Annotated in this window: 51 protein-coding genes and 1 pseudogene (1 of these 52 running past the window's edge); 30 read left to right on the top strand and 22 right to left on the bottom strand. The window is 44.8% G+C overall.

What is annotated here, in order from left to right; genetic code table 11:
* Nucleotides 1–397: 397 nt before the first annotated feature.
* On the top strand, nucleotides 398–3,034 hold the full coding sequence (locus tag NE536_RS10760) for a TonB-dependent receptor (RefSeq protein WP_261272681.1): 2,637 nt from the start codon (nucleotides 398–400) through the stop codon (nucleotides 3,032–3,034).
* Nucleotides 3,035–3,149: 115 nt separating this feature from the next.
* On the opposite strand, the pseudogene NE536_RS10755 reads toward NE536_RS10760, so the two are convergent.
* Nucleotides 3,150–3,548, bottom strand: a pseudogene (locus tag NE536_RS10755) (transposase); the annotation flags it as partial.
* A gap of 481 nt (nucleotides 3,549–4,029) precedes the next feature.
* Here NE536_RS10755 and NE536_RS10750 point away from each other — a divergent pair.
* From NE536_RS10750 to NE536_RS10725, 6 genes are read left to right on the top strand one after another with little or no spacing between them, the layout of a single operon-like run.
* The gene (locus NE536_RS10750; RefSeq protein ID WP_220592594.1) at nucleotides 4,030–4,812 is read left to right on the top strand and encodes a DUF3450 domain-containing protein; all 783 of its coding nucleotides are present in this window, start codon (nucleotides 4,030–4,032) and stop codon (nucleotides 4,810–4,812) included.
* Nucleotides 4,812–6,167, top strand: a complete 1,356-nt coding sequence (locus NE536_RS10745; protein WP_261272680.1) for a MotA/TolQ/ExbB proton channel family protein — start codon at nucleotides 4,812–4,814, stop codon at nucleotides 6,165–6,167. Before NE536_RS10750 ends, NE536_RS10745 begins: the two co-directional genes overlap by 1 nt.
* Nucleotides 6,167–6,694 (top strand): MotA/TolQ/ExbB proton channel family protein, encoded by a 528-nt coding sequence (locus NE536_RS10740; RefSeq protein WP_006087405.1) that lies wholly within the window; start codon nucleotides 6,167–6,169, stop codon nucleotides 6,692–6,694. The genes NE536_RS10745 and NE536_RS10740 overlap by 1 nt, the downstream gene beginning before the upstream one ends.
* A gap of 13 nt (nucleotides 6,695–6,707) precedes the next feature.
* Nucleotides 6,708–7,112, top strand: a complete 405-nt coding sequence (locus NE536_RS10735) for an ExbD/TolR family protein (protein WP_006081158.1) — start codon at nucleotides 6,708–6,710, stop codon at nucleotides 7,110–7,112.
* A 1-nt stretch (nucleotide 7,113) separates the two neighbouring features.
* Nucleotides 7,114–7,734: an energy transducer TonB gene (locus tag NE536_RS10730; RefSeq protein WP_012088830.1), complete on the top strand. Its 621-nt coding sequence runs from the start codon at nucleotides 7,114–7,116 to the stop codon at nucleotides 7,732–7,734.
* Between the two features lie 2 nt (nucleotides 7,735–7,736).
* Nucleotides 7,737–8,981 carry a tetratricopeptide repeat protein gene (locus NE536_RS10725; RefSeq protein WP_261272679.1) on the top strand — a complete coding sequence of 415 codons (1,245 nt, stop codon included), beginning with the start codon at nucleotides 7,737–7,739 and terminating at the stop codon, nucleotides 8,979–8,981.
* Between the two features lie 75 nt (nucleotides 8,982–9,056).
* Here the strand turns inward: NE536_RS10725 and NE536_RS10720 are convergent, their stop codons facing one another.
* Nucleotides 9,057–9,566 (bottom strand): diguanylate cyclase domain-containing protein, encoded by a 510-nt coding sequence (locus NE536_RS10720; protein WP_220592596.1) that lies wholly within the window; start codon nucleotides 9,564–9,566, stop codon nucleotides 9,057–9,059.
* 79 nt (nucleotides 9,567–9,645) lie between these two features.
* Here NE536_RS10720 and NE536_RS10715 point away from each other — a divergent pair, with 79 nt between their 5' ends.
* The 5 genes from NE536_RS10715 to NE536_RS10695 all read left to right on the top strand — a co-directional run bounded on the left by NE536_RS10715 (nucleotide 9,646) and on the right by NE536_RS10695 (nucleotide 13,267).
* Nucleotides 9,646–11,475, top strand: a complete 1,830-nt coding sequence (locus tag NE536_RS10715; RefSeq protein ID WP_261272678.1) for a DUF885 domain-containing protein — start codon at nucleotides 9,646–9,648, stop codon at nucleotides 11,473–11,475.
* 171 nt (nucleotides 11,476–11,646) lie between these two features.
* Nucleotides 11,647–11,925, top strand: coding sequence for a peptidylprolyl isomerase (locus NE536_RS10710; RefSeq protein ID WP_063883127.1), 279 nt, complete (start codon nucleotides 11,647–11,649; stop codon nucleotides 11,923–11,925).
* A gap of 82 nt (nucleotides 11,926–12,007) precedes the next feature.
* Entirely contained in the window at nucleotides 12,008–12,544 is a 537-nt protein-coding gene (locus NE536_RS10705) for a GNAT family N-acetyltransferase (RefSeq protein ID WP_261272677.1), read from the top strand.
* Between the two features lie 74 nt (nucleotides 12,545–12,618).
* The gene (locus tag NE536_RS10700; RefSeq protein WP_006081165.1) at nucleotides 12,619–12,849 is read left to right on the top strand and encodes an RNA-binding S4 domain-containing protein; all 231 of its coding nucleotides are present in this window, start codon (nucleotides 12,619–12,621) and stop codon (nucleotides 12,847–12,849) included.
* A gap of 22 nt (nucleotides 12,850–12,871) precedes the next feature.
* A complete protein-coding gene (locus NE536_RS10695; protein ID WP_011846490.1) occupies nucleotides 12,872–13,267 on the top strand; it encodes a ribonuclease E inhibitor RraB in 396 nt (131 codons plus the stop codon).
* A 153-nt stretch (nucleotides 13,268–13,420) separates the two neighbouring features.
* Here the strand turns inward: NE536_RS10695 and NE536_RS10690 are convergent, their stop codons facing one another.
* A complete protein-coding gene (locus tag NE536_RS10690; protein WP_261272676.1) occupies nucleotides 13,421–14,308 on the bottom strand; it encodes a LysR family transcriptional regulator in 888 nt (295 codons plus the stop codon).
* A gap of 157 nt (nucleotides 14,309–14,465) precedes the next feature.
* On the opposite strand from NE536_RS10690, the gene NE536_RS10685 reads away from it, so the two are divergent.
* From NE536_RS10685 to NE536_RS10670, 4 genes are all read left to right on the top strand, one after another.
* Nucleotides 14,466–15,236 (top strand): TSUP family transporter, encoded by a 771-nt coding sequence (locus tag NE536_RS10685; protein WP_220592600.1) that lies wholly within the window; start codon nucleotides 14,466–14,468, stop codon nucleotides 15,234–15,236.
* Between the two features lie 400 nt (nucleotides 15,237–15,636).
* The gene (locus tag NE536_RS10680; protein WP_261272675.1) at nucleotides 15,637–16,782 is read left to right on the top strand and encodes an exonuclease SbcCD subunit D; all 1,146 of its coding nucleotides are present in this window, start codon (nucleotides 15,637–15,639) and stop codon (nucleotides 16,780–16,782) included.
* Nucleotides 16,779–19,835 (top strand): AAA family ATPase, encoded by a 3,057-nt coding sequence (locus tag NE536_RS10675; RefSeq protein WP_261272674.1) that lies wholly within the window; start codon nucleotides 16,779–16,781, stop codon nucleotides 19,833–19,835. Before NE536_RS10680 ends, NE536_RS10675 begins: the two co-directional genes overlap by 4 nt.
* Nucleotides 19,836–20,100: 265 nt before the next feature.
* On the top strand, nucleotides 20,101–21,402 hold the full coding sequence (locus NE536_RS10670; RefSeq protein ID WP_261272673.1) for a peptidoglycan DD-metalloendopeptidase family protein: 1,302 nt from the start codon (nucleotides 20,101–20,103) through the stop codon (nucleotides 21,400–21,402).
* A 354-nt stretch (nucleotides 21,403–21,756) separates the two neighbouring features.
* Here the strand turns inward: NE536_RS10670 and NE536_RS10665 are convergent, their stop codons facing one another.
* The 4 genes from NE536_RS10665 to NE536_RS10650 all read right to left on the bottom strand — a co-directional run bounded on the left by NE536_RS10665 (nucleotide 21,757) and on the right by NE536_RS10650 (nucleotide 24,867).
* A complete protein-coding gene (locus tag NE536_RS10665) occupies nucleotides 21,757–22,212 on the bottom strand; it encodes a hypothetical protein (RefSeq protein ID WP_261272672.1) in 456 nt (151 codons plus the stop codon).
* Nucleotides 22,213–22,299: 87 nt separating this feature from the next.
* The gene (locus NE536_RS10660; protein WP_006081173.1) at nucleotides 22,300–22,824 is read right to left on the bottom strand and encodes a M48 family metallopeptidase; all 525 of its coding nucleotides are present in this window, start codon (nucleotides 22,822–22,824) and stop codon (nucleotides 22,300–22,302) included.
* A 47-nt stretch (nucleotides 22,825–22,871) separates the two neighbouring features.
* Nucleotides 22,872–23,309 carry a DUF3010 family protein gene (locus NE536_RS10655; RefSeq protein WP_006081174.1) on the bottom strand — a complete coding sequence of 146 codons (438 nt, stop codon included), beginning with the start codon at nucleotides 23,307–23,309 and terminating at the stop codon, nucleotides 22,872–22,874.
* Nucleotides 23,310–23,511: 202 nt separating this feature from the next.
* Nucleotides 23,512–24,867 (bottom strand): DEAD/DEAH box helicase, encoded by a 1,356-nt coding sequence (locus NE536_RS10650; RefSeq protein ID WP_261272671.1) that lies wholly within the window; start codon nucleotides 24,865–24,867, stop codon nucleotides 23,512–23,514.
* Between the two features lie 248 nt (nucleotides 24,868–25,115).
* Between NE536_RS10650 and rssA the strand changes: the two genes are divergently transcribed.
* Nucleotides 25,116–26,063 (top strand): patatin-like phospholipase RssA, encoded by a 948-nt coding sequence (gene rssA, locus NE536_RS10645; RefSeq protein ID WP_220592606.1) that lies wholly within the window; start codon nucleotides 25,116–25,118, stop codon nucleotides 26,061–26,063.
* 136 nt (nucleotides 26,064–26,199) lie between these two features.
* Here rssA and NE536_RS10640 read toward each other — a convergent pair whose 3' ends face one another.
* A complete protein-coding gene (locus NE536_RS10640) occupies nucleotides 26,200–27,213 on the bottom strand; it encodes an NADP-dependent oxidoreductase (RefSeq protein WP_261272670.1) in 1,014 nt (337 codons plus the stop codon).
* 146 nt (nucleotides 27,214–27,359) lie between these two features.
* On the opposite strand from NE536_RS10640, the gene NE536_RS10635 reads away from it, so the two are divergent.
* The 7 genes from NE536_RS10635 to NE536_RS10605 all read left to right on the top strand — a co-directional run bounded on the left by NE536_RS10635 (nucleotide 27,360) and on the right by NE536_RS10605 (nucleotide 34,056).
* Complete coding sequence (locus tag NE536_RS10635; protein WP_261272669.1) at nucleotides 27,360–27,893, top strand: MarR family winged helix-turn-helix transcriptional regulator; 534 nt, start codon at nucleotides 27,360–27,362, stop codon at nucleotides 27,891–27,893.
* Between the two features lie 120 nt (nucleotides 27,894–28,013).
* Nucleotides 28,014–28,703, top strand: a complete 690-nt coding sequence (locus NE536_RS10630; protein WP_261272668.1) for a hypothetical protein — start codon at nucleotides 28,014–28,016, stop codon at nucleotides 28,701–28,703.
* A 259-nt stretch (nucleotides 28,704–28,962) separates the two neighbouring features.
* Nucleotides 28,963–31,080, top strand: a complete 2,118-nt coding sequence (gene nrdD, locus NE536_RS10625) for an anaerobic ribonucleoside-triphosphate reductase (RefSeq protein ID WP_261272667.1) — start codon at nucleotides 28,963–28,965, stop codon at nucleotides 31,078–31,080.
* Between the two features lie 113 nt (nucleotides 31,081–31,193).
* A complete protein-coding gene (gene nrdG, locus NE536_RS10620; protein ID WP_261272666.1) occupies nucleotides 31,194–31,655 on the top strand; it encodes an anaerobic ribonucleoside-triphosphate reductase-activating protein in 462 nt (153 codons plus the stop codon).
* Between the two features lie 114 nt (nucleotides 31,656–31,769).
* Entirely contained in the window at nucleotides 31,770–32,126 is a 357-nt protein-coding gene (locus tag NE536_RS10615; RefSeq protein ID WP_028760414.1) for a YibL family ribosome-associated protein, read from the top strand.
* 280 nt (nucleotides 32,127–32,406) lie between these two features.
* Complete coding sequence (gene ribA / locus NE536_RS10610; protein ID WP_106650183.1) at nucleotides 32,407–33,021, top strand: GTP cyclohydrolase II; 615 nt, start codon at nucleotides 32,407–32,409, stop codon at nucleotides 33,019–33,021.
* Nucleotides 33,022–33,078: 57 nt separating this feature from the next.
* Complete coding sequence (locus NE536_RS10605; RefSeq protein ID WP_261272665.1) at nucleotides 33,079–34,056, top strand: hypothetical protein; 978 nt, start codon at nucleotides 33,079–33,081, stop codon at nucleotides 34,054–34,056.
* A gap of 55 nt (nucleotides 34,057–34,111) precedes the next feature.
* On the opposite strand, the gene NE536_RS10600 is transcribed toward NE536_RS10605, so the two are convergent.
* The 5 genes from NE536_RS10600 to NE536_RS10580 all read right to left on the bottom strand — a co-directional run bounded on the left by NE536_RS10600 (nucleotide 34,112) and on the right by NE536_RS10580 (nucleotide 39,451).
* The gene (locus NE536_RS10600; protein WP_113938817.1) at nucleotides 34,112–34,570 is read right to left on the bottom strand and encodes a FlxA-like family protein; all 459 of its coding nucleotides are present in this window, start codon (nucleotides 34,568–34,570) and stop codon (nucleotides 34,112–34,114) included.
* Between the two features lie 252 nt (nucleotides 34,571–34,822).
* Nucleotides 34,823–35,206 (bottom strand): VF530 family protein, encoded by a 384-nt coding sequence (locus NE536_RS10595; RefSeq protein ID WP_261272664.1) that lies wholly within the window; start codon nucleotides 35,204–35,206, stop codon nucleotides 34,823–34,825.
* A 179-nt stretch (nucleotides 35,207–35,385) separates the two neighbouring features.
* Complete coding sequence (locus tag NE536_RS10590) at nucleotides 35,386–36,849, bottom strand: carbon starvation CstA family protein (RefSeq protein ID WP_261272663.1); 1,464 nt, start codon at nucleotides 36,847–36,849, stop codon at nucleotides 35,386–35,388.
* A 197-nt stretch (nucleotides 36,850–37,046) separates the two neighbouring features.
* Nucleotides 37,047–37,757, bottom strand: a complete 711-nt coding sequence (gene btsR, locus NE536_RS10585) for a two-component system response regulator BtsR (RefSeq protein WP_006081188.1) — start codon at nucleotides 37,755–37,757, stop codon at nucleotides 37,047–37,049.
* The gene (locus tag NE536_RS10580) at nucleotides 37,754–39,451 is read right to left on the bottom strand and encodes a sensor histidine kinase (protein ID WP_006087428.1); all 1,698 of its coding nucleotides are present in this window, start codon (nucleotides 39,449–39,451) and stop codon (nucleotides 37,754–37,756) included. The genes btsR and NE536_RS10580 overlap by 4 nt, the downstream gene beginning before the upstream one ends.
* A 128-nt stretch (nucleotides 39,452–39,579) precedes the next feature.
* Here NE536_RS10580 and NE536_RS10575 point away from each other — a divergent pair, with 128 nt between their 5' ends.
* Nucleotides 39,580–39,822, top strand: a complete 243-nt coding sequence (locus tag NE536_RS10575) for a YecH family metal-binding protein (RefSeq protein ID WP_261272662.1) — start codon at nucleotides 39,580–39,582, stop codon at nucleotides 39,820–39,822.
* 152 nt (nucleotides 39,823–39,974) lie between these two features.
* On the opposite strand, the gene NE536_RS10570 is transcribed toward NE536_RS10575, so the two are convergent.
* The 6 genes from NE536_RS10570 to NE536_RS10545 all read right to left on the bottom strand — a co-directional run bounded on the left by NE536_RS10570 (nucleotide 39,975) and on the right by NE536_RS10545 (nucleotide 44,081).
* A complete protein-coding gene (locus tag NE536_RS10570; RefSeq protein WP_261272661.1) occupies nucleotides 39,975–40,319 on the bottom strand; it encodes a ribbon-helix-helix domain-containing protein in 345 nt (114 codons plus the stop codon).
* The gene (locus tag NE536_RS10565; RefSeq protein ID WP_106650192.1) at nucleotides 40,306–40,974 is read right to left on the bottom strand and encodes an AAA family ATPase; all 669 of its coding nucleotides are present in this window, start codon (nucleotides 40,972–40,974) and stop codon (nucleotides 40,306–40,308) included. The genes NE536_RS10570 and NE536_RS10565 overlap by 14 nt, the downstream gene beginning before the upstream one ends.
* Before the next feature lie 76 nt (nucleotides 40,975–41,050).
* Nucleotides 41,051–41,353, bottom strand: a complete 303-nt coding sequence (locus NE536_RS10560; protein WP_106650193.1) for a PilZ domain-containing protein — start codon at nucleotides 41,351–41,353, stop codon at nucleotides 41,051–41,053.
* A 158-nt stretch (nucleotides 41,354–41,511) separates the two neighbouring features.
* Nucleotides 41,512–41,916 carry a phosphate-starvation-inducible protein PsiE gene (locus NE536_RS10555; RefSeq protein ID WP_106650194.1) on the bottom strand — a complete coding sequence of 135 codons (405 nt, stop codon included), beginning with the start codon at nucleotides 41,914–41,916 and terminating at the stop codon, nucleotides 41,512–41,514.
* 138 nt (nucleotides 41,917–42,054) lie between these two features.
* Nucleotides 42,055–43,227, bottom strand: coding sequence for an NnrS family protein (locus NE536_RS10550; protein WP_261272660.1), 1,173 nt, complete (start codon nucleotides 43,225–43,227; stop codon nucleotides 42,055–42,057).
* 344 nt (nucleotides 43,228–43,571) lie between these two features.
* Nucleotides 43,572–44,081: a DUF2062 domain-containing protein gene (locus tag NE536_RS10545; RefSeq protein ID WP_261272659.1), complete on the bottom strand. Its 510-nt coding sequence runs from the start codon at nucleotides 44,079–44,081 to the stop codon at nucleotides 43,572–43,574.
* A gap of 32 nt (nucleotides 44,082–44,113) precedes the next feature.
* Here NE536_RS10545 and NE536_RS10540 point away from each other — a divergent pair, with 32 nt between their 5' ends.
* The 4 genes from NE536_RS10540 to NE536_RS10525 are packed head-to-tail and all read left to right on the top strand — an operon-like array spanning nucleotide 44,114 to nucleotide 49,513.
* Nucleotides 44,114–46,486: a DNA internalization-related competence protein ComEC/Rec2 gene (locus NE536_RS10540; protein WP_261272658.1), complete on the top strand. Its 2,373-nt coding sequence runs from the start codon at nucleotides 44,114–44,116 to the stop codon at nucleotides 46,484–46,486.
* A 32-nt stretch (nucleotides 46,487–46,518) separates the two neighbouring features.
* Nucleotides 46,519–48,327 (top strand): lipid A export permease/ATP-binding protein MsbA, encoded by a 1,809-nt coding sequence (gene msbA / locus NE536_RS10535; protein ID WP_106650197.1) that lies wholly within the window; start codon nucleotides 46,519–46,521, stop codon nucleotides 48,325–48,327.
* Nucleotides 48,328–49,344, top strand: a complete 1,017-nt coding sequence (lpxK, locus tag NE536_RS10530) for a tetraacyldisaccharide 4'-kinase (protein WP_261272657.1) — start codon at nucleotides 48,328–48,330, stop codon at nucleotides 49,342–49,344.
* The gene (locus NE536_RS10525; protein ID WP_006081200.1) at nucleotides 49,334–49,513 is read left to right on the top strand and encodes a Trm112 family protein; all 180 of its coding nucleotides are present in this window, start codon (nucleotides 49,334–49,336) and stop codon (nucleotides 49,511–49,513) included. Before lpxK ends, NE536_RS10525 begins: the two co-directional genes overlap by 11 nt.
* 164 nt (nucleotides 49,514–49,677) lie before the next feature.
* Here the strand turns inward: NE536_RS10525 and NE536_RS10520 are convergent, their stop codons facing one another.
* The gene (locus NE536_RS10520) at nucleotides 49,678–50,139 is read right to left on the bottom strand and encodes a hypothetical protein (protein WP_261272656.1); all 462 of its coding nucleotides are present in this window, start codon (nucleotides 50,137–50,139) and stop codon (nucleotides 49,678–49,680) included.
* Between the two features lie 132 nt (nucleotides 50,140–50,271).
* Here NE536_RS10520 and NE536_RS10515 point away from each other — a divergent pair, with 132 nt between their 5' ends.
* Nucleotides 50,272–50,961: an energy-coupling factor ABC transporter permease gene (locus tag NE536_RS10515; RefSeq protein ID WP_261272683.1), complete on the top strand. Its 690-nt coding sequence runs from the start codon at nucleotides 50,272–50,274 to the stop codon at nucleotides 50,959–50,961.
* A gap of 157 nt (nucleotides 50,962–51,118) precedes the next feature.
* Here the strand turns inward: NE536_RS10515 and NE536_RS10510 are convergent, their stop codons facing one another.
* Together NE536_RS10510 and NE536_RS10505 are read right to left on the bottom strand one after the other, a co-directional pair.
* Nucleotides 51,119–51,475 (bottom strand): glutathione S-transferase N-terminal domain-containing protein, encoded by a 357-nt coding sequence (locus NE536_RS10510; protein WP_006081203.1) that lies wholly within the window; start codon nucleotides 51,473–51,475, stop codon nucleotides 51,119–51,121.
* A 352-nt stretch (nucleotides 51,476–51,827) separates the two neighbouring features.
* Nucleotides 51,828–52,771, bottom strand: partial view of a DUF748 domain-containing protein gene (locus tag NE536_RS10505; RefSeq protein WP_261272655.1) — the 3' end only. Its footprint extends 2,353 nt past the window's final position; only the last 944 of its 3,297 coding nucleotides appear in the window; its start codon lies beyond the right edge, outside the window; its stop codon occupies nucleotides 51,828–51,830.

Here is a 52,771-nt window from a genome sequence, read left to right as displayed (position 1 = left end):
GTTTAGTACTGAACTCAGTAGTACAAAATTTAGGTGTAGTTCAGTTGATTTATTTATATAAATATATGATTTTACTATTTTTAATGCGGAGTTAAAGTCTTCGTTTGGATAGAAATAATTTACCTGTGACCAATATCCAGACGTGGCCCCTTAGACTTACCTCGTGTGGTGCTTTTATTTGTGTTTTGTCATTTTAATAGTAAGTTGTTGTATTTAAAGGGTTTTTATGTTAGTGTTTTATTTTTGCTTTTCAAATATGTCGCTCAATGGTTGTATTTGTTGATTTTATGTTTATCGTGTGTTTTTATTGTGTCTACTGTGTATGTGTCTCTGATTTTTTGTGGAGGTGTACACAGAATAAAAAATAATAAATAACAAATATCTAGGGAGATAGACAATGCATAAGAATAGCTTATTAGCTAAGTCAGTTCGTTTTGCGTTGATAAGTGGTATTACTGCTGCGGCGTTAAACGTACCCTTATCATTTGCAGCCGATGAAGCTGGCGCAAAAGTTGAACGTATTGCTGTAACTGGCTCACGTATTAAACGTGCTGATATGGAAACTGCTAGCCCTGTGAGCGTAATTGATGCTTCGGCGATCATTTCATCTGGCGCAATTTCAGTGGATGAAGTTTTACAAAAAATGACATCAGCGGGTGGTGCGATGACCAACGCAGGTATCAACAACGGTTCGGGTGGTAATACTCGTATTAACTTAAGGGGTTTAGGTACTAACCGTACTTTAGTGCTTGTTAACGGTCGCCGTATGATTGCATCTGGTACGGGAGCAGCTTCAAGTGTGGACCTTAACACTATTCCTGTTTCTATGATTCAACGCGTTGAAGTCCTTAAAGATGGGGCTTCCGCTATCTATGGTACTGATGCTATCGCTGGCGTGGTAAACGTTATTCTTAAGAGAGACTTTGAGGGCTTTGAAGTCAACGTTCAAACAGGGATCTCTGCTGAAGGTGACGCGGACGAAACAACGATCGATATGACATTGGGAAATACCTTTGATAAAGGGAACCTTGTTTTCGGTGCTCAATACACTAAGCGTGGTGAAGCTAGCCAAGCTGACCGCGGATTCTCTGATTGCCCTGTAACTGAAACTAAACCGGATGCAAATGGAAAGATTAGCCTGTATTGCGGGGGTAGTGGTTATTCTCAAGGCGGTCATATTTGGGGCGATACGGCAAGTTTAAGTGGCCTTGGCGGTACTTACCATGAATATGTCACCGCAAATGATGCTTATAATTACGCAAAAGACAGTTACTTATTCACACCAATGGATCGTCTAAATTTAACTGTCGCTGGTACTTATGAGCTGACTGAAAACACTCGCTTCTTTACCGAAGCTATGTACTCTAAGCGTTGGTCCAATCAACAAATGGCGCCTCAGCCAATTTGGAATAACGATGCTTGGGTATATAACCCTATTTCAGCCGGTGGCTGGATGACTGATGAGTTACTACCTTGGATTAAACCAGGTGAAGAGTTAGCTTATGGTCGCCGAATGGTAGAATCTGGTACCCGTGACTTTAATCAAGTTGTTGATACTGTTCGTATCGTTGTTGGTGTTGAAGGTGAGTTCGAAAACGGCTGGAGCTGGGATGCATCATACAACAAGGGCCGAAACGATTCTGTTGATACTCTAGCAAACTTACACAACTTAGGCTCAATCAACGCTGCGGTACTGGAAGGTACGTTTGATCCGTTCCTTCAGTCTTCATGGCAGGGGGAAAGCATTGCTCCATTTATTTACACTGAAGTTAACAGTGGCGGTAGTGAGCTGGATATCGTTGCAGCAACTTTGTCGGGCGATATTGTTGAATTGCCTGCCGGTATGATGGGATTTGCGGCTGGGTATGAAAATCGTAAAGAGGCTGCAAAGTTCACTCCTGACTCTTTGACTGCACAAGGACTCGCGAATGATCCTCGTGTAGAACCAACCAGTGGAGATTTCAGCGTAAATGAAGTTTATGCTGAATTAGCCATCCCATTACTGAGTAACATTCCTTTAGTACAGCAATTAGATCTTAGTGCCGCAATGCGTTACTTTGATTACAGCACATTTGGTGATGATACAACATGGAAGCTGGGCTTAACTTGGCGTGTATACGATGACTTAATGTTACGTGGTGGTTTATCGACAGCATTCCGCGCTCCAACTGTCGATGAATTATATGGCGGTAAATCTCCATCATTTGAACAAATTGTTCATCCTGCTACAGAGCAAGACCAAGCTGAAGTAACTGTGGGCGGTAACCCATTACTCACACCAGAAGAAGCTGATATTACAACTGTAGGCTTAGTTTATTCTCCAAGCTTCGTAGAAGGGCTGTCGATGACAGTTGACTACTACGATATTGAGATTTCAAACACAATTACTTCTGTTGATAATAACTACATTGCAAACCAATGTTTGGATGCAACGGGCAATCTTATTAATACAGGCACTGCACTGTGCCAATCTTCAAATATCCAAATCGATAACAGCGGTCGTATCAAGTTCGATAACGGATTACAGAACATTGGTGCAACCAACACTTCTGGTTACGATATTAACGTGGCCTATGCATTTGATGCCTTAGGACTTGATTGGAAAGTAGGTTGGGATACTTCAATTTTAACTAACTATGAAGAGTTCGATCCTGATGGTGTAGCTGTCGACTACCGTGGCTATATCACGGGTGGTGCTGGAGCCTATGCGAAACTTAAGAGTAATATCAATCTCACTGCGACCGCCGACGACTGGAGTTTCACATACGAAGCTCGTTACATTGATGGCATGGACTCATTCGCGTGTATTGGTAAAGAGTCTAAGTGTTATGCTCCATCAGTAGGTAGTGTTGTTTACCATGACCTATCAGGTTCATATGATTTAACGAATAATATTCGTTTATCAGGTGGTATTAACAACCTCTTTGATAAAGAGCCTCCTTATTATACTGGTAACAATGATTCTAACACTGACCCTTACACTTATGATGTGTTAGGCCGTTACTTCTTTGTTCGTGCAAGTATGAAGTTCTAAATGTAGCGAATAGATTTTATTCTGTTTCATCCTGAAATAAGTTGACATTTATGTCTACCTAAAACGCCTGATGAACATCATCGGGCGTTTTGTATTTTAAGGCCAAATGGGGCCGTCATTGATTATATATGGCGACAGCTTCTGCCACCATCTGTCACGCCTCCTGCAGCGTTATTAGCTTATGTGTTATTCAATATGCCATTTACTCGCTCTGCTAACGCATTTTGATAGCAGTCCTATCCGTCTGCCATTGAGCATGTCACGCCATGATGACTGTGAACCGCTTGATAAGCGTTTAAGCAGTATTGTGTTCCTCGATCTGAGTGGTGTATCAGCGGTTTATCTTTATCTTGCAGCAGCCTTTGTGCTTGTTTGTACGCTGTTAGCAACTATCTTTTTTGAAATTATCATCAACATGATAGCCCAGGATTTTTCGTGACTAGGCATCGGTTAGCAAGCTTAAATAGACTTCATGATTTTGCTGTGGCAGATAGGTAATATCAGCCATCCAGACCGGTACAGGTTGCAAAATACTCTGTAGAAAGGATTGTTCTAAAGTCTAGGCGTAAGTAAAGATTACCTGCTTGAGTTAGTTTCATGTTGAAAAATGTTAATTAACAAAATCAGTTGGATCAAAGGTGATTCATCTCAAGATTATGAAATTTAATGTTTTTTATCGATATTTTATTTTGGTTTCTCAATTAAATTAACTTTTTCGGTGATATTTTGTTTAAAAAAACACCTTTCGTAAAATTTTTTATTCATAGCGCATCTTTACACTAGTTTTTAGTCGGCCGAAATGTTGACACAGGTCAACATTTTGTGAAATGATGCCAGCGGGTCTATGCCTGTATGGGCGTAGGAAAGGGAAGAAAAAACTAAGAATCACAAGAGAAAGACGAACTTACAGTAATTTTTTCGGCGAGCATTTTTTGCTTCTCGTTTTGTTGCTGGTAAGTTAAACCTTTTTATTCACTTCAAATTGGTTGGGAACTATGTCCAAGGTAAGCAATAGAACAAAAATCGCTACTGCACTTGTTGGCGTGCTGGCATTAGCGAGCAGCAACTTCGTGGTTGCAGATCCTCTTACCGACGTGCAGAAAGCGGATAGTATGATCCATGCTGATGCTGCAGCGTCGCAAAAGAATGTTGATAAGTATTTCGATCAAGCACAAGACATGCTTTTTGAGTATGGTTCTGTCGCGGATGAGCGTGAATCACTGAAATCATATAACGATTACGTTGCCAGCTTAGTTGCTGATCAACAAAAGACAATGGATTCAGTACAAAGCGACATTAATGGTGTTGATAAACTTCGCCAAGGTGTTGTGCCATTAATGTTTAAAATGGTTGAATCATTAGAACAATTCGTTCAATTAGATTTACCTTTCAACTCTGAAGTACGTACTAATCGTGTTAATGAGCTGAAAAACCTTCTTAATACTGCTGAAGTGACTTTAGCCGAAAAATACCGTTTAATCCTTGATGCTTATAGCATCGAGCGTGAATATGGTAGCGCGGTTGCTGTTAACCAAGGTAAGTTAAACCTAGATGGTAAAGAAGTGTTGGTTGACTTCTTTAACTTAGGTCGTGTTGCTCTTTATGCACAGAGTTTAGATCAAAAGACTGGCTGGATGTACAACCCAGAATCTAAGGGTTGGGATAAGTTAGATGACAGCTATTTGCGTGAACTGACTAAAGGTATCCGCATTGCCCGTAAACAAGGTGCTCTAGATCTATTTGCGTTACCAATTCCTGCTGCGGAGACTGCACAATAATGAAGAAGTTAATTACTACAGCTGTGTTGGCTGCAAGTTTCTCTTTAACTGCTGGTATAGCTAGCGCTGCAGATGCGCCTAAGTCGATTGACCAATTATTGCAACAAGTTAAAGTTGAACGTGCTGCAGAAGGCAAAATCAACAGTAAACGTGAGCAAGAATTCCAAGCTGAACGTGGTGATAAAGCTGCACTGTTAAAGCGCGAGAAAGATGCTTTAGCGGCTGAAAAACAACGCGGCAAAGATTTAAACCAAGCGTTCTTAGATAACGAGCGTAAAATTGCTCAGTTAGAAGAAGATCTGAAAACTGCTCAAGGTGACTTGGGTGAGATGTTTGGTGTTGTTAAAGGTGAAGCCGGTGATTTCGCTGGTAAACTGGCAAGCTCAAACATCAGTGCTCAATACCCAAATCGTGATAAATTCATCGCTGATTTAGGTGCACGTAAACAATTACCTAAAATTGAAGAGCTAGAGCAATTTTGGCAAGAACAGCTGTTTGAAATGGCTGAGTCTGGCAAGGTTGTTAAGTTTGAAGGTTCAGTTACTGGAATCGACGGTAGCGTTAAAACAACGACTATCCATCGTGTTGGTGCTTACAACTTAACTGCTGATGGCAAGTACGTTGTTTATAACCCTGAGTTAGGTTTAATTCAGCAGTTATCTCAACAACCAGAAGGTTACCAAGTTAGCGCTGTTGCTGACTGGGAAAAAATCACTTCGGGTACTGCGCCATTCTATGTTGACCCTGCACGCGGCGTGCTGCTAAACATCTTCACCAACAAAGCTAGCTTTGAAGATCGTTTAGAAGCTGGTGGTACTATCGGTTACATCATTATTGCTCTGTTGGCACTTGGTTTATTAATCTCTATCGAACGCCTTGTCACTATGACGATTATTGGTGCTCGCGTGAATAGCCAACGTAAGAACGTCGATAAGCCTGGCAATAACGCTTTAGGTCGTATCTTGAAAGTTTACCAAGAAAACAAAGACGTTGATGTTGAAACGTTAGAGTTGAAATTGGATGAAGCGATTCTTAAAGAAACTCCAGCATTGGAAGCGCGTATTTCAATCATCAAAGTATTGGCCGCTATCGCACCTATGATGGGTCTGTTAGGTACAGTGACGGGTATGATTGCAACCTTCCAAAGTATCCAATTATTTGGTACTGGCGATCCAAAACTGATGGCTGGCGGTATTTCTATGGCGCTTATCACTACAGTTCAAGGTCTGGTTGCTGCTCTGCCGTTAATGTTAATGCATGCAGTGGTTGTTGCCCGTAGTAAGTCAATCGTTCAGATCCTTGAAGAGCAAAGCGCTGGTATTATCGCAGCACATGCTGAGAAGAGGGCTGACTAATGACGCTATACCTGATGGACATTTGGGATTCCGTCAGGGGCTTCATGGCCTCCGGAGGCGACGTCCTCTGGCTTGTAGCGGGTGTTCTGTTCTTAATGTGGGTATTGATGCTTGAGCGTTATTGGTATCTTAATTGGATATCACCAAAGCAACATAAAGCAATCATAGCTGCATGGGACGCAAGAGAGGAAACGACCTCTTGGTATGCACACCGCATCCGTGAAGCTTGGATGTCCCAAGCGAAGCAAGATTTGAATGCACGTATGCTGATTATTAAAACCTTAGTGGCAATTTGTCCAATGATAGGTTTGTTAGGTACCGTAACAGGTATGATTTCAGTGTTCGATGTGATGGCAGTTCAGGGGACGAGTAATGCTCGTTTGATGGCGGCTGGTATTTCAATGGCGACTATGCCTACGATGGCAGGTATGGTTGCAGCATTATCGGGAGTATTCTTCAGTACTCGCCTCGATGCCAAAATGAAAATCAGTTTAGAAAAGCTAAAAGACAGCATGCCGCACCACTAGAGAGAGATTGAACATGGCACGTAAAAAGCATTCCAGTATAGATGAGGAAGCGCAAATTGATATGACACCGATGCTCGACATCGTGTTCATCATGCTAATCTTCTTCATTGTAACAACGTCATTCGTGAAACCATCTGGTTTGGACTACAACAAACCAAAAGCTTCACAAGCGACTTCAAAGCCTTCGGCTAACATCTTTATCGGCGTCAGTAAAACAGGCGTGATCATGATGGAAAACCGTCAGGTTGATATCGAACGTGTAACAGCAAACGTTGAGCGTATGCTGGCTGAAGCTCCTGAAGCAGCTGTATTGATTCAGGCTGATAAAGACGCAATGCACGGCTTAGTTGTTAAAGTTCTAGACCAAGTGAAAGCAGCTGGTATAGATAAAATTTCGGTATCTGCGGGGAACGATTAATATGCTAAGAGCACTAGTATCGATCATTATTGGTGCTGCTGTGACTTTTGGTCTGTTCGCTTTTATGGCGTTCTTGGTCGGTGGCGGCGCACAGCGCGGCGAAACATCGGCCGAGACCCCTGTAATTGAAATCACTATGGATAGACAGGATTCAAAAGCACAGAATAAGCCAAGGGTAGTGCCTAAGCCACCACCACCACCAGAGCAACCACAGAAGCCTGATACAACGCCACCTGATTCATCAAGTAATATTGATACGTCAATGTCGTTCAATATGGGTGGTGTAGAGGCTGGTGGTGCAAGTACCGGTTTTAAATTAGGTAATATGATGACTCGCGATGGTGATGCAACGCCTATCGTTCGTATCGAACCACAGTATCCAATTGCTGCGGCTCGTGATGGTAAAGAAGGTTGGGTACAACTTCGCTTCACTATCAACGAACTCGGTGGTATCGATGACGTTGAAGTTATTCAAGCAGAGCCAAAACGTTTATTTGATAAAGAAGCGATCCGAGCACTGAAGAAGTGGAAGTACAAGCCAAAGATTGTTGATGGCAAGCCACTGAAGCAACCCGGTCAGACGGTTCAGCTGGACTTTACCTTAGATAAAGGAGGCAAATAACGATGCGTAATGTTAATAAAATCGCAGCTCTATTATTGCTTTCTATTTGTGGCGGATTATCTGTTTCATCTGCGGTAGCAGCTGAAAAGTGTGAGATCGATAAACGTCAATCTAAAGCTGTAGGTGAAGGCGCTGCGAAAAAAGTTCAGAAGTCGTTTGAAGCTTATACCAATGGTCAGCTGGACGAAGCCATTGCTATTTTGCTCGAAGCAAATGCAAAGAACGATTTCGATAAAGCCTATGTTGCACGCATGCTAGGTAACTTTTATGCCGAGAAAGGCAAAATGGATACTGCGATCAAGTACCTAAAACAAGCTGTTGAAGCTGATATTTTAGGTGGAACAGATCATGCTGCGACCATGCGTCTTTATGCGGATTTACTGTTACAAGAGAAGAAATTTAAGGAAGCGATTCCTTACTATTACAAGTGGATGGATTTTACTTGTAAAGCTGACTCTCAAATTTATCGTCGTATTGGTATTGCACACTCTGAGCTAAAACAGTGGGATAAAGTGATTGAAGTGGCCGATAAAGGTCTTTCATTAGCTGAGACTCCTGATAAAGGCTTATATCAGATGAAGCTAACTTCTTACTTCAATCAAAAGAAGTATAAGAAAGCTGTTGGCGTGTTAGAAGTCATGGTGCCATTATTCCCGGATGATGGCAGATTATGGGTTCAATTAGCGCAGTTTTATCTGATGGTTGAAGACTATGACAAGTCTCTTGCAACTTACGATTTAGCTTATAGAAATGGTTTCTTAGATAGTGCGGGTAACATTACTCGTTTAGCACAATTGATGGCACAGAAAGGTGCTCCATATCAAGCCGCTAAAGTCTATCAGAAGCATATGAAATCGGGCTTGATCGCTGAGGATGCTAAGTCTCTAGAGATTTTGGCTGGTTTTTATCAGAATGCAAAAGAGTTTAAACAAGCCGCTGAGTATTATGGTAAAGCTGCATCTATCAGCAATGATGGTAAGACTTACTTGAAACAAGGTCGCTTACTGAACTTGAATGAACAATACACTGCAGCGATCCCTGTGCTTGAAAAAGCCATATCTATGGGTATTGATCATCCTGGCGAGGCAAACTTCGAATTAGCTTTGGCTCATTTAAGTTTGAAACAGTACAAGTCAGCTTATAACCGTGCAGTATTAGCTGCCAACGATAAAAAGACTGAGAAGAGTGCAAAAAGCTATATCTCTTATATCAAAGAGAAAGCACGTATGCATAACATCACACTGTAAGCGCTTGGCAGTTTAGTGTCAGATTTGAAAGCCCCGTAAGGGGCTTTTTATTTGATGTAATTTAATGTTAAAAATTTACTGTAAGCGGATTAAAGCTTGAGATTGATCATGATTTTTTTCAAGATCTTGTGAGAGTTGGCTGACATTGCTGAAGAGCGATTCGATTTTGTTTTCTTGCGTCGGTAAGCAAATGCAGGCGGCAAGTTTATAATCGATTGTCAGTTTATGATTTTTACCAAAATTTTGATTGAAATCAGAAATTTGTTGTTCTATTCGTTTTAACACTACCTCAGCTCCCTCCTCATCTATGTTGAATAAACCCAGTGCGAAGTGATTATGATCAAGTCTAGCTATCAAATCTGTTGCTCTTAATAGTGCTTCTTGCACTTGTTTGGTAAAGAATTCGAGTAAATGGGGTTGTTTGACGGTTTCATGAATGTGAGGGCACAGATACAATAGTGCCAAGCTTTGGTGTTCTCTTATATGACGATGCCATTCTCGGTTGAATACTTCCATGAAATAGGTTTGGTTATAGACTCCAGTTTCTGGATCCCTGAAACCTGAGTTGCGGAACGAGTAGATCATAGATTAACTCCGATAGCAGACCTTGAACTAAGTATAGAAACAGTTCTGCAATAGCGGGCCAAAAAGGAGAAATAATAAAATGAAATTGGGTTTATTGGCAGGATCGATAGCGTTAATCTTTGCCCTTCAAGGTTGTTCTAAGCCTGAAGCCACGGCAGTTCAAGAAAACAGTCAATCAAATGCCGTTGCTGAGCAGGGCGAAACACAAACAGCAGAGCAGCGCTATTTATCGCTAGTGGATGCTTATTTTAAAGATTATCTAAAGCTTGAGCCTATTTACGCTACTTTTGTTGGTGTTAATGACTATAACGCTGATTTCGGCGGTGATTTAACTGAGGATTACCTCAAATCTCGCCATGATCTTAACACTCACTATTTAGCCCAGGTGCGCGCGATAGATCCAAAACAACTGCCCGCGGATCTACAGTTAAGTTATGACCTGTTTGTCTATGACCGAGATATGGCGTTAGTGGATGAAACTTTCCCATCTCGCTTTATGCCGATAAGCCAGTTCTATAGTACTGTCATTACTATGGTGCAGTTGGGAAGTGGCGAGAGTGCACAACCTTTTAATACTGTTCAAGATTATCGTAATTGGGAACAGAGAGTCGATGGTTTCATCAAGTGGGTAGCGCTTGCTGAAAATCGGATGAATCAAGGCATTGAAAGTAAAGTGGTGCTACCGCGGGTGTTAGTAGAGCGCATTATTCCCCAGTTAGACGCTATGCTAACGACTGATGCGACTCAGAGTATTTTTTACTCACCCATTCAACATTTCCCCGAGAGTTTTTCTGAGCAAGATAAAGCCGAATTGACCACCCGTTATCAAGCTATGATAGCCGAGCGTATCGTGCCAGCGTTAACGAACTTGCGTGATTACTTTAAGCAAACCTACTTACCTAAGTCGCGGGCGACTGACGGCTGGTCTGGTTTGCCTAACGGCAAAGCTTGGTATCAGCATCTGGCGAACTCACATACGACCACCACTATGTCTGTGGATGAAATTCATCAAATTGGCTTAAGTGAAGTGGCGCGAATTTTATCTGAGATGGATAAGGTACGTGAGCAAGTCGGTTTTAAGGGCGATTTAAAGGCATTTTTCGCCTCTTTATCATCCGAACCTCAGTATTTCTACAGCGACCGTCAAGGTTTGATTGATGGTTATATGGTGTTGAAAGATAAAATCAATCAAGTGCTCCCTAACTACTTTAATGTGATGCCTAAAGCTGATTACGTGGTTAAGCCAGTTGAAAGTTTCAGAGAGCAATCTGCAGCGGGTGCTTCTTACGAGTCGCCAGCGGTGGATGGCAGTCGTCCAGGCGTGTTCTATATCAACACTTATAATCTTAAGGCGCAGCCAAAGTGGGGCATGACGACCTTATCTTTACATGAGGCTGCTCCTGGGCATCATTTCCAAATTGCGATCAAGCAAGAGCTAACTGGTGTGCCTGAGTTCCAGCGTTTTAGTGGTTATACGGCATTCGAGGAAGGTTGGGCACTTTATGCTGAGTACTTAGGTATTGAGATGGGCTTGTTTACTGATCCTTATCAGTATTTTGGCAAGCTTTCCGATGAAATGCTGCGTGCGATGCGCCTAGTGGTGGATACTGGTCTTCATTCAAAAGGCTGGAGTCGTGAACAAGCGATTCAGTACATGAAAGATAACTCGCCGATGGCTGAAAGTGACATAGTCGCTGAAGTGGAGCGCTATATGGCAATCCCTGGTCAAGCTTTGTCTTACAAAGTCGGCCAGCTGAAGATCCTGGCACTGCGTTCCCGCGCTGAAAAAGCCTTGGGTGATAAATTTGATTTAAAAGCGTTCCACGATCAAATCCTCACCTCAGGTTCATTACCTATGGCGGTCATGGAGAACAAAATCGATCGTTGGATCGCGTCTAAACAGGCTTAGCCCGTAATATGCCGTTATTTGACTTTGATGTGAATGACGGCATTTTAAGACTTTTTTATTCAACAGAAAGTTTTTATACTGTTGATTCAAAACCTGTTAAAACGGATGTTTTAATGGGAATATCAATGATATTTGGGGCAAATGTCTCATGATCCTCACAGGAGTTTTACTATGGTCCAAGCAACAGCAAGACATTTGTTAGTTAGCAGCGAAGAGCAGTGTCAAGCGCTGAAACAGCAAATATTAGAAGGCGCAGATTTTGCTCAAATTGCTCGCGCGCACTCTTCTTGCCCATCAGGTGCCCAAGGTGGTGAATTGGGTTCATTCGGTCCTGGTATGATGGTGAAAGAGTTTGATGAAGTCGTCTTCAGCGCGCCATTAAACGAAGTGCAAGGTCCAGTTAAAACGCAATTTGGTTTTCATTTACTCGAAGTGACCAGTCGCGCATAAGTTTTACGGCTTATTGGATACCGCTTTTTAATACGGCAGCATTTGCTGCCGTTTTTGTTTATCTGCTCATCACGGAGTCACTATGCTGGAACTCTACACCGATAGATTGAAACTCAGGAGCTTACAAGATAGCGACTGGGAACAGTTTTATGCGTTGCACAGCGATCCTGAGATTAATCGCTATGTGCGAGTGCCAGAGTCGCAAGAGGTGATCCGTAGTAAGTTTCAGCAGCGCTCAGATACTTGGTTTTACGGTTCAGGCGATTGGCTGACCTTAGTGATTGAGACCGTTGATACAGGGCAATTTGTTGGGTTAACAGGCCTTTATTGCCAAAGCCTTGATGAGCAGCGTGCCGAAGTCGGTTACTTACTGGCCGCAGAGGGCCACGGCAAAGGTTATGCGACTGAGAGCTTAAAGGCAGTCATAGATTGGGCCTGCTTAAGTTTTAATGTGCATAAATTTGTTGGTCATTGCGCCAAAGATAATCATGCATCGGCGCGGGTTCTTGAAAAGTGTGGCTTCAGGATTGAAGGCTTACTCAGGCAGCAATTCAAAGTCGGTGAAAACTGGCTTGATGAATCGGTCTTCGGCTTACTTGCCGATGAAAGACGTCTCTAGCCAAATTATCTTCAGCGGATTTTATGCGGTGCTGGTATAATGCCGCAGGTTTATTTTTAGAAGGCGTGTATTAAGTGGCGCAAATTAATCAATTGGCTTTGCATTCTGGCGAAGATTTCATTGAATTGTACAAAGTATTAAAAGTGCAGGGCATGAGCAATGCTGGCGGCGAAGCCAAGCATTTTATCGAGGAAGGTCAAGTCACTGTGAACGGTGAAGTTGAAACTCGTAAACGTAAAAAAATTATTGCGGGCGATATCGTCAGCTTTAATGGTGAATCAGTTCAAATCATTGCGGCAGAATAAGCCTGAAACAGTGGAGCAAGATATGCAATTTCCAGATGATGACAATGGTAAAATGCTGGCCGCAATGGCTGAAGCAGGAATCGATTTAACAAAAGAGTTAGATGTTGATTTCTTTTTGGTTTTTGATGATCAGCGCGATGCCGAAACGGCGTTAGAAGAACTCACAAATTCTGACTTGCAAGGCGAGCTTGAGCTGAATCTGAATGATGAGCTGGGCAAGTGGGAAATCATTGTTTGCCTCAATATGGTACCTGATTACGATACTTTGGTTGAGCAAGAAGTCATGTTGAATGATTTTGCTGCCGAATTCGGTGGCATGACCGACGGTTGGGGCGTAATGCAACACCAAGACGGTGATGACGAGTTTATGGAAGATGATGACCATGAGCATGTTCACGGTGCTCATTGCAATCACTGATGCTGATTTGCTTTGACCTTTGAGTCTAAGAAACCACCTTCTTGGTGGTTTTTTATTGCCGTTTTTTTGCGCCCATTTGCTGCACACCATAGCTTTATTTGGCACATATAGCGTTATTGCACCTTGCTGGAATGGTGAAATTCCAAATATTGTTTAATGGCGATAAGGGGCAAACACTTCTAATAACCAGTCAATAAAGGTTTGGGCTTTTAACGGCAAGCAAGGGGACTTGGGCGTGAGTAAGTAATATCGATAAGGGCTAGTGAAAGGGGCGTCGAAGGGGATGACTAAACTACCGTTTGCCAATTGCTCTTCGATAAAAAATCGCGGGATTAGTGCTGCACCCATGCCACTGGCTGCCGCTTGGCTCAGCATGTAGAAATGCTCGACGCCAAAGGATTGCGCTTGAGTGAGTGTTAAGCCCACTTTTTCTGCCCAATATTCCCACAGTTCGGGTCTTGTCGTGTGTTTCAGTAAGGTGACGTGATTGATATCCTCAATATTTTGCAGTTTTGGCGCTAACGATGGCGCGCAAACTAAGCACAAATCTTCATCCATCAGCTTGATATAATTCGCGCCCTTAGGAATGGCTGTGCAGCTGCGAATCGCAATATCATAACGGCCTTGACTAAAGTCCACGGTAAAGTCGCCAATCGACAAATCAACATAAAGGTGTGGATGGCGGGATTTAAACTGCTCCATTCTTGGAATAAGCCAATTAATGGTTAAGCTTGGCAGCACATTGATGGCTAAGGTCTGCGGCTTAGATGGCAGACGACGTAGGTCACTCGTTGCACTTGACAGGGTTTGCAGCGCGGCTTGGACATGGGGTAAATAGCGCTTGGCTTCATCGGTTAAACTGACTTTTTTATGTAGGCGTACAAAAAGCGCAAAACCCAAATAATCCTCTAATACTCGGATTTGTTTACTGACCGCACCATGGGTGACATGCAACTCCTTGCTTGCCAGTGTCATACTTTGCAAGCGCGCGGCGGCTTCAAAAGCGCGGAGGGAATTGAGTGGCGGCAGTTCGGTCAACATTTTATCTCCTATAACTGGGCAAATCCGAACCGGATTATAGATTTTGCGTGAGTTTAGCTCACGCAGTGGCGACAATAACTCCTTTGCGTTTATTTGGCAAACGCAGTCTAATGCTCAGCAATTACTCCCTTTTTTATCAGAAGAATAATAAATCATTATGGAATTTGAACTGACTCTACAAATCGCAGCGATACTTTTTGCCGTCGCTATGGTGGCTGGTTTTATCGACTCTATCGCCGGTGGTGGTGGTTTGTTGACGATCCCTGCACTCATGTGGGCAGGCTTGCCGCCTGCGGTTGCCTTAGGCACAAATAAGCTACAGGCCTGTGGTGGTAGTTTTTTTGCGAGCTTGTACTTTGTCCGTAAAGGACTCGTGGATCTTAAATCCGTAAAGTTAGCCTTGATCTGTGCGTTCATCGGCGCGGCATTAGGCACTATTCTCGTTCAACTCGTCGATACCAAAGTGCTGGAATTAATGTTGCCATTTTTGATTTTGGCAATTGGTTGTTACTTCTTATTTTCGAAAAAGATTTCTGAGGACGATAAACATCAAGTGCTGACACCTACCGCATTTGCTTTTACTGCTGCTTTAGGCGTGGGATTGTACGATGGTTTTTTTGGTCCTGGTACGGGAAGCTTTTTTGCACTGGCGTTTGTATCGTTAGCGGGGTTTGGTCTGGCGAAGGCGACTGCCCATGCAAAACTACTTAATTTCTCAACCAATATAGCTTCGCTGATTTTCTTCGCCTTGGGTGGCAAAGTGATTTGGTTATTGGGGTTAGTCATGCTGGCTGGGCAAGCGATTGGTGCGACTTTGGGGTCACGTTTGGTTGTGACTAAAGGCACTAAGATCATCAAGCCGCTAGTGGTCACTATGTCCCTTGCTATGAGCTTTAAACTCCTCGCAACGCAATATCAATTGTTCTAATAGATTGTTTATTATTAATAAATTTAGCCTTAAGCGGTGAATAAGTTAATCTTGGCGCGTAAGCTTAAGTTAATTGATATTATCTGAGTGATGCCCTCCTTGGCTTAAAAGTGAAGCTGAGGTGGAAATCGCTCAGAATATCCTCTAAAGATGATCTAAATATCCCTCCTACTTTGCAATAGGTGTACTCTTTCAAGGTTTTTGAATAGTATAACTTGTCAATTTCAATGCACTTTTTAGGCTTCTCAATTTTCTCTGTGCATGTAAACGCGATGTTTTTATTTAATACGATTCAACCCGATTTATATGCGTGCAGTGTTTATCTCGTGTGCCTTCTTTTTGCATTGATGTGCTGGTACATACTCAGGTTTAGCGCTACCACTTCTTTAAAAGAGCGATTATGAAATTTATCCACACCTCGGACTGGCACATAGGTCGTCAGTTACACAATCAGTCATTACTGGATGATCAAGCCTTTGTGCTCGAGCAAATTATTGCCTTAGCAGCTGAGCACAAGGTGGATGCTGTGATTGTGGCGGGGGATATTTATGACAGATCGATTCCGCCAGCAAACGCGGTTGCGCTGTTAGATGATGTACTCAACCGTTTAGTACAAGATTTAGGCCTGCAAGTGATTATGATTGCCGGTAATCACGATGGCCACGAGCGCTTAGGGTTTGCGGCAAAACAAATGGCGGCAAGTGGCTTATATATTGTGGGGCCCTTGAGTGCTGACATTCATCCTATTACTTTGTCGAGCACAAGTGGTGATGTGGTTTTTTATCCCTTGCCTTACGCTGAACCAGCAACAGTGCGGCAAGTGTTTGAGTGTGAGGCATCGAGCCACGAAATGGCCATGGATGTATTACTGGAAAAAGTGCGCCAGCACGATAGCCAAGGCTTACCCAAAGTGGTGATAAGCCATTGCTTTTTGGATGGTGGCAGTGAGTCAGAATCAGAGCGGCCGCTCAGTATTGGTGGCGCCGATAAAATATCGCCAAAGCTCTTTACTGAGTTTGATTATGTTGCCCTTGGGCATTTGCACGGACCGCAATACAAAGGCGCCGAGCATGTGCGCTACTCAGGCTCGATTTTGAAGTATTCCTTTAGTGAACAACATCAACACAAATCGGTGACCTTAGTTGAACTAGGCGCGCAAACGCCGATTGATATCCGTTTATTGCCGTTAACCTCGCTGCGTGATGTTCGCATCTTAGAAGGGGAGTTAGACACCTTACTCGCCCAAGGTAAAACGGATATCAAGCGTGAAGATTACCTTATGGTCAGGCTCCTCGATAAACATGCCATTTTAGACGCTATGGGCAAACTCAGGGCGATCTACCCGAATGTGCTGCATTTAGAGCGTACAGGCTTGATGGCGGGGCAGCAGCAAGTCGCCTTGAGCCGGGATCATATCAAAAAAGGCGAGATGGATATGTTCTGTGACTTTTTCTCTCAAGTGTCTGGTGAATCTTTAACGCAAGCACAGCAAGCCGTGATGGATGACCTCCTGACTAAGCTACACAATGAGGAGCGCCAAGCATGAGACCCCTTAGCCTTTCAATGTCAGCCTTCGGCCCCTTTGCATCGACTCAGACACTTGATTTTACCGCCCTTGGAACCAATCCATTATTTTTAATCAACGGGCCTACAGGCGCGGGTAAGACGACCTTGCTCGATGGCATTTGTTTTGCGCTCTATGGCAAAACCACAGGTAATGAGCGTGAAGGCAGCCAGATGCGCTGTGATATGGCCGACGATAGTTTACTAACAGAAGTCACTTTCAGTTTTCTGCTCGGTAGTAACAGCTATCGTATTCGCCGGGTGCCAGAGCAAGACAGAGTTAAGAAAAGCGGTGACGGCTCGACAGTGCAAAAGCCTGAAGCGCAGCTCTTTAAAATTGACGCCGATGGCAATGAAAGCTTATTAGTTGCCAGCAAAGTGTCCGAGGCTACCGCTGAGATTGAAGCTTTGACTGGGCTCGATGTGGAGCAGTTTCGCCAAGTGATGGTATTACCTCAGGGTAAGTTTCGCGAATTATTAATGGCGGACTCTAAAGCGCGTGAGCTGATATTTAGTCAATTATTTCAAACGCATATTTATCGCCGGATTGAAGATACCTTAAAAAATAAGGCTGCCGATATTAGCGGCTTAGTGAAAGATCAACGCAGTCGCCGCGATGGTATTTTACAAAGTGCTGGCCTAGCATCCGATGACGAGCTAAGCAGTGAATTAGCTAAGCTCACGCCTGAACTTGCGCTCGCTCAAAGTGCTAAGGAACAGGCATTACAACAGCAGCAATTAGTGATTAAAGCCAGCGATGCCGCCCAGCATCTACTGGCTGAATTTGCGCAGTTTGATACCTTAACTCAAACCGCAGCAGCGCTCGAGGCGCAGCAAGAAAGTATCGCTGCACAAACCCATAAGCTGAACTTAGCCAAACAAGCGCAGCGTTTAGCGCCTATGGTTGAGGTGTTTTTAGCTCGTGAACAGGAAGCAAAAGCCGCCAATCTCGCCTTTAGTCATGCGCAAACGGCGTTGACTCAGGCCAAGCAAGCCTTTGATGATGCCGAGCTCAAAGCGCAAGACTTGCCCGTATTGGAAGCGTCGCTATTGGAACTGGAACAAGCCAAACAGCAACTGAATGCGCTGGGGCCGCAGCTTAGGGAGCTGGATAGACTCAATAAAACTCTCGAGCAAGAGCAAGCGCAGTTAGTTAGGGCTAAAGCACAGCTTCAGAACAGTAAAAATGAGTTAACCGCAGTCATTCAAAAACGGCGTGAATTGGAATTGGCTTTGCCACCATTGCAGGCCAACAGCGACACTCGCCTCTCATTGCAACAGGCGCACCAGCAGCAACAGCAGTTATTGTCGACTTATCAGCAATGGCAGCAAGTGGCGGCAAGGGTATCGTCGACACAGGCAAAACTTGCCAATGCAAAAGCGCACGGACAACAGCTCAATGCCCAGCATCAGCAAGCACAATTTGCACATAAAGCTTTATTAATGACTTGGCACCAAGGACAGGCAGCCATTTTAGCGCGGCAACTACAGCAAGATGAACCTTGCCCTGTTTGTGGCAGCCAAACTCATCCGCAGCCAGCACAGAGCCAAGAGCCGCTCCCAAGCGATGAAGCGCTGCAATTGGCCCAAAACGCTGAAACAACGGCCCAAGAAGTCCTGAGCAAAGCCAGAGCGGAATATCGCGGATTACAGACTCAATTAGAAACCTTGCAGCAACAAGCGCAAGAACTCGCGGCCCAATTGGGCACTGCGGTTGATATGTCGTTAGATGAACATACGCATACCTTGTCGCAATACGCTTTCGCACTCAGACAAGCTGAGCAAGCTCATCAAGATTTACAGCAGTTACAGCAAGAAATTGTCTTGTTGCACGCGCAGGAAACGCATCTGCAACAAAAGCTGGAGCAAGGACAAACACAAGATAGTGCGCTGCAATCTAAAGTGGATTTATTGCAGGGGCAGTTAGCACACATGCAACAAAGCGTCCCGCCTGCGCTTTCAACGCTTGAGGCATTAACTGCTGCTATCACGCAAAACCAGCAACAGATAAACCAGATCAAACAACAGATTGCTGAGGTGAGGGCGCTTCAGCAACAAACGGGGCAAACCTTTGTTGCAGCTAAAGCAGCATTGAATGGTGCCGAAAATACCGCTGAGGCGGCATTAGCCCAGCAAACGCGTGCCCAGCAGCAACTCAATCAGCAATTAGTCGCAGCGGGATTTACCGACCAACTGGCCTTATTTGCGGCCATGCTAGATGAAGATAAACTGCATGCATTAGCCAGCGAGATTGAGGCTTACCAGCAGCGCAGCGCTTTGACTAAGGCCCAGTGTGAACAGTTAGCGCTTAAGCTTAAGGATAAAGTGCCGCCCGATAGCATTAAGCTCGCTGCCGAGCTTGAGTCGGCGCAGCAAGCATTACACTCAGCAGAGCAGGCATGGCAGTTGCTTCACACTCGCAGCGTATTACTCACACAAACCCAAACTCAATTGAGTATTGCAGACACGAAAGCTAAGGCATTAGAGGATGAGTATGCGGTTATCGGCACGCTTGCCGATGTGGCGAATGGGAAAACAGGCAATAAGATCAGTTTGCAGCGTTTTGTATTAAGCGTACTGCTCGACGATGTGCTACTCGAAGCGAGCCATAGGCTGCATCTGATGAGTAAGGGACGTTATCGCTTGCTGCGTAAGGAAGATAGAGCAAAGGGTAACAAGGCGTCTGGGCTCGAGTTAGAAGTTGAAGATGCCTACACCTCAAAAGTGCGCCCTGTGGCAACCTTAAGCGGCGGCGAAAGTTTTATGGCGGCCTTGTCCATGGCGTTAGGGCTATCCGATGTGGTGCAAGCTTATGCGGGAGGGATAAAACTCGACACCTTATTTATCGATGAAGGCTTTGGCAGTTTAGACCAGGATTCATTGGAATTGGCGATTCGAACCTTGATGGATCTGCAGTCTTCGGGTCGCATGATCGGGGTGATCTCGCACGTTTCTGAGATGAAAGAGCAGATAAATACGCGCATCGACATCAATAAAACCTCACATGGGAGCGAAATGACGATAGTTTTGCCTTAGTCGCTCGTTCTCTCTGTGTACGATAAATAACATTCTGTTTTATATATGTTATTTATTGTGACACCTGCGTGTTTAACATTAGGATAATGTCCACAAAGTCAGTTGAAAATGCCAACTGACGCATGTTTCTTGTTAATAGTCAGGTAAAAGTACGAAATAGCATTTGTCATAATGGGATTTTTGGGATAAGTTGGAAAAAATTCGGGCTTCCCTCATAGGGACTGGTTCAAAAATAAAACGCAAAGTTAACGAAAGGTGAAAAGCGTTGCAGACAGGCAAACCCAACTTTATCAACTTATCGCAAACCCGTTTGCAGAACTTATCATCGACCCAAAAAAACATTCTATTAATGGGTGGTTTGTTGATTGGCGCTGCTATGCTAATGCCGAATAATGGTCATGTTGTGCCTACTGCTCAGCGTATCCCAGTTGTCCTCGATATTGAAAATATTCTCCCTCAAGTTTCTGAACCTGAAGTTCAAGTCCAAGCGACTCTTATTAATAACGCGCCTCAGTTTGAGCGAATAATTGTTTCTGGTGATACCTTAAGTGGGTTATTTTCGAAAGCGGGTGTTGATCAGCAGACCATGTATAAGGTGTTAGAAGCTGATTTAAATATTTTGGCTCTCGATACCTTATTGCCCGGTAACAGAATGCAATTTTGGCTCGATAACGAAGGCCAATTACAGAAATTAGAACTTTATTTTAACGCCGCTCGCCAAGTGGTGTTTACGCGTTATGAAGATGGCAGTTTTAATGTTGAAGAAGTCAACGTTGAAGGTGTTTGGCAAAATCGTATTATATCTGGCGACATTAAAGGTTCATTTTACGTCTCTGCACAAAAAATGGGTTTAGCTGCGGCAGACATTCAGCGGATTGAAGATTTACTCAAAGAAAAATTGAATTTCGCGCGTGATTTACGTGTTGGCGATAAATTCTCTGTTTTGGTAAATGATCAATATGTTGAAGGTGAAGCGACGGGCAGTAGCCAAATTTTAGGCGTGAGTATTAAAACTGGTCGTTCTGAAATTAGTGCATTTCAATATACAGACGGCAGTTATTACGATGCCAAGGGCCAGAGTTTAGTACGTGCGTTCCAGCGTTATCCGTTAGCTAAACAACCGCGCATGAGTTCCCGTTTTAACCCTTATCGTAAGCATCCAATTACTGGCCGTATTTCACCCCATAACGGAACCGACTTTTCAGTGCCTATCGGCACTAAAGTGATTGCTCCAGGTGATGGTGTTGTTAGTTTAGTGACTGATCACCAGTTCGCTGGTAAGTATATTGTGATTGACCACGGCGGTAAGTATCGTACCCGTTATCTGCATTTATCTAAGTCGCTTGTGCGTAAAGGTCAACGAGTAACACGAGGCCAAGTTATTGCTTTATCAGGAAATACTGGTCGCTCAACGGGCCCACACTTACATTATGAATTCCATATCAATGGTAAACCTGTTGATCCGTTGAAAGCGGATATTCCTATGTCTAGCAAGTTAGCGAATCAAGACTTACGCACATTTACCAATATGGTGAAGAGTCGTGAAGCTATGATGAACCTTGGCTAATAGAACTAAGTTTCGCCAAGTCTGAATAAACGAGAGTACTGGCTTTTCTTGAAGAGTTTACCAATGCCGATGAAATGCAAATTTCATCGGCATTTTTGTTTCCATCATTCTTCTTGTTGTAGATATTTTTCTGCTATCACAAGTATTCTTACAAGTTGTAAGGAAGCTAGTAATAGCGATATACACAGAAGGGGATAAATAGAGCGGATGTGGTGAGCTTCAGTTAGGGTCTGATAGCGAGTTATTCTTTTGACTGTTAAGAGACTCAATTTGGCAGCTGATGACCTTTAAAGTAACTAGCACGCTTTATTAGGGACTGAACAGAACCAAATACCTAGCGTTAAATAGCGTCTATCAGCTTGCTTGGCGTCTTTGCATCACTTTTAATGCACACTTACACAGTTTACCTTTTAGAGCTGGACAGCTACCGCAGGGAGACTTTTTAAAAGGACGTAATGCAAAGCTGTGTTCTGTGGGTAAAGGAGTGAGCCGAGTAATCATAGTCGATGAAAATGTTGCATCATTAGCGGCAATAAACGTAGCCTTTGCCAGTTTTAACTGTTTCTTGAGTGCGGATTTATTGCTATGGGCAAATTCTTGTTGTGAAATGTGCTTCGTGAGTAATTTGGTGAGGTGCTTGCGCTGAGCTTTTTTATTCGTCAAAGATTTATCAGTCAGTGTGTTCAGATGAGATAAGGATGGAATCGCTTTTCCTGAACTTGAAACAGATCTCGCCTGTGTTTTGAGTAATTTTTTAGCTTGTTTTTTACACCACTTGCTCAAAAGTTTATCGATATTCTGTTTCGTCATTGTCGTTACTGAATTCTGCAGCGTGAGATACTTCAATATTCTAAATGAAAACTATTATCAGTCAAGTGGGCGAAAAATATACTAAGGTCAAGTGTCGGCTTTATCTGCGGAATAAGGGGATATGTTGGCGTCGATACAGGTCAATAATAAGCGTAAATCAAATTCAAACTGGTGATAATCCGGCTCCATATGAGTACACAAATTATAGAAAGCCTTGTTGTGATCTTTTTCTTTTAAATGGGCTAATTCGTGTACAACGACCATACGCAATAAGGGTTCCGGTACACGCTTCAAACGTGAAGAGATGCGAATTTCGTTCTTAGCTTTGATTTTATTGCCTTGAACTCGCGCGACGTAGGAATGTAAGCCAAGTGCATGATGACTAATGTTAATTTTGTCATCAAAGATCACTTTTGAGAGTGGGGACGACTGGCGTAAAAATTGGTTTTTAATCGCTTGGGTGTAGTCGTACAGCGCTTTATCGCTGCGAACGCTATGTATGACAGGATGACGTTTCAACAGTAGCTTGGGTAATGTGCCAGCATCAAGATGTTGCTGTACCTGTTGTTGGATATCTGGGCTGTAACCGCTTAAGTATTTTAATGGATTCATAGGGAATTTGGCTCCGAATGACTTCGGAGCCTGAGTCATCGCATTACTTAAACTTTGCCGAAAATACGGCGATTTTGCTGGGCGTAAGCGGCTTCAAAAGCTAACTGCTGCACTTTTTTAAGATCTAAACTATCAAAATCAACCTGTGGTGGATTGCGCTTGTTTTGCTCTTTGATAGTGACAGGAGACAGTAAGCTGACTGGTAATTCACCTAATTGAATCGCTGCTTCAAGTTTAAAACTTGTGGCTGAGCCCGCCAACTTACCTTTTTGTTCACGTTCAATGATGACAACTTCATCAACGCGATAATCTTGCATAAGCTTATGAAAAGCAAAGTGAAACTCACGAATGGCTTCTGTGGTAGCAGATTGGGAAACGGTGAAAGACACCTTACGGCATTCTGGCACATTGAAGGTTTCACCTTCATAGCTCAATAAACTGATAATGGCTTCGCCACCTTTTAATTCAACACCACAAACTCTCATGTTACACCTTCAAAATATCGATAATAGCGCTATTGTAGCTGGAAATGACGTGAGGATCAGTGTTTACCCTGCGCTTTTGATTCGCTTGGCGACAGACTGATGCGCTTAGTGCGTCAATTCCCAGTATTCGATCAGCCAATGTGTTGGGTATCAGAAATAAAATCTGATGTTAAATCCACCGGCATGTATGCTTTAATTTGTTCTAAACTTCTTCTGTATCATTGTCTTGCAGTAAATTCGCCGCAGCAGGCTTTTTACGCATTGGTGCATCGCCAATGTCCACGCCCGTGATAAAACGCTTATCCCGTGAAGGCGCAGGTGTGGCTGCTTTAGTTCTTTTGCTCTTACCTTTAGCAAGCTCGGCTTTAGCAACACGTTTTGCTGGTGTCTGTTTGGCTTTGCTTTTTAGACCACTAAATTTAGCTTCTAGACCTGGAATCGTACTGATCTCAAAGGTCTTTCTAAGGAATACTTGGACTTTCTTAAAGTTGTCCCAATCTTTAGGTCCGACGAGCGATATCGCATCACCTTTTGCGCCAGCACGGCCAGTACGGCCGATACGATGCACGTATTCTTCGGCAAATTTAGGCATGTCGAAGTTAACGACCAAGGACACATTAAGCAAATCCAGACCACGAGAGGCGACATCGGTCGTCACGAGAACTTGTTGTTGACCACGGGCAAATTGGTCCATGATTTGGTTGCGTGCGGCTTGCTTTAAATCACCGCTGAGTGCTGCGGTTGCAAAACCTTGTGCTGTTAACTTAGCAGCTAAGCGCTCAGTATCTGGTCGAGTCGCGGTAAAGATGATCACTTGCTTATGGGTTTCATCTTTCAGCAAACGAGCCAATAACGCTTCTTTATGGTCTAAGTGGTCACATAAGAAGATGCGTTGGTGAATGTCGTTATGCTCAGAGTGAGCGGCGCCAATCGCTACGTGCGCTGGATTTTTTAACAGCGTTGCCGCGATATCATTGATTTCGTCATGATCTAATGTGGCAGAAAACATCAGCGTTTGACGACGTTTATGATCGGCAGCATCGTTGATGGCTTTTAACTGAGGGGCAAAGCCTAAATCTAACATGCGGTCGGCTTCATCGAGCACGAGTAATTCTAAGCCATTTAGGAATAGATGTTTTTGCTCTAGATGATCGGCGATACGGCCTGGCGTCGCGACAATAAAATGCGGTTCTTTCGCTAGGGCTTTCGCTTGGTCGTTAAAGTTTTCACCGCCCAGAACGCTGATGGCCTTGTATTGGGTGTTGGCGACAAGCAAGCGAAGCTGACTATACACTTGATGTGCTAGTTCGCGGGTCGGTAATAAAATCAATACTCTAGGATCGCGTTTTGACAGTGAGCGGGTAGAAATGATTCTTTGCAGTGCGGGTAACAAAAACGCTAAGGTTTTACCTGAGCCTGTTTTTGATGACGCCATTAAATCTTTACCTGCCAATGCGATAGGCAGTGCTTGTTCCTGGATGGCGGTGGGTTCTGTGATCCCCATATGTTTTATGCTTTGAAGCAGACGCTGGTCCAGAGAAAAATCGGTAAATTGCAAAGGTATATCCCCTAAATCTTAGTAAGGGCAGATTATAGCCTTAATCGCCCTAACTCAGCTATCCACATCGGCGATTATCTCTGTTTCATACATGGATTTATCGCCAAAGTGTGTCATTTACACTCTGTTGCCTGCATTTGTTTACATTGACGTTACAAGAACTTAATTGTCTTGGTTTCACTAATTGACAGTGGATTTGGAAGGATTTTACGTTATCGTGTAGCGGGTAGTGTAACAGGAGAAGGATTATGGCTAACGGAACAACCCCTTCGGTGGGTATTGCCTTGGGCAGTGGCGCTGCGAAAGGTTGGGCACATATAGGCGTGTTGAATGGCCTTGCCGCCATGGGGATCAAGCCCGATAAAGTCGCGGGATGTTCAGTAGGTGCTTTAGTCGGAGCCGCTTACGCCCATGATAATTTACCTGAGCTAGAAGAATGGGTTCGGAGTTTCTCCAGTTGGGACGTGCTTGGCTTGATGGATATACGATGGCGTAAAGGCGGGCTTATTGGCGGCGATAAGGTATTTGATGTGCTGCAAGCTCGGATAGGGGATGTGAATATTGAGAACCTCAATCGTCCCTTTGCCGCGGTGGCGACCGACTTGTACTCCGGGCAGGAGATTTGGTTTACGGAAGGTGATTTACGTCAAGCTGTGCGCGCGTCTTGTTCCATGCCGGGGATTTTAGCGCCCGTAAAACAGGGCGACCGCTGGCTCGTTGATGGTGCTGTGGTGAATCCAGTGCCTGTTTCTGTTAGTCGTGCCATGGGCGTTGATCTGGTGATTGCTGTGGATTTATATGGCTATCATTCCGGCCGTATTCAAGTATTGCCGGTGAACATGACGAGTCAAAAGATAACGGAACCTGAAATGGATCCATCTGCAAGACAAGAAACCGGATTTATGGATTTGTTTGCCCGTGGCCGAGATTATGTCAGCAATCTTACCGATAAGTTTTCGCTTGGCACTAAATCGAATCCTGGCATGATTGCCGTGATGTCACAATCAATGGGCATTTTAGAGCAAAGACATAAACGGGCACGCTTGATGGGCGATCCGCCAGATATTTGTATTGTGCCTGAGGTCGGTAATATTGGTACTATGGAATTTCACCGTGCCGATGAAGCGATTGCCGCAGGCGAGGCCGCTGTGGAGAAGGTGGCACATTTGATTGAAGCTGCGATGTGGAAGGGTTAATCCGTTAAAGGTTAAAAGATAAACAATTGACTATCAAATAGAAACAGTCGGAATAACTCGCGTTACACCGACTGTTTACTATCTAAAGCTGAGTCTTGTTATCTAAACAGAGCGTTTATGTCACTTTGATGGCGAGTTACGCCAATTTTACCAACATTTTACCGCGATTCTTGCCTTCAAACAGACCGATAAAGGCATCAGGTGCTTGTTCAAGCCCTTGATAAATGGTTTGTTCAGCTTTGACTTTACCTTCAGCTAACCATTGAGCCATTTTAGTGGCAAACTCAGTATAATGCGCCCAATGTTCGGATACGATAAAACCTTCTAGTTTAAGTTTACGCATCACTATCAGGGCCAAGTTGTCTGGACCAGGTGTTGGTGCTGTGTCGTTGTACTGCGAAATCATACCGCAAACGGCGATACGACCATGATCTTTCATATTGCTCAGCGCTGCGGCTAAGTGCTCGCCACCGACGTTTTCAAAGTACACATCAATCCCTTCTGGCGCGGCCTTTGTGAGCGCTTGGGTGAGATTGCCACAGGTTTTGTAATTGATGATGGCATCAACACCATAGCTTTGCAGCAATGCCGCTTTTTCATCTGAACCCACAGAGGCGATTACGCGAGCCCCCATCAGTTTACCAATCTGGCAAGCAACACTGCCAACTGCGCCTGATGCAGCAGAAACAAACAGAGTTTCACCTGCTTTTAAATCTGCGATGCGAGTCAGTCCCGTCCACGCTGTCATGCCGGGCATACCCAGCACGCCGAGGAAATGTGAGCTGTCTAATTCAGTTTGCGGCAGAGCGGTCAGTCCAGCCGCATCGGTGACGGCGTGTTCGCGCCAACCTAACATGCTGCTGACTTTTGTGCCTACTGGGAAATCAGTGTTTTTAGACGCGATAACTTCACCAATCGCGCCGCCTTCTAAGGCTTGATTCAAGGCGAAGGGCGGAACATAACTCTTACGATCTACCATGCGGCCACGCATATAAGGGTCGACCGACATCCACAGGTTTTTAATCAACACTTTGCCATCGGTGAGCGGTGATAAGGATTGATTTACTAAAGCAAAGTTCTCTGCGGTAGGCATGCCTTCAGGGCGACTGGCTAAATGGATTTCACGGGTTTGGGTAATAGTGCTATTCATAAAAATTAACCTTTTGTTTGTGCGCAAACTAACTGCGCCAACTGTACGTGGCTTCATGACACAATGCAAATACTTTGCGCGCAAACTAGATGCGATTGAGCGGATCGGATAAGATAGCGCTATGTTTGAATGACAGGCGCTTATACGTGCAAAATTGTTTATCTCACTTAGAGCTTGAATTTACAGAGCAGAGTCAAAACCCAGAGCCGCAGAACCCAGGGCCACATAACACAGAGGCACAGAACCTCGAGCCAAGTGATGCACTGTGTTTATCTGACAATGTGTGCTTCGCGCTATATTCCGCCAGCAATGCCTTAGTGCGCGCTTATCGGCCTTTACTCGAGGCATACGAGTTAACTTTCCCTCAATATCTGGTGATGCAAACCCTGTGGCGTCAAAATGGCTGTAGCCAAACCCAGCTATCAATGGCGACTAAACTCGATATGGGAACCCTAACGCCAATCGTCAAGCGGTTAGAGGTAAAAGGCTTGATCACGCGTTTGGCCTGCGTTGAAGATGAGCGGAAAAAATTGATCACTCTGACGGCTCAGGGAGAGGCGATTAAGCATGAAGCCCTAGCCTTGAAGCAAACTTTGCTGAATAAAGTGCAGATGGATGCCGAGGCACTCGATTTATTGAGGCGGCAATGTCTTGCCCTTATTGAAGATTTACAGTCCTAGAGATAAAGCTACTGGTGCTGTTCGCTACCCGATAATTCAGGTTCTGCAAAGATTAATACTTGATTGGCTTAGTTTTTGCTTTAAAACCGTCATTGAATCTTAGACGCCGAATTATTGACGATGAATTCTATTTTAAACGCCTTCAATCTTAATCGTAGCAGTACCAGCATCGCCGATGCCTATGGTGCCAATAGCCAAAAGACGAGTACGGCTAAAACTGATGCGACCACAGAGACCAAGAAAACTCAGTCGGATACCGCTAAACCCGACACTGGTAAAGCCGATGAGATAGCGCTGTCGCCACGGGCGCAACGTGCACAGAAAATTCAGTTGATGGCGAAGGATTTTTTTGCCGATGGCAAATTTGGTGTCGCCGATATTCCCGCATTAGTGTCACGTTTACAAAAGGACGGCATTTTATCGGACGTACAGCTTGAGCGTTTATCAAAAAACGGTATTACAGTTCCGAGCACAACCACCCCGAGCAAGCAGTCGCTGCAAGACTTCTTAGATGATGAGCTCAAATCATTAGCCAAAAAATCACCGAACAACCCCCTTATCAATACCTTGGTCGATGCGAAAAACGTTTTGACCAATATGGATGATGCTCAGTCGCCGGTGCTCGCTCAAAAAGCCACCAAAGTCCTTGGCCAGTTAACAGATTATTTAAACTCCGAGCCACCACTAACGGATACCCAAAAGCAGCAATGGCAGGGGCTTAAATCTATGATGCAACTCGCTTCGTCTATGGGCTCGCATCAGTCGGCATCGGGCCAACTCAGTAGTTATCTCGCACTCTCTAAGCGTTAATCTTGAGCTTTGGTGCTTGATTATCACTGATTTCAGGCATCAACTAGCTGGGTTTAATCAGCAGGTCAAGGCGCAATTTTCAGATAATTGGACCTAGCTGCAGTTCTGGTTTGTTCTTTTATTTCTTCCTAAAAACTATGATCTGGATCATGGACGCTTCATCGTCGTTGTAGCCTAATGCTCTACATATTGTGTTTTATTCTTTTAAAATCACTAGATGTAGTGTTAATTTTTAGGCGAGATGGAGAGGAACTGAACAATGCCAGTCGTAATTAAGCGTGATGGTTGCCGCACACCTTTTGATGAAACAAGGATAAGGGATGCAGTGAATGCCGCTGCAAACTCAGTTGGAATAGAGGATGGCGACTATGCAGCGACAGTGGCAGCGTGTATCAGTCAAAGTGTCGCGACCTTAACCGAAGTTGATATCCATCATTTGCAGGATGCGGTTGAAAACTTGTTGATGGAAGGGCCGTATAAATCATTAGCGCGAGTGTATATCGAATACCGTCACGACAGAGATGTGTGCCGTGAAGCGACCAGTAAACTCAATCTCGAAATCCGTGGTTTAGTCGAGCAAAGCAATGCGGCCTTACTCAATGAAAATGCCAATAAAGATTCGAAAGTTATTCCCACTCAGCGGGATTTGCTCGCGGGCATAGTTGCTAAACATTATGCCAAGAGTCATATCTTGCCTAAGGATGTGGTCGCTGCCCATGAGGCGGGCGAGATCCATTACCACGACCTAGATTACTCGCCGTTTTTCCCGATGTTTAACTGCATGTTGATTGATTTAGCTGGCATGTTGACCCATGGCTTTAAAATGGGTAATGCCGAAATTGAAACCCCAAAGTCTATTTCAACGGCGACAGCAGTGACCGCACAGATCATTGCCCAAGTGGCGAGCCATATCTATGGCGGCACAACTATTAATCGTATCGATGAGGTGTTAGCCCCATTTGTCGCTAAGAGCTACGACAAACATTACCAAATTGCCCTGAATTGGAAGATTACCGACGCTAAAGCCTTCGCCACGGCGCAAACTGAAAAAGAATGTCATGATGCATTTCAATCTTTGGAATATGAGGTCAATACTTTACACACTGCCAACGGTCAAACACCGTTCGTGACCTTTGGCTTTGGATTAGGCACCTCGTGGGAATCGCGCTTAATTCAGCAATCTATGCTCAAAGTACGGATGGCGGGATTAGGTAAAAACCGTAAGACGGCAGTTTTCCCTAAGTTAGTGTTTGCGATTCGTGATGGCATTAATCATAAAGCGGGCGATTGCAATTACGATGTCAAACAGATGGTGCTCAAATGCGCGACTATGCGCATGTATCCCGACATTCTCAACTACGAGCAAGTCGAGAAAGTCACAGGTTCATTTAAAACCCCAATGGGTTGCCGCAGCTTTTTAGGCACCTATGAGGAAAATGGCGAACTCGTGCATGAAGGGCGCAATAATCTTGGGGTAGTGAGCTTAAACTTGCCGCGGATTGCCTTGGAAGCGAAGGGCGATGAGGCGGAGTTTTATCGTCTTTTAGATGACAGATTAGTCTTAGCCCGTAAAGCGCTGGATACGCGTATCGAGCGACTCAATGGCGTTAAAGCCCGCGTGGCACCTATCCTCTATATGGAAGGTGCCTGTGGTGTGCGTTTGCGCGCCGATGAAGATGTCTCTCAAATTTTTAAAAATGGTCGCGCATCGATTTCACTCGGTTACATTGGTCTGCATGAAACCATGAATGCACTCTATGGCACCCAAACCCATGTATTTGACGATGCACAATTAAGGGACAAAGCCGTCGCTATTGTGGCTTATCTTAAAGCCGCCACGGATGCGTGGAAGGCTGAAACAGGTTATGGCTTTAGTCTGTATAGCACCCCAAGCGAGAGTCTTTGCAGCCGTTTTTGTAAACTGGATGCGAAGCAATTTGGCCTAGTCACAGGGGTGACGGACAAGGGCTATTACACTAATAGTTTCCACCTCGATGTGGAAAAAAGCGTAAATCCCTACGATAAAATTGATTTTGAACAGCCATATCCCGCAATTGCGAACGGCGGCTTTATTTGTTACGGCGAATACCCCAACATGCAGCATAATCTCGAAGCGCTTGAAAACGTTTGGGATTATAGCTATAGCCGCGTGCCTTACTATGGCACGAACACGCCAATCGACGAATGCTATGACTGTGGCTTTACTGGCGAATTTAGCTGTACTAGCAAAGGATTCACTTGCCCTAAGTGTGGCAACCATGAGCCAAGTCGAGTGTCAGTCACGCGCCGTGTGTGCGGTTACTTAGGCAGCCCTGATGCGCGGCCCTTTAATTATGGTAAGCAAGAAGAAGTAAAACGTAGGATCAAACACTTGTAACATTATTACTTTATTCTGCCTGTTAGACTTATTCCGTGGCATCACGTGGCATAAATGGTGCCATGGGATAAGTACCAATGTTAAAAGATGAAATGCACTGTGAGTGACCATCAATGAATTACCATCAATATTATCCTATCGATGTGGTCAATGGCCCAGGTACCCGTGCGACCTTGTTTGTTTCTGGCTGTGAGCACCAATGCCGCGGTTGTTATAATCAAAGCACTTGGGATCCTCGTTCTGGGCATGTGTTTGATAGGACTATGGAAGATAGGATTATTGCCGATCTCAATGATAAGCGGATTGTGCGCCGTGGTTTATCGCTCTCAGGTGGTGATCCATTATTGCCTGTCAATCTCAGTGCCATTTTGACGCTCGTCAAACGAGTCAAGGCTGAGTGTGCGGGTAAAGATATTTGGCTGTGGACGGGTTATGTACTCGATGAGTTGAGTGATGAACAGCGCGCCGTGCTAGCCTATATTGATGTGCTGGTGGATGGAAAATTTGAACAAAGTCTTGCCGATCCGAGTCTCGTATTTCGCGGTAGCAGCAATCAGATCATTCGTTTGTTATAAAAGCGGTAACGAGGATCTGTAACTTGCTGCTATAATCTCAGGCCTTGACACAGACGCTAGCATAATCAGGCTAAGATTTTACTGTGGCTAACTTAGGTAATTTAAGGTAACAGAATGAATTTAAAGCAAGAACTGCAGCAGCTTAACGATAAACTAGATAAATTTCGTCGTAAACTTGCTGCGGCTGAACAACGAGGCGATGACGTCATTATTGCCCAGTTCAAACGTGAAATTGCTGCAGTCACTAAGCAAATTGGTAGTGTAAAAGGCCAACAAACCCGCTTATTGAATAAGCAAGGGTCAGATATCAAAGGTTTGCCTTTCCATCGTGCTTTGACAAAAGCGGAACAAGCGGACATGGGTAAACTGAAAAAGTCTGTCAAAGGGCTTGTGGTCATCCACCCAATGACAGCTATCGGCCGTGAAATGGGGCTAACGGAAGTGACTGGATACGCGCCCGCAAAATTTTAATGTGGGATAGTGGGATAGGATGTCACTGGCACGGGATCGAGTGTCGATCGCGTGTTTGTGCTCCTTGTACTTTATGCACTGCTTCGTTTTAATCCATTCCTTCGTGCTGCCCATCGAAAAGACATTCATGTTTGGTTTAGTTGATTAAAACACTAAAGTATTTCTGGATTGTTCAAAAACACTTTAGAATATTGCGCTTAGTTGGCTAAGTGCCTAATCCTCGTTTGTTTCTAGGGATCTTATTCGTCTCATGGAATGAGAGTTGTCGTTAAGGTTAAGTATGTCGATAAAATATGTCGCGACGTCAAAGTTACCCACTCCTTGGGGCGTGTTTGCCATGCATGGTTTTGAAGATACCGAATCAGGCAAAGAGCATGTTGCGCTCACATTCGGTACGCTCAGTGCGGATGAACCTGTGTTGGGCCGTATTCATTCCGAGTGTTTAACTGGCGATGCGTTATTTAGCTTGCGTTGTGACTGTGGTTTTCAGTTACAAGCTGCCATGCAAAATATTGCGGAAACGGGTACTGGCTTTATTCTCTATTTGCGTCAAGAAGGCCGTGGCATTGGTTTGTTGAATAAAATACGCGCCTACGAGTTGCAAGATAAAGGTGCCAACACAGTTGAGGCCAACGAGCAGTTAGGTTTTGAGGCCGATATGCGTAAATATGACATGATCAAACCTATGCTAGAACAGATAGGCGTGAAGCATGTGCGCTTGATGACCAATAATCCTCGCAAAGTAAAAGCGATGAAGGAATTTGGCATCGAAGTGGTTGAACGCGTACCGCTGCAAGTTGGTAAGAATCGTTACAACGAAGCCTACTTAAAGACCAAATCCACTGAGCTTGGACACATGATGTCTGAATATCATTTTATGGATGAAAATAAGTAGCTTTGTATTTATGATGGGTCGACCGATTGAGTCAGAAATGAGTAAGGTTTAAGTCAATTGAGCCATTTTTTCAGTCGGTTGCCATTATGTTTGTCGTTAATTTGCTTAGTGTTACTGAGCATTGTTTCTGACGTTTTCGCCAATAGTACATCCCCCGCAAATACGTTCGCATCTGCGACATTTACGTCTGCGTCTCAAGCAAATGATGCTGGCGTGCCTGTCGTTCCTGTTTCTATCAGTCATGCGCCGAGCAGTAATGCCAATGGTAGCAATCCGATAGAGTCGAGCAGTAATCCCAACTCTGTTTACGCCTTTGGAAGTTATCTTGGCACTGGCGTTTACCGCGCTGCAAACCAAAATGCCACCGTCGTTAGCATTCCGTTAAGCTTTGATTTGAAGAAAGATAGCGGTAGCCAAACTTGGTTACGGTTACCTATCTCCTTTGGCTTTTTTGATTATTTAGCCAAAGATATCACTGAAGGTGAGTTGCCGTCGTCGATAGGTACTATGACCATTACCCCAGGTTTTGAGCATCATTGGCAGGCGAGCGAAAATACTCGAATGGAAGGGTATTTAGATATCGGTTTTGGCACTAATTTCGATAAAAACGATAACGTTGCTATTATCGCCTCAGGGATCAGTAGCTTGTATGATTTTACCTTAGCAGGGCAGGATGCTGTGTGGGTATCGAGATTACGCTTTGCTGGGTACAGTGAGCACTATGGTAAGTTTTCGGATCAATTTGCAGTACTACAAACAGGTGTTGATTTAGAGTTAGCACCACGCTGGCAATGGTGGGATCTGCAGGTGCAACCAAGGATCTTTGCCGTAGGCTATTGGTATTTCAATGAACTTAGATTTATTAGCGAGATAGAGCAAGATACTATTGTTTCTGGCAGCTATGAGGCAGGCTTCTCCCTTGCCTTTTCTAAGCCGTTAGGCGGTGGATTATTGAGTGTTGATCGCATCGGATTCAGTTATCGTCGTGGCGATGGGCTCAATGTTTGGCGTTTAATGTTCAGCTTTCCCATCTAAGTGGGTTAATGATAGTCGGTTGGTCTTGTATTAGTTTAGTAGAATACTGTTTCAGTTAATCTGACTTTTTACTATCTTGCATCTTTTTATCCAACAAGGTGGCGATTTGGCCACTAAGTAACATTATTTGTTCTTGCAGCATTTTACGTTGCTGATCTGCAGCTTCTGAGTCATCTCCCTTGAGCTTGGATAATATTTCTTGTAATTCTTTTATTTTTTCTTTTATTTTGTCTATTTGTTCATCAATTAATGTCTTAGGTTCTTCTTTTGGAGTTACTTCAGCTTCATTTTTTTTAGCTAATGCTTTTTCTCTCAAAGGGGCCCCAAAGTCGTTGGATAAAGCCTCGCGGCCCGCATTAGAAATGGAGACTGTGTCTTGGGTATCTTGTGAGCCAGCGGACTCACTATTCGCTGTTGGTGTTTTTGTTGCGGCTGGTGTCGCTGCGATATATGCGCCCGATACGGTGGTGAAACCTGAGCCAGTTGCGTTACTGTTTATTCCATTAATGTTCATTCAACACTCCATTCATGCAAATTTGGATGATGCTACACTTTTATCGGCCATCAATTTGAAAACTGAAGTCACTTTTTGTCGCTCGGCCAAAAAGAGTGCTTCTTCATGGCTCACAGCCTCTTAGTAAACGCTATTAGTCACAATTAAATTAAAGGTGTGGGTTAGTGAAAAATCGATGAGTTATTGATTCATTCTAACAATACAGCCCTGATTCTAGGGCTGTTTACGCTTTATGGCAGCAGCGGTCTAGGATTAATTGTTACCCCAAATATGGCTGTTTACTTTGCCATCTGAGCTGGATTTCCCGCTTTTAGCTGGCTTGTCTGTCGTGGTTTGAGTCGCTTTTTTAGTTGTGATTTTTGCCGCAGGCTTCTTAGCGGTTTGACTCACTTCGGCTTTAGGTGGCGGTAAGGGTAATTTGTTGGCTCTTAAATAAAGATATTCGACTTTATCCCGCGCCCACTCTGTTTTTCTTAAAAAACGTAAACTGGATTTGATGCTGGGATCGTGGGTAAAACATCGGATATTAATTCTCTCACCTAATTCTTCCCAGCCGTATTTCTCGACTAAGTAAGTGATGATCGTTTCCAGTTTAATGCCGTGGAGCGGGTTATTCGATTGATTCATATTATGCATGTTGCAGTGTGCTATGGCAGGAGTATAGCAGTTTTGTATGCCTGATACAGGGTGCAATGGTATCGAGTCAAGCCTGAATATCTGGCTAGCGTAAACCTGTGATGGCAATTACTAGTGGAGTGATATGATCAAAACAGGCGCAATAAAGCGCCTGTTTTAGCTTGGTCATTCGGACTGTTTTATGAGTCTTTGGCTGTTTCTTTAAGCTCAGTTTCTACCGGTAAATCAATCTCACCTTTACCTTTGGTTTTAACAATCAACAGCGCTGTAATCACTAAGGTGGTGACGACACCTGCTATAGTTGATACCGTCATAGGTAAGCCTGCACCTAAGGTTGACGAGTTCAGTAGGAAGGTGATGACCACAGTGGTCATAAACATCGCTGGGATAGTCGCAATCCAATGCAGTTTGTTATGACGTAACAAGTAAGCCGAAGCTGTCCACAGCATTAATACCGCAGTGGTTTGGTTTGCCACACCGAAGTAGCGCCAAATGACACCAAAATCCACTTGAGTCAACATACCGCCGATAACAAACAGTGGGAGAGCTAACACTAAGCGTTTTGGCAGTGAGATTTGTGGCATGTTGAAAAATTCAGCCAGAATCAAACGCGCAGAGCGGAAAGCAGTATCACCTGAAGTAATCGGCAGGATAATCACACCTAGGATAGCCATAAAGCCACCGACAGCGCCTAACAGACCAGTAGAAGCCTCATAGACCACGTTGGCAGGGTTGCCTGACATGCCCGCATTTAAGCCTTCAACACCGCCGAAGTATGACAATGCAATCGCACACCAAAGCAGCGCAATAATGCCTTCGCCAATCATGGCGCCAAAGAAGACGAAGCGACCATTGGTTTCGTTTTCAACGCAACGTGCCATTAATGGTGATTGCGTTGCATGGAAACCTGATACCGCGCCACAGGCGATGGTGATGAATAGCGCAGGCCAAAGTGGCATGTCATTTGGATTTAAGTTTTGGAAGAAATCGCCCGCTTGTACGTTAGGCAGTAAGGTGTGCTCGCTTGATAGGATAATCGCGAAAGCCAGACCGAACGACATGAAGAACAGTAAAGCGCCAAAGAAGGGGTACAGACGACCGATAATTTTATCGACTGGCACCACAGTTGCGATCAGGTAGTAGACGAAGATAATGCCGACGAAAATACTGACGTCCCAACCGGTAAGCTTGCCCAGTAAACCTGCAGGCGCAGAGATAAAGACCACACCAACCAGCAATAACAGCACGATAGCAAACACGTTCATGAAGTGTTTGGCACTCTTTCCTAAATATTTACCCGCAAGGTTTGGCACAGATTGGCCGCCGTTGCGCACTGACAACATGCCAGAGAAGTAGTCATGCACGGCACCCGCAAAGATACAGCCAACCACAATCCACAACATGGCCGCAGGACCATAGAGAGCACCTAAGATAGGACCAAAGATTGGGCCTACGCCTGCGATGTTTAATAATTGAATTAAATAGACTTTACCCTTAGACATAGGCACAAAGTCGACGCCATCAGTTTGAGCGAAAGCGGGTGTTTGACGATTAGCGTTAATGCCGAAGACTTTCTCGACAAAGGCGCCATAGATAAAGTAGCCGCCGATCAGCAGACCGACACAGAGTAGGAACCACATCATTTTTGTTATCTCCCCATTTGAGTTCTGGCGAGTGTAAACAAGTTGTTGATATAAAACTTCGCAATCTCAATGAGTGGTCGAAAATGCAATGTGAGCGGTAATAGGTGGGCTTGAGTGGTTGCAATCATATGTTAACGGCGGGTGTTGTTGGCCATCTTATGGTTAAAAACATGCCGTTAATATGGCTTTTTCTTGAGTTATTGGAAGCCGAACAGCTGTTTAAGGCTCTTAAGATAACGCCGAGATACGGGCACTTTATCCCCCGAATGGGTGGTGACTTCGGCGCCCGTGTCTAACAGCTCAATTTCGGCAATCGCCTTAGGTGAAATCAAATACTGCCGATGGCAGCGCACCAGTGGAGTTTTTTCTTCAAACACTTTTAAGGTCAATTGGGTATGGACTTTGCCTTTCGTACTGGCCACATGGATGCCGCTTAAATCACTGAACACATATTCCACATCTTGGATTGCAATCACCTTGAGTTTATTGCCGCTGTAACAGGGAATATGTTCCAGACGCTTTGGGGTAATGGGATCCATGATTTGAGGCGTCAGATTTTTACGCACCCGAGTGAGGGTTTTACTGAGTCTCTCGGCATCTATCGGTTTAAGCAAATAATCGAAGGCATGGTTGTCGAAGGCCTTGACGGCAAATTCGTCGTAAGCGGTAACAAACACAATTTTTGGCATGTTATCGGGGTCGAGCATAGCGATAAGTTCCATGCCCGAAATGCGCGGCATTTGGATATCGAGAAAAATTAACTGAGGTTTTTCTTTGGCTATGCTTTGTAACGCCTCGATGGCATTAGCGCATTGACCAACAATTTCAATGTCGTGTTCTTGCCCCAAAAGATCGGCTAATTCTTCACGAGCAAACAGTTCATCATCGACAATTAAACAAGTGATCACGTGCGGGTGTCCATATTGGATATCTCAGGGTTTTCTATGGGTAATCTTATGGTGACACGAGTCAATTCATCGGCTTCGCATTCCACAGTGACGCCATATTGTTCGCCAAAAATATTTTGAATGCGTTTATGCACTAAGTTCATCCCTAGGCCTTCAGAGCCCTCAACAGGCTGATATAATCCGGCATTGTCTGTGACTTCTAATTCCAGCACATCATTTTCGAGCTTGCCCGTCACTTTGATCTGCCCTTGCTCTATCATGTGCGAAGTGCCGTGCTTTACGGCATTCTCAATAATCGGCTGCAGGGTAAAGGCCGGTACTTTGCAGTGGTAGAGTGATTCAGGTATCGCGATACTGACTTGTAATTTATCAATAAAACGCGCTTTTTCAATGGTGAGATAGGACGCGATGTGATCTAGCTCATCCCCAAGTGTCACTAAGCCTGTCGTTCGCTTTAAATTGATCCGTAAAAATTGTGATAACTGCTGCAGCAACTGCTTAGACATATCGGGATCGCGCTTGATAATCGCGCTAATGGTATTGAGAGCATTGAACAGAAAGTGCGGATTAACCTGCGCTTGCAGTAATTTTAATTCGGCTTGAGTCAGCAGATTTTGCTGTTGTTCAAACCGGCCATAAAGTATTTGGTTGGATAACAGACGCGCAATACCTTCACCTAAGGTGCGGTTAATATTCAAAAAAAGCTTATTTTTCGGCTCATAGAGTTTAATAGTGCCAATGACTTCGGTATCACTGCGCAGCGGGATTACCAGACTCGACCCTAAACGACAATTACTTGAAATAGAACATGAGTAGGGCATTTCAACGCCATCGGCGAACATGACTTTATTTTGATTAATCGCCTCTAAGGTGATCTTGGAAGAAATTGGCGTACCAGGCAGATGATGATCGGCACCTATACCAATAAAAGCCAACAGTTTTTCCCTGTCAGTGATGGCTACTGCGCCCACATTGGTTTCTTCTATGACGATTTTGGCGACACGGCTGCTGCTTTCTTCGTTAAATCCTTTTGATAGCAGTCCGACACTGCGTTCGGCTATCTTTAATGCTTTAGTTGAAAAACTGGAGGAGAGTTTATCGAACATGGTTTTTTGGTCGCGGATCATGCTCATAAAGAGTGCCGCTCCCACTGAATTGACTAACAACATGGGCGGCGCGATTTGACGCACTAACTCCCATGCATCATCGAAGGGGCGGGCGACCAGTAAGATGATGCTCATTTGCATCATTTCGGCATAAAAAGTCACTAGGCAAACGAGTAATGGATTGTAGATAAGCTCACTTTTACCCGCACGTCTTAAGTAGAAGCTTATCATCCCTGCGGATAAGCCTTCTAAGGTGGTGGAAATGGCGCAGGCTATTTCCGTAAAGCCGCCCATACTGTAGCGGTGAAGGCCACCTGTTAGTCCTACCAGAAAACCGGTAACGGGCCCGCCAAGTAATCCACCTAACACTGCGCCCATAGCACGGGTGTTGGCAATCGCGCCTGATGTTTGCTCACCAAAATAGGTGGCCATGATGCAGAAACTCGAAAAAATCAGATACATAAAAATCTTATGTGGCAGACGAGGGGAGGTTTCGGCAAACAGTTTAAACAGCGGCGTTTTACTGACTAAGTATACTATCACTAAGTACAGCGACATCTGTTGGGTCAATAATAGGATCAAAGACATAATGGCTCACATTATCGTCACAGATGTCAGCGCAGTGGTATCAATTAGAAAGTCTGTGCGCGAGATCAGGGTTCAAATTCAACCGTTAGGATATAAAGAACAATAATATTGCATCTTTAGGAGGACATATGTCCAATTCTGTTCACGGTCATGATGTTATGGCGCTGATGGTAGCGCATGGGGCCGCTATTATAAAGCCTGAATTACTATCCCAGATGGGACAAAAGTTTGGCTTTGCGGCTCGATACCACACCTGTAGTGCCGCCGATCTTAGCGCTGAAGCATTAATTCAGTTACTCGTAGCGAAAGGTAAGTTCCATGAAACGCCCCAAGGCATTGAGCTGGCCGCGGGGAGAAAGTGTGAGCATTAATAGATTGTGGCTATACATATTTTGGCAATCGCGTAACTGTTATAAGAGAGCAGATGCGTAATACACAATCATTTAGAGTGTGGAGACGTTTGCTCATAGAAAGACATTGAGCGTAACCGAATATTACCGTTTGGCTTTATCTGCTTAGAAGCTTAGGTTTCGTCGTGGCGTTTATGGGCAATTTGGTTCTGCTGCGCGGGTGTGAGTTGGCTAAACTCATGGATTAAAATACGCAGCAAGCGTGATTTTGCAATGCTGGTGGATTTCGATAAGTCATCGAGCTGGGCAATACTTTTTTCTGTCAGGGTAAAGGTGGCGTGGCGATACATCTTAGTCGACTTTTTATCTAAGCCCTTAACCGTCGCTTGAGTCTGAGCCGCGGCTAATAAACTAGCCTTACCTAAGGCGTAGTTATTGGCATCTTCAATGAAATCATCGACAGAAACCGGCTTGATGATTTGCTTAGGTTTCTTACGTTTAAGATCAGTTAAGCTCATAGCTATTTTCTGGTGGCATAGCAAATAATTCATCCGCTATAGCGCGGATCTCATCGGCGGCTTTTCCATCGGGTTCGATTTCGACCACAGAGGAGCCTTTTTCTTCACTGTCATCATAAATATTTCGACAAAAGGTGACGGAGTTCAACACTCTTAATCCAAAGGATTGCACCACATCTTTAGCCTCTAAAATACGCTTAAATTGTGTAGGAAGCGCAGGGCATTGGGTGAGCACAATCGTGGCGATCATTTTCGGGTTCACCATCTTACAAGTGCTGAGCATGTCTTCCATGTGGGGTAATGTTTTAAGATCGCGTCTTTTGGGTCTGAGGGGGATCACAACATAAGTGGCTACCGACATGGCTGCGCGCATGGCCAAGTTATCCTGACCACCACAGTCAACAATCACGTAATCAAAACGCTCATTGAGGCTGAGTAAATCATTACGAATTTTGCCATAAAGCTGAATGCAGTTAATGCTGGGCAGACTGGGATCATTATTTCTCGCTTGGATCCAATCTGAAGTGGTGCGCTGGGGATCACAATCGACCATAAGGACGTTTGCTTGAAATTTTTGCTTGATATAAACGGCAAGATTTTGAGCGAGGCAACTTTTTCCGCTACCACCTTTTTCACCACCCACCAGCAAAATCATAGTTACGCCTCTTAATGACTTGTTCAATCCATTGAGTGTAGAACAGACCCATTAAACCTGCGAAAATTAAGTTAAATTAAAGCAATTGCATGGCAATGTGGTAACTTTGGTCGTGGCATTTCGCGCAGCGGCAGACTTGTCCTTTGACGGTATTTTGCTGGGTGGAATCGGGATTAAAGGTCACTTCGATGAGTTCGCCCAGTGCAAAGGGACGTTTATAATCGAATAAAATACCGCGTCTGGCTAAGTCGATACACACGCCTTCATCGGTTTGCTTTATGCCTTGTGCATCAATCCAATGTAAGACGACACGCTCCGCTTCCATGTCCACTCGCAGTGATGTGCGTTTTTCTTCAAAACCAGTAGTATGGTCACCCATAACTCAATTGCCCCGTAAATTATTGATCTCAGTAAAACTAGCATAATTGCTTTTTGGCAGAATACCAATGTGAAAGCTAGGTCTTTGATAATAGTTTTAAAAGGAGGACAGCAGGTGCTATTGAATTCGTCTTCAATAGCACCAACTCAGGTGCTTGATTAATTGTCGTATTCTTGGTTTTTCGGATAGGGCATTTTTAATTGACCCCAACGAATGACGATCACAGTTGCCGCTAAAATTAACGTCGACAGTGATATCGCGGCAATACGCCAATCTTCCATACTCTTCATATCTAAAATGAGGTAACGAGCTAAGGCCACAATTGCGATATACAGTGGCATACGCACGGGTAACTTACCTGATTCATAGTAGTTCGCCACCATGGCTAAGACTTCTAGGAAAATAAATAACAGGAGTAAATCCGCTAGTGCAACCATACGGACAGAGACAATATGCACAATTTCTTGGCCTATCGCGACGATAGTGGCAATGGCAATAATAAACAGAACTAAGTGTTCTACAGCTTTGAGGCTCTTAGAACCATATTGGTGATAAAATGGCATGGGCATTCCCTACTTGATGTTTTTTTAAATAGTAACAGTAAAAATCAGCTTGTAGGGAAAAGCGCAGTTATGCTGTGTGACTTAATTCACAGATATGTTCAATCTACATTTAAGTGCCAAATTCAGTATTAACATGTCCTAACCAGGTCGACCATCAATTCTGGCTTGGCACAACATAGGCCCATAGCAGATACAGAAACAGCCGAAGGCGATGACCCAAGATGTTATGGCGGCCAGCAGTAATGATGCCGACCATAGCGGGATTATCCCTGCTAATACTCGAAACACTGCCGCAAGCAGGATTAAGCCAAAGGCATACTTCATTATGCTTGGCGGTTGCAGTGTTCGGCCCGTATGGCCTAACGAAACCCGCGCCATCATAGCTAAAATCATCCCAGCTAACCCACCAACCGTTATCGCGTGCATACCAACGGATAAGGGGAAACCCAAGCTAATCAGTGCTAAACCAATTGGGATACACACATAGCTAAGATGCAGCGACCAGAGCAAAGGTACGCGCCAGCAGGCATGCCAACCCCAGCGATGCCAGCGCAGCAGTAAAACGATACTCGCAATCCCTGCCATACTACGGAGCAATATTTGCTCTTGTAGGATCAAGCTAATGACTAATCCAAAGAGACTGATAAAGCTCAGCCATTCGAGCACTGGAATCGCAGTTTGACGCTGCCATTGTGTTGCGCGCTCGGTGAAAAAAGGGATCACTCGGCCACCTAAGAGTGCGACTATGATGCTGATTAACGCAACTGCACCATATAAGCCTATGTTTATCCATTCAAATTGATTTGTTAGTACGCCGTAGTAACTCAGTGCATTCATCAGGGTGAGCAAGGTGAGAATGGGGATGAATACAAAATTGCGCCATTGACGAACGCGGATCACGGCTTTGGCAAGTATTAACGCCGTTAGCGGCAAAAATAGTAAGTCGATAAACATGATGAGCGTAAAGGGAATCGCTACCGGCATGAGTAATAATAGCCGTGGCAATAACCACAGACTGAATAACCCCAACAACCCAACTCCTTTAATCCCAGCTTGGCCCGTCCAGTTTTGCACCGCCGTTAATAAAAAGCCAGCGACGACGGCGCAGACAAATCCGAAAATCATTTCGTGACCGTGCCACCAAAGTGGATTAACGGATTGCGGCAACAGATTGATCCCTGAAAGAAATCCTCCCCAGATCCCTAATGCCAATACGCTGAATAAACTCGCAAACAGGAAAAAAGGCCGAAAGCCTAATCTGAATAAGGCGATTTGTGGTTGTAAATGTGCGGGCTCATCAATATTCAACATAATTGGCTCTTGAGTATCTGACTAAATCTGTCGGATATTTTAAGCTGCAATTAAAATGAATGTATATATCCCAATATGAGTATTCCTGGTGCGGCGTCTGTTTAAGACGCAATCTAGTCTGCACAGATGGCGCTCAACATGAGAAACGACAATCTCTAGCGTGAAAGGAGTGAGCGCGCGACAGACGTTAAAACGACAGGATGTAAAGCGAGTGGAAGAAGAGCGATTTGGGGGCACATTAGGTCATGAAGAATAAGCTAAGATATTGAACCGCTTATACTGTTACTAAGGTTAATTAGCTTTTGGCTAAAACTGCATCAGCATAAGCGGTGGGAAAGGCGAGGTTATTTATTCTTACGTTTTTGCCACTTAAACATAATCGAATATTTCCACAGATTATTAATCAATAAATAACCCACTGCGGAAAAAATTACCCCGAGCACGAGGCAACCCAGTAAAAACGCCGGACCTATGGTGGCAAGCGAAGCTTCAATCCACTGCCAACTGGCTTCAAAGGCAAAATCTTGCGGCGCATGGCCGAGTATCTTAGCGCCGAGTAAATACGCGCCGTAAAACATCACTGGCATAGTTAAGGGATTGGTTATCCAGACTAATGCAACTGAAACGGGAATATTAACGTTAAATAGAATGGCAAAAGCCGCAGCCACTACCATCTGAAATGGCATAGGGATCCAGGCGACAAATAATCCCACTGCGAATGCGCCAGGAGCGGATTTGCGATTTAGCGCCCACAAATTGGGATTATGTAATAAGCGTCCAAACATGCGTAAGTGTTTATGCTCACGCAAGGTTTCAGGCTTAGGCATAAATCTTTTGATTATTTTTTTTGGCATAGGCTGAAATTGCTGTCTTAACTTAATTCACTATGAATCGATTCATGTTTGGCTTTAGTGCCATCTTGTTATCAGCGATGTTGTGGCCTTCGCTGCCGCCAGTCAGTTACATACCCTACCTTGTTGTTGGGGCGCTAATTTTATACCGAAAAATCCCTGTTTGTGCAGGTGGACTCTTTGCAATGGCATGGCTAACTGGTTTTTGCTTAGGATTATCTAGGCAGGATCTTCCAGTGTTACAACAACCTATACAGGTTAGGGGCGAAATCATATCACTAGTTAGTCGAAACAGCGACTGGCTAAGTTTGGATATATCGGTCATTAAACCAAATTTAATCTTAGGGCCAAATGCAAAATTGCGACTCACGTGGAAAGATCCGCCGGAAGTCGATGTCGGTCAGGTTTGGCAGTTTACCTTGATGCCTAAGCGTATTGCTAGCGTGTTAAATCAAGGTGGCTACAATGAGCAGAAACAATTAATCAGCCAACATGTTGTCGGTAAAGGGCGAGTGATTGAGGCACATTTACTGGAGGTTTCACCTTCACTGCGTAACGAGCTGATAAGCGCATTGACGCCTGAATTAGCCTCTTTGCCGCAAGGTGATATTTTACTCGCCTTGCTTATGGGTGATAAGCAGTTGATCACAAAAGCACGTTGGCAAGCACTACGGCAGACGGGTACGGGTCATTTAGTGGCGATCTCCGGCTTGCATCTCTCAGTCGTCGCAGCATGGATTTACACATGCTTTTTGTTTGGATTGAGTCACTTAGTGCCACATCAAAGTCGACGTAATATCACCCTTGCTTTAGTCGCTGCGGGCATAGGCGCCGCATTTTATGCCTATCTTGCTGGCTTTGGTATTTCGACTCAGCGGGCACTGGTGATGATTCTGCTGTTAATGCTGTTGAGTTTATTAAAGCGATTTTCTACCGCGTGGGAGCGCTTGTTATTTGCCCTGTTCATTGTATTGCTGCTTGATCCGCTCGCTTGTTTAAGTGCGGGATTTTGGCTGTCGTTTTGTGCCTTAGGCATCATCTTATACACCTTAGAAATCCAACCAAGGGAATTTACCCCAGCGTCGAGTCGAGGGGCGCGTTTACGCACAGGGATGATGCAGTTTTGGGCTATCCAATGGCGCTTGAGTCTCGGGCTTGGATTACTGCAAGCGGCACTCTTTGGCGGCGTGAGTGTACACAGTCTGTGGATGAACATCTTAGCTGTGCCTTGGTTTAGCTTTGTAGTGATCCCCTTAGCAATGGCGGGATTTGTCTGCTGGTGGCTTGGAACTACGTTTGGGTTCTCTTGGTTGGGACTGCTTCGCCTCAGTGATTGGAGTTTATCGCCCTATGCGCAGTTGCTTGATATCAGTCAGCACTTACCCGCCCATTGGTTAGCACTCTCTGACAGCCTATTAGCCTTAGGAGTCTGCACGTTCGTTGGTGGTGTATTATGGCGCTATGTGCCTAAGCATAAAAACAATATTGCTTGGCTAAGCCTATTGAGTTTGTTGTTTATGCCCGTATTACTTTTTTGTATGACGCTGTGGTCTCCCGTGCAAACCCATCGATGGGCCATGCATTTACTCGATGTGGGCCAAGGTTTAGCCGTGGTGATTGAAAAAAATGGCAGGGGAGTCATCTATGACACGGGCGCCGCCTTCGGTGATGATTTCAGTTATGCGGAGCGAGTGATATTACCTTTCCTAAAAGCCAAAGGTATTCAAGAGATTGACTATATTGTTATCAGCCATAGCGATAACGATCATGCAGGCGGCGCGCCTGTCTTGATTGAGGCTTATCCTAAGGCTTGGGTGATCACAGATGTGGCAGGCTTTAGCGGCCAAGATTGCCGCCCAAGGCAAATTCAATGGCAAGGGTTGAGCTTTAACTTACTTTCACCGCCTCAAGTGCTGGCGGGAAATAATGGCTCCTGTGTGGTACGCATCGATGATGGCTTGCAAAGTCTGCTACTCACCGGGGACATTGAAAAACAAACCGAAGCGGCATTATTAAGTCTTGAATTAAGTGTAAGCCGTGAGCTCAGTGTGAGCGGTGATCTAAGTGTGAGCGGTGATCTAAGTGACTTAAACGAGTTACAAAGCGACGTGCTGGTGGCGCCGCACCATGGCAGCAAAACCTCGTCGACTGAGGCCTTTATCGATGCCGTAGCCCCTAAGTTAGTGCTTTTCCCTGCGGGTTTTGCTAATCGTTATGGTTTTCCTAAATCCACTGTGGTTGAACGGTATCAGCGACGAGAGATAAGGAGTCTGACCACAGGAACAGAAGGGCAGATTAGTGTGATTTTTCAGCAGCCTGAGTTAGAGGTAAAGACCTATCGTGGTGATTTAGCGCCATTTTGGTACAACTCTCTGTTTAGATTTGGTGACTTGATTAATCCAGAGTAGAATGCCTACTTTGCCATAATTTAGTGTTATCAATGACAACATCTCCTAAAGACGAAATGTGGACAGTTTTCAAACGATTACTGGGCTATATAAAACAGATGAAAGGCATGTTTATGCTTTCAGTTGCGGGATTAATTATTTATGGTCTCGTCGATGCCGCCTTTATCGCTTTCATCGGCCCCTTTATTGATAAGGGTTTTTCCGGCGGCGCACCAGCTGCGGTCACCAACGGCATAGCCTTGCCAACCAGTGAAGGTTTCCACGCGAACAACGATGTGCTGATGATGGCGCCGCTTGTGGTTATCGTCATGTTTACACTGCGCGGTTTTGCAAACTTTGTCTCGACCTACGGCATTTCATATATGAGTGCACGTTTGATCATGGACATGCGTCAGCAAGTGTTTGAGCATTATCTGAGCCTGCCAGTCAGTTACATGGACAAGGAAAATACCGGTAACTTGATTTCAAAAGTCACCTTCGATACTGAGCAAATCGCTCGAGCATCGGGTAGCGCTTTGATTTCTATCGTCCGCGACAGTGTAACTGTATTGGGTATGCTGGCACTGATGTTCTATAACTCTTGGAAGTTATCCCTGTGTATCTTAGTGATCGGGCCGATTATGGGCATGGTCATTACTGTGGTCAGTCGTCGTTTCCGTAAGGTTTCTAAGCAAATTCAAACCGCTATGGGTGGTGTAAGTGCTACGACTGAGCAAATGATTAAGGGCCATAAAAACGTATTGGCTTTTGGTGGACAAGAAACCGAAGCTACCCGTTTTGCTAAAGTGAACGATCAAAACCGTCATCAAAATATGAAGTTAGCTGTGGCGCAAGCCATTAGTCAGCCGTTGATCATGATTATCGGCTCATTCGCCTTAGCGTTTGTACTTTATGCGGCAAGCTTAGACAGCATGAAAGCCGATCTTACCGCCGGCACCTTCGCGACAATTCTTGGCGCTATGATGGCCATGTTGCAACCCATCAAAAACTTAACCCGAGTGAACGCTGAATTCCAACGCGGTATTGCAGCTTGTACCACAGTGTTTGAATTATTGGATACGCTGCCTGAGTCTGACACAGGCACTTATACCGTCGAGCGCGCTAAGGGTCATCTACGTTTCGATAAGGTCTGTTTTAGCTATGACAGCCAAGATCGTCGAGCGCTGGAAGATGTCGATTTTGAAGTTAAACCGGGTCAAACCCTAGCGCTAGTCGGTCGTTCTGGCTCTGGTAAGTCGACTATTGCCAGTCTAGTAACCCGTTTTTATACGGGGCTCGAATCCGGCGACATTTTGCTCGATGATGTCAGCATCTACGATTACTCGCTAAAATCGCTGCGAAATCAAGTGGCTTTGGTATCGCAGCAGGTGACTTTATTCAACGATACGATTGCTAACAACATCGCCTACGCCTATCCCGGTGAAGCGACGCGTGAGCAGATTATCGAAGCGGCGACCTTGGCCTATGCGATGGAGTTTATTGATCAGCTGCCCCAAGGCCTTGATACCCAAGTGGGTGAAAATGGCGTGTTATTGTCCGGTGGTCAAAGACAGCGGATTGCGATTGCGCGCGCTATGTTGCGTGATGCGCCTGTGTTGATCCTCGATGAAGCGACCTCGGCATTAGATACTGAGTCGGAAAAAGCGATTCAAAAAGGCTTAGATAACCTCAGACAAAACCGCACCTCAGTAGTGATCGCCCACAGGTTGTCGACTATCGAGAGTGCCGATCAAATTCTAGTGGTGGATCAGGGACGTATCGTCGAGCGCGGGACGCACCAGTCGCTATTGGAATTAGATGGCATGTACGCCAAATTGTACCAAATGCAATTTGGTAGTTAGATGCAGGCCTTAGTGAATAAAATCTGGTATCAGGGCCATCCACTGCGATGGCTCTTGTTGCCTTTATCGGGCGTATTCGCGGTGATCACTTATGTGCGCCGCGCCTTGTTTCGCCTCGGATTCAAACCACAAACGGCAATGCCAGTGCCTGTCATCGTTGTTGGTAATATTACCGTCGGTGGCAGCGGTAAGACGCCAACCGTGATTTATCTGATTGAGCTACTGCGCCAGCATGGGTTTCACCCCGGTGTGATCAGTCGTGGTTATGGCGTTGATATTCAAGGCGTTAAAACGGTTAACTTAGGCGCGAGCGCGGTAGAGGTCGGTGATGAACCTGCCATGATAGTGGCGCGCACTCAAGTGCCCATGGTGGTTGGCGCCAAACGCGTCGATGCCGCCAATGCGCTTATTGCTGAGTTTGGTGTCGATGTTATCATCTGCGACGATGGGCTGCAGCACTATGCGCTGGGGCGCGATATTGAGCTGGTGGTGATTGATGGCCAACGCGGTTTAGGCAATGGCTTGCTGTTGCCGGCAGGTCCGCTACGTGAAGGCGCGTGGCGTCTCGATGCCGTGGATTTTATCGTCAGTAATGGCGGCCCAGCAGCAAAAGGGCAGTTCGAAATGCAACTGGCGCCTACGGAAGTGAAGCCCGTTAAATGCGATTCGACCTTCGGTGAGTACAGTTTCGATAAATCTCAGCCGCTAGTTGCGATGGCGGGTATTGGTAACCCTGCGCGTTTCTTTGAATCGCTGCGCGCCCAAGGTTATCAACTGGCGCTATGCCAGGATTTTGATGATCATCAGGCCTACGATAAAATCCAATTACGTGATTTAGCCCAAGACTTGCCGCTGTTGATGACAGAAAAAGATGCGGTTAAATGTCGCGATTTTGCACAAGAAAACTGGTGGTATTTGGCGGTCAATGCCAAGCTACCCCCACAATTTGATGAGCAGCTGCTCGCACGTCTTCGCGAGGTGGCTGCAGCTAAACAAGGAAACTTCCATGGCATTTGATAAAAAATTGTTAGATATAGTGGCTTGCCCTGTGTGTAAGGGAAAACTTGAGTACGATAAAACGACGCAGCAGTTGATTTGTAAGGCAGATAAGCTGGCCTATCCGATCACTGAAGGTATCCCTGTGTTATTAGAAAATCGTGCTGTGCCACTGACTGAATCAGTCTAGTGTGATGTGAATGCGCGTATTGTCCAATACGCGCATACTTACCTTTTTGAGCTTCTCTTATTATTGTTTTCGCTATTTTTAGCCGATTAACAGTGCTTATCCAATCTTGCGTTTTTTCGATGCTCAGACCTTAGCCACACAAATTTGAGTTACTCAAACCTTCGCTAATAGTTCACAAATTTCTGTTTATCGGCATTGGTCGCGCCTTCTTGGCATTCACCACGAATTTCGCCTCGCCCGGGTTCGATAATCCGACTCAATTCGATATAACCTTCGCGGCAATAACCTGTCATTTCAAGGGTTTTCGTTAAACCTAATTCGACTTGTCGTCCCCAAACTTCTAATGAGTCCTGTAGATCTTGCATCGCGCGACGTTGTTCACGGGGATCTTGCATGCTACGTACGCGGGCATCGTGCGGGAAAGGGCGGTCTGCATCACCTATGTTAGATTTATCATCGACCAGCCGCGCTGTGTAGCTGAAGAGTTTAAGGCCATCGGCTTTAATGTCTGTGGTTAACTTATCCCGTAATTTTCCGGCAAGTTCACTAGGATCGATGGGGGCACTGCTACAGGCGATGAGCGAGAAACAACTTAAGATGGCAAGGCTGAGGTATCGAAGCGGCATAATCAAATTTAACTCTTAGGTTATTAACTGACAGCAGAATACCTTAATATGACCCTAAAGTTCATGGATTTATGGCATCTTCATGGACTGAGTGTGACTCTATTGGCGCAATGGATTAAGGATGGGCGATTAATGTTGGCGTTTTGGTCGAATAAATGGGCGCAAATCGAATGGGATATGAGCCTGACTCAAGGCATATGCCTTATGCTCTTGGCGTTATGGCTCTATGCGATATGGCCAAAAGAAGAGTTAGCGCAGATCCGACGGGATAAAAACCTGCAGTTACGCTTGTTACTGACGCTGGTGGGCGTCAATGCGCTGTGGTCGTTAAATGCCAGTATTCAAACTGGGTTGCATCTGCATTTTCTGGGAATAGTGACCTGTATGCTGATGTTCGGTTGGCGTCTTGCGACCGTGGCATTACTGTTGCCGAGCGCTTTTTTTAGTCTTTTTGTACTAAAACAGCCCGCTGATTTTGGGGCTTTTAGTCTGTTTGCCATGGCTGTGCCGCTGTTCCTGTGTTTTATTTTATACAGTCATAGTTATCATTTATTTCCTAAACACATTTTCGTGTTTATCTTCGTAGGCGGTTTTATCAATGCGGGCCTTTCAACTGTGTTTCATCAATTGAGTTGGGCGATGTGGTTGTGGTCTGCAGCGGATTACGATTGGAATGTGTTAGTGGATGATTACTTGATGCTAATCCCTTTGCTGGCGTTCCCCGAGGCATTGCTTAATGGTATGGCGATAACGCTATTGGTGGTGTATCAGCCCCAGTGGTTATTTGATTATTCTGACCGAGAATATTTGTGGCGTAAGTAGATGTGATAAAACAACGCGATAAAAGAACTGCGCCCGAAACCTCGATATTTCAACGGAAAACCCATTGTAAAGTTCATTGGGAAGTCCATTAAACAGTTCATTAAAAAGGTACTGGGCGCACTTATTTGGATGTTTACACAGACAGTTGCGCCGCGATTTAGGCGAAGCGTTGGTCTAAGTAGTTAATGATTTCTTTAGATTCATACAACCACTGTACTTGGCCGTTTTCTTCAATACGTAGACAAGGCACTTGCTGTTTGCCACCTTGGGCGACGAGCTCATCTTTGTGTGGCGCTTTTTTAGCGTCGTGGGTCACTATGTTGAGTCCCTGACGGCGCATTGCACGGCGGACTTTTACGCAAAATGGGCAAGCTGGATACTGATACAGGGCCAATGCTTGAGTTTGAGTATCAATCTGTTGTTGCTCTGCCAGTGGACGTTGGCGCTTTTTAGGGCTAAATACGAAGTTTAAAAACAGAATGATCCTGCCTAAAATCCAGCGAATGATAAACATGTCAGTGACCTCAATGATAATGTGTGTTGAAAAGTGATTCGTGTGTCGCCGCAAGGGGGCAACGAAACTGAGATTTAGCGATTTGAGCGTGCGATCCCAGTAGCATAAAGGCCGCAGAGTGTAACCTATGGCGCAAAGCGCGGCCAACATTTTAGTGTGGATTAACAGGTAGAAGATTCTTTGGTTACAAGGACAGCGTTTTCGCTTAGCGGCAACAATTTGATATGCGCTTAGCTATACATTTAGGCATGCTCTTTAGCATAGGAAAGAAGCCCGCTAAAGCTGAACTTTAGCGGGCTTCTTTTAGCGCAAACATAGCAACTGCTTGCGTTATTGCGGGGCTATTTCGCCTCTATTGCGCATCTATGGTAAGGCTCACTTGGGCCACATTTTGGGTTAAACTCACTCGGCTTTCGAGCAAGAAGATCCGCTCTGGGGCAATCTCTTTCACGTCTACAAGGTAAGCTTTAACGGCTTTGGCTCTTTCTTGGGCCAAATTACCCAACATGCCATCGTTAACATTCTGCGCTTTTACCGAGAGATTATATAAAGCGATATGCCAGCGGGTGGTGATTTCGTCATCGGAGAGCTGCGCGTCTTTGGCCTCTGCGATAACTGTGTCTTTTATTAGTGCCGGATCGGCTTTAACTTCCTGCTCATAAAGCTTCACTAGCGCATCGGCTAGCGGCCCGTGGGTCGGAAATTGGCTTGGACTTAAATCATCAGGTAACGCACTGAACTCGATATTGGCTAACTTAGCCAATTTACGCTTCATGATGCGCTCAGCAATGGCTTGGCTGTCATTGATGGCATCGACTTCCCCTTCAACGCTGAGCTTGAGCATAGGTCTGTCGAGTAAGGCGCTGGCGAGTTTGTCTAAACTTTTCTGCTCATCTTCACTTAGGCTGAATTGACCGGCGGCAAAGCTGATTTTGTCTAAGCTTTCGTCTGAACCTATCAGCCCCGCTAAGAAAGTGAAGGGCGCAGTGACGGCTTTAGTGATCACATTGGTAATCGCCGTCATTATGATGCTGCCGACACTAAAGCTGGGTGAGTCTAAATCACCTGAGACTTCCATACCTAAATCAATCACGCCGTTACGGTCCTGTAGCAGCGCAATGGCGAGCGTGATAGGTAAGCTAGTGGCAAGGTCACTATTACTGGGTTTACCGAGTTTCAGTTGATCTATGACTAGATGGTTATTGCCCTTGAGCTTGTTCTGATCGAGTTTGTAGTTCAGCGACAGTGATAACTGTCCCTTATCTATGTAGTAACCCGCATAGGTGCCTGAGTAAG

Source organism: Shewanella septentrionalis (assembly GCF_025370265.1).
Classification (GTDB): Bacteria; Pseudomonadota; Gammaproteobacteria; order Enterobacterales; family Shewanellaceae; genus Shewanella; species Shewanella hafniensis.
The sequence above is the reverse complement of the archived record's forward strand: the minus strand, read 5'-3'. Positions and strand labels throughout refer to the sequence as shown.

Coding starts and splice junctions, on each gene's coding strand:
- NE536_RS10660 (WP_006081173.1), bottom strand. CDS start 22,824: ATGAATCCATTAAAATACTTAAGCGGTTACAGCCCAGATATCCAACAA.
- NE536_RS10735 (WP_006081158.1), top strand. CDS start 6,708: ATGGCACGTAAAAAGCATTCCAGTATAGATGAGGAAGCGCAAATTGAT.
- NE536_RS10560 (WP_106650193.1), bottom strand. CDS start 41,353: ATGGGTGACCATACTACTGGTTTTGAAGAAAAACGCACATCACTGCGA.
- NE536_RS10515 (WP_261272683.1), top strand. CDS start 50,272: ATGTTGGCGTTTTGGTCGAATAAATGGGCGCAAATCGAATGGGATATG.
- NE536_RS10615 (WP_028760414.1), top strand. CDS start 31,770: ATGAATTTAAAGCAAGAACTGCAGCAGCTTAACGATAAACTAGATAAA.
- NE536_RS10550 (WP_261272660.1), bottom strand. CDS start 43,227: ATGTTGAATATTGATGAGCCCGCACATTTACAACCACAAATCGCCTTA.
- NE536_RS10595 (WP_261272664.1), bottom strand. CDS start 35,206: ATGCATAATATGAATCAATCGAATAACCCGCTCCACGGCATTAAACTG.
- NE536_RS10510 (WP_006081203.1), bottom strand. CDS start 51,475: ATGTTTATCATTCGCTGGATTTTAGGCAGGATCATTCTGTTTTTAAAC.
- NE536_RS10565 (WP_106650192.1), bottom strand. CDS start 40,974: ATGATTTTGCTGGTGGGTGGTGAAAAAGGTGGTAGCGGAAAAAGTTGC.
- nrdG (WP_261272666.1), top strand. CDS start 31,194: ATGAATTACCATCAATATTATCCTATCGATGTGGTCAATGGCCCAGGT.
- NE536_RS10715 (WP_261272678.1), top strand. CDS start 9,646: ATGAAATTGGGTTTATTGGCAGGATCGATAGCGTTAATCTTTGCCCTT.
- NE536_RS10665 (WP_261272672.1), bottom strand. CDS start 22,212: ATGACGAAACAGAATATCGATAAACTTTTGAGCAAGTGGTGTAAAAAA.
- NE536_RS10575 (WP_261272662.1), top strand. CDS start 39,580: ATGTCCAATTCTGTTCACGGTCATGATGTTATGGCGCTGATGGTAGCG.
- NE536_RS10760 (WP_261272681.1), top strand. CDS start 398: ATGCATAAGAATAGCTTATTAGCTAAGTCAGTTCGTTTTGCGTTGATA.
- NE536_RS10685 (WP_220592600.1), top strand. CDS start 14,466: ATGGAATTTGAACTGACTCTACAAATCGCAGCGATACTTTTTGCCGTC.
- NE536_RS10730 (WP_012088830.1), top strand. CDS start 7,114: ATGCTAAGAGCACTAGTATCGATCATTATTGGTGCTGCTGTGACTTTT.
- msbA (WP_106650197.1), top strand. CDS start 46,519: ATGACAACATCTCCTAAAGACGAAATGTGGACAGTTTTCAAACGATTA.
- rssA (WP_220592606.1), top strand. CDS start 25,116: ATGGCTAACGGAACAACCCCTTCGGTGGGTATTGCCTTGGGCAGTGGC.
- NE536_RS10520 (WP_261272656.1), bottom strand. CDS start 50,139: ATGCCGCTTCGATACCTCAGCCTTGCCATCTTAAGTTGTTTCTCGCTC.
- NE536_RS10545 (WP_261272659.1), bottom strand. CDS start 44,081: ATGCCAAAAAAAATAATCAAAAGATTTATGCCTAAGCCTGAAACCTTG.
- NE536_RS10680 (WP_261272675.1), top strand. CDS start 15,637: ATGAAATTTATCCACACCTCGGACTGGCACATAGGTCGTCAGTTACAC.
- NE536_RS10710 (WP_063883127.1), top strand. CDS start 11,647: ATGGTCCAAGCAACAGCAAGACATTTGTTAGTTAGCAGCGAAGAGCAG.
- NE536_RS10745 (WP_261272680.1), top strand. CDS start 4,812: ATGAAGAAGTTAATTACTACAGCTGTGTTGGCTGCAAGTTTCTCTTTA.
- NE536_RS10690 (WP_261272676.1), bottom strand. CDS start 14,308: ATGTTGACCGAACTGCCGCCACTCAATTCCCTCCGCGCTTTTGAAGCC.
- NE536_RS10630 (WP_261272668.1), top strand. CDS start 28,014: ATGAATTCTATTTTAAACGCCTTCAATCTTAATCGTAGCAGTACCAGC.
- NE536_RS10580 (WP_006087428.1), bottom strand. CDS start 39,451: ATGTCTTTGATCCTATTATTGACCCAACAGATGTCGCTGTACTTAGTG.
- NE536_RS10555 (WP_106650194.1), bottom strand. CDS start 41,916: ATGCCATTTTATCACCAATATGGTTCTAAGAGCCTCAAAGCTGTAGAA.
- NE536_RS10655 (WP_006081174.1), bottom strand. CDS start 23,309: ATGAGAGTTTGTGGTGTTGAATTAAAAGGTGGCGAAGCCATTATCAGT.
- NE536_RS10725 (WP_261272679.1), top strand. CDS start 7,737: ATGCGTAATGTTAATAAAATCGCAGCTCTATTATTGCTTTCTATTTGT.
- NE536_RS10695 (WP_011846490.1), top strand. CDS start 12,872: ATGCAATTTCCAGATGATGACAATGGTAAAATGCTGGCCGCAATGGCT.
- nrdD (WP_261272667.1), top strand. CDS start 28,963: ATGCCAGTCGTAATTAAGCGTGATGGTTGCCGCACACCTTTTGATGAA.
- NE536_RS10750 (WP_220592594.1), top strand. CDS start 4,030: ATGTCCAAGGTAAGCAATAGAACAAAAATCGCTACTGCACTTGTTGGC.
- ribA (WP_106650183.1), top strand. CDS start 32,407: ATGTCGATAAAATATGTCGCGACGTCAAAGTTACCCACTCCTTGGGGC.
- NE536_RS10540 (WP_261272658.1), top strand. CDS start 44,114: ATGAATCGATTCATGTTTGGCTTTAGTGCCATCTTGTTATCAGCGATG.
- NE536_RS10720 (WP_220592596.1), bottom strand. CDS start 9,566: ATGATCTACTCGTTCCGCAACTCAGGTTTCAGGGATCCAGAAACTGGA.
- lpxK (WP_261272657.1), top strand. CDS start 48,328: ATGCAGGCCTTAGTGAATAAAATCTGGTATCAGGGCCATCCACTGCGA.
- NE536_RS10705 (WP_261272677.1), top strand. CDS start 12,008: ATGCTGGAACTCTACACCGATAGATTGAAACTCAGGAGCTTACAAGAT.
- NE536_RS10740 (WP_006087405.1), top strand. CDS start 6,167: ATGACGCTATACCTGATGGACATTTGGGATTCCGTCAGGGGCTTCATG.
- NE536_RS10640 (WP_261272670.1), bottom strand. CDS start 27,213: ATGAATAGCACTATTACCCAAACCCGTGAAATCCATTTAGCCAGTCGC.
- NE536_RS10600 (WP_113938817.1), bottom strand. CDS start 34,570: ATGAACATTAATGGAATAAACAGTAACGCAACTGGCTCAGGTTTCACC.
- NE536_RS10590 (WP_261272663.1), bottom strand. CDS start 36,849: ATGATGTGGTTCCTACTCTGTGTCGGTCTGCTGATCGGCGGCTACTTT.
- NE536_RS10525 (WP_006081200.1), top strand. CDS start 49,334: ATGGCATTTGATAAAAAATTGTTAGATATAGTGGCTTGCCCTGTGTGT.
- NE536_RS10570 (WP_261272661.1), bottom strand. CDS start 40,319: ATGAGCTTAACTGATCTTAAACGTAAGAAACCTAAGCAAATCATCAAG.
- NE536_RS10675 (WP_261272674.1), top strand. CDS start 16,779: ATGAGACCCCTTAGCCTTTCAATGTCAGCCTTCGGCCCCTTTGCATCG.